Here is a 56,571-nt window from a genome sequence, read left to right on the forward strand (position 1 = left end):
CGATCGCTGCTTCGTCAGCGATCTCGAGGTCGGCGGCTCCTCGGCGATCGTGCAGGCCGTGGTCGGCATCGCCGCCGCCAGCAACATGACGACGACTGCAGAGGGCGTCGAGACCGGGCAGCAGCAGGCGCTGCTGCGTCAGCTCGGCTGCACCGAGATGCAGGGCTACCTGTTCAGCGCGCCAAAGCCAGCCTCCGAGCTGCGCAATCTGTTCGTGCCGGCGGGGAGCGCCAGGGCGGCAGGCTGAGCCGGGCCGAGCTGCGGCGCCCTATGCCCGACCGGGCTTACCGGGTATAATGCCGATATCCCGTCTGTGTCGGACGGCCATGTCAGGCAGGTCACCATGCAGCCCATGTCCCTTCTCCTGAACATCCTGTGGATCCTGTTCGGCGGCGCCTATATGGCGTTCGGCTGGCTGGTCGCCGCCGTGGTGATGGCGATCACCATCATAGGCCTGCCCTGGGCCCGCGCCGCCTTCAATATCGCGATCTATACCCTGCTGCCGTTCGGCTCCCGCGCCGTCCGTCGCGACGAATTGACCGGCGAGGAAGACGTCGGCACCGGCCCGCTCGGGCTGATCGGCAACATCATCTGGTTCGTGCTCGCCGGCTGGTGGCTCGCGCTCGGGCACCTGGTCACCGCGGTGCTGCTCGCCGTCACCATCATCGGCATTCCGTTCGCCTGGGCCCACCTGAAGCTTGCCGGCATCGCGCTGTGGCCGATCGGCAAGACCATCGTGCCGGCGTAACGGATCGGCTGGGGCCGGGAGGCAGGCGCAAGCTCCAGACCCCAGCCCGAAGGCCAAGTTCTATGGAACAATCGGGGTACGCCGATATTCGGCGGCTTTGAGGCCGCCATGCCCGGCTTCGCGCGCCAAGCCCGTTGCCCATCGCCCGCCAATCAGCTAAATGGACGGCTGCTGCACCCGTAGCTCAGCTGGATAGAGCGTTGCCCTCCGAAGGCAAAGGTCACACGTTCGAATCGTGTCGGGTGCGCCACTTCGGTACTGAACTGGGCACGCCAAAACCCGCCGTTTTTGCGTTTGACGCAGCGACGAGCGTGCGAAGCAGCACGGTTTTCGCCCCATGATGCGAACTTCTTTCGCATCCACCTCGATGCGCTGAGCCAGGGCGCGGAGGTGGTCGCGGCGGTAACCGCCCGACTCGGTCCGCATGCGCCTGCGGGCCTGGCTGGCGAAGGTTTTCAGCGCCTGCGGTGATCTCGGCCCAGCCCGATCGAGCGCGCCCTCAGCCCGCTCTGCGTCAGCGCGGGCCTGGTCGCGGACGGACTTTAGCTCGGTCACGCGCTCCTTGAGCAGCGGATCGGAGGAGACAATCTCCCAACCGCGCGACGCGCAGTAAGCCTTCGCCTGGCGGCGCTGATCCGGGATGGAGAGATCGCTATCGGCTTGCCGTCCCGTCGAGACGCGCAGGTAGAGAGCCGCCCGAACCGTTGCAGCCATGGTGATGTTCCCTCAGTCCTTTCCAAACAACTCGTCGAACAGATCACCGAACCAAGCTTCGAAAACATCGATCTCCGTTTCGGTCACCGGCACGTCCTTCGGCCAGTCGTCCGTCACCGCCCATGTCACCGAAGCACGCTTCGCTCGTCGTCGACCAGGACGCGCGGGCGGACGTGCATAGTCGTAGAGATCGTCAAGTGGGGCGCGGTCCGGCGGACGCCGTAGCTGCGATTTGTGAGGGGGAGCCATGGCGCCACTGTGGCAAGCCTGACCGATCCACAGAACGGCCGATGTCTACGCCAAGTCACGCTGCAGCCCTGCGAACTCGCACTTTCTCTGCAGCATGAGCGCGACCGCGCAGAGCAGGCCATGAACGCATGGAAGCAAAAGAGCCGGGCCAGCGGAGCGCAGTCAAGGCCGCAAGCCGGCGGAGCCGGTCGCGCGCAGCGCGAGCCTTGACGGCGCCGTTGGTTCGGCAGCGGCCTCCCATGCGATCATGGCCGGACATCCCGCCGAGCACGCGCGACAAGACGCTATGCTGCGAACGATGGCGCTCGGAACGTTGATTTTGAATGTTTTTGCCGTTCGAGCGGCACCAGCCCACTTCATGCGGTGCCGCTGCAGCGCCATCCAAAACAATGTGCAGACAAAGACTTACGCCCCCCGACGGCCCCGAGCGACATCGTCGCTTTTATCTTGCAGTCTTAATTGGTCGAGAGGTCGAGATCTGCGTCCCATCAATCCTGATGACAAGTACCGGCCTTCGGTCGGTAATATCGGGATTGTCGATAGCGGACGAGAAGGCGGACTTGGCAATATCTACGTTTGTGATTACGACTGTGGGTAAGCGAGAAGGGACCTCGTTATGCCAAAGGCGCGCAAGGTCGCGTTTCCCGTGGAAAGCCAACTGCACCGGAACCTCGATCAAGCGTTCTACAGCGACGCCTTCGAGACTGACTTGGTCGATGCAAGTTTGACGCCCGTAGCGATCGCCACTCGTGCGTTGGCATCCACGCCAGGATGGGTAGAAGGGCTAGTCGAGCTCCGCGACCGCATCGTGTCATTGTTTCGGCTCAAGCAGGTCGGCCGCCTCAAATTGGCGGGCGGTGGTCGCTCGTTAAGCGAACCGGCAGTTGGCGACGCGTTCAGCATCTTCCGTGTTGTTTTTGTGGACAGTTCTGAACTGGTGCTCGGCATCGATGATACGCACCTCGATGTGCGCATGTCGTTCCTAAAGCGTCTCACAGATTCGCGTGCGAGCTACGTCGTCAGTTCCTGGGTCAAGACGCACAACGTGCTGGGCCGCGTCTACATGCTGCCAGTCGCGCCCGTTCATCGCCTTCTAGTTAGCCTTATGATGCGCGGTGTTCGGATGTGAAATGCGTGGTCGGCGGAGCAGCAGGCGTCATCGCTCCCTGCCATCTGCGCACATCAAAGCTCCTCACTCTCAATGCTTTTATTTGCGCTCACGATGTCCCTGCGAGAGCCGTGCATGCCAGAAGCGCACCGGTCAAAATGTTCGACTGGAAAAGTCTAAAATTCAACTCCGGGCGTTGGAGGTCAATCCGCCAGGCCTGCCAAGCGAGATGAGCGCCGATTGCCACCATTCCGGCAGCATATGGCAGCGACATCCCCAATAACCAACCTCCCAGCGACCATGAGGCAACTGCAAGGGCGTATAACAGGGCGATGCAGATTTTTCCTCTCTGACCAAACAAGATTGCTGTCGATTTCAGACCGAGGCGGGTGTCGTCTTTCACATCCACGTAAGCGTAGACGGTGTCATACCCAACCTGCCATGCGATGGCACCAATCCACATGGCAAAGGCTCCTGCCGGAATGTGCCCTGCCACCTCGGCCCACGCCATCAGCATTCCCCAGTTGAATGCCGCTCCCAAGACGACTTGGGGCCAGTAGGTGAGTCGCTTGCAAAGCGGATAAACAAAAACGAGCGGAAGAACACACACGGCTACCACGCGATGGGGTCAGAAAAAACAGGAGCGATGCGGCGAGTCCGAGTTCGATAATCAGGAATGCGAGAGCCTGGGGGATTTGTAGCTGATCGCCAGCCAACGGGCGAAAGCGTGTCCGTTCGACGTGCGCGTCGAACTTGCGATCTGCAATATCATTGACGGTAGAACCCGCGCTTCTCATCAGCAAAGCGCCCAGTGAGAACACAAGCAATTGCCGCAAGGCAGGGAATCCAAGAGAGGCCTGGACGAGCGCTGCCAGGCACGGAAACAGCGTGAGCCATACCCCGACAGGCCGATCTAGCCGCGCGAGCCTTGTCTAGGGCCGCCATGCTGAGGGCAACCGGCGATCAACCCAATCGCCGGGATGAATATCAGTCAGGTCGGGGCGGCTCTTCGCCGTCATGCTACGGATCCTCATTCAGCAATGTGAGCGGGCGATATTACTTATCGGGCGACTGCTCTCTACCTATCACGCCGCTCCCGGGATTGATCGAAAGGGCCGCTATCGAAGGGTAACCGGACTGCCCGCGAAATCGGGAAGGCGGCCGTCGATGACGGCGTAGCGGCAGATCGCAGTCCGTCGCAGGTTATTCGGCCGGATCGCCTGGGCGGCCGCTACATCATAGCGCCACGGCGATGCTATAGTGCCCATCTTTATCGGCCGTGGTGCGCCATTTCGGTATGGGACCGGGCACGCCAAATCCCGCCGCTTTTGTGCGCGATGCCGCGACCAACGTGCGCGGGGCACGCCTTCGACCATCTCTTCCGCGTCCACTTCGATTCACTGGACTCAGCGCGTCCGCCACACGCGCGCCGCTGACGCCATCGGCGGCGCCCTAGCCGATCAAGGTCGCGATGCTCTCGGCAAGCCGCACCAGTGCAACGCCAGTGAGAACATGGGGTGCGCAATCGCGCACACGCACGAACCCGAGCTTACGATAGAGACTCCGCGCCGAGTTGTTTTTGCGCACTTCCAAGTCGATGAAACTTGCTTGACGGCTAAGCGCTTCGTGTGCGGCCCAGGCTAGTAGCGCCCGACCGATGCCGCGATGTCTACTCTCCGGGGCCACGAACAGATCATTGACGTGCAGGGTGGGTTGGGTCCAGCCGGGAAAGAAGCGCTCGCTCACGATCATCATACCGACGACGCTACCGGCGAGTTCGGCAACGAAGGCAGCAAACCTCGGCGCGTGGCCGAACAAATCGCGCTGCCAATCTGCCTCGCTGGCGTTGATTGCATGCAATGACCCCTCGGCGCGTGCGAGCCTTTCCTTCATGATCCGGATCACTGGAACGTCGCTCGGACGCGCCGGGCGGATATTGCAAGGAAGTGAGTCCATTGGGAGCAGCGAGCGGTTCACCTTGGCGAGTCGCCAATGAGGCGGTCTTAGCTTTTCAGAACGAGCCTTGCGAATTCGCTCACGTATTGCAGCCACCAATTTCGTCGCAAGCGGGCGATCTGTTCAAGAGTCTGTGCTGTCGGCAGGAGCATGCAACCGATCCTTGTGCGATTCCGTATGAGGTGCAAGTCTGAACAGGAACTGTTCACAAATTGTAAACCATGGAATTGCGCGGAACGGAGCATAGCAAGCGGTAGCGAAGCACTCGCGCGACTGGACCTAGTACCTCCGATCCGAAATCGCGACACGCCGCGAGTTTGTCTCAGTGGCCGCAGCACCATAGCGCTGTGACGAGGTCATAGAGCCCGTCTTCATCGGTTATGCCCGCAAATTTACGGAACTTCCGAGCAACGACTAGGACTGGCAGCGTTCCATGGATCTGTTCATCGGCACAATGGGCGCAGGGCAAATCGCCGGCGGGAGCGGTCCGGCCAGATAATGCCTGTCGCTCATTCGCGCACGGACAGCACGATCTTGCCGATATGGCCGTTTGATTCCATGTGCGCGTGCGCGCGGGCTGCTTCGGACAACGGATAGACACGATCGATATACGGGCGAACCGCGCTCGCGAGAAGCGGCCAGACCTGCTGCTGCAGGCAGCCCGCAATCCGCCGCTTGAGTTCGAGCGGCGTCGAACGCAGGAACGCGCCGGTGACGCTGGCGCGGCGCGCCATCAGACTGCGCAACGGCACGCTGAGCTCCTTGCCGCCGCCGGCCGAGAGAAAGGCGATACGTCCGCCCGCTGCGAGTGCAGCGAGATCCTGCATGATGTGCACGCCGGCCGAGGTGTCGAGAATGCAATCGACGCCGCGCCCGTTCGTCGCGGCGCGAACCTGTTCAGCGAGATCGGGATCGGCGTAATCGAACACGGCGCGGGCGCCGAGGCCACGCGCCACCGCGCGCTTCTCTTCCGTGCCGGCGGTAGCGAAGACATCATGACCGAGCGCATGCAGCAGTTGGATCGCGATCGTGCCGACGCCGCTGCTGCCGCCATGGATCAGCGCCGTCTCTCCTGGCGCCATGCGCATCAGGTCGAAGAAATTGAACCAGGTCGTGAACAAGGCTTCGGGCAGCGCAACGCCGCGCACCCAGTCGAACCCGTCTGGCATCGGTAGCGCAAGATGCTGATCGGTCGCGACATATTGCGCATAGGCGCCGCCATCCGTCAGGGCGATCACCGCTTCGCCGAGCCGCTCCTTCGCGACGTTGCTGCCGCAGGCGACGATGCGGCCGGAGGCCTCCAGGCCCGGCACCGGATTCGGCTCGCGTGAGGGCCCCGCTGCGCGCTGATTGCAATCGTGCCGGTTGATCCCGGCGGCTGCGATCTCGATCAGCACATCGTCGGGCCCGAGCTGCGCCGGCACCGGCCAGTCAAACCGCTCGAACAGGACCTCCGGGCCACCGGCGGCGGTGATGATGACGGCGTGCTGAATCTCCGGGATCATGCTCGTTTGCTCATGCGCTCACTTCCCGACCAGGCTGCATTTGCTGCGATCGAGCGAGCGGAAGGCCTGATCCGGCGGGATCGTCGCGACCAGCTTGACGAAATCCCATGGGCCTTTCGATTCGGCCGGCGTCTTCACCTGGACCAGATAGAGATCGTGCACCATGCGCTGATCGTCACGGATGTGACCGTTGCTGGTGTAGGCATCCGACACCGGCGTGGCCTTCATCTTCGCCATCACGGTTGCGCTGTCGTCGGAGTCGGTGTCCTTCACCGCCTGCAGATAATGCCGCACCGCGGAGTAGACTCCGGCCTGGATCTGCGAGGGCATCGCCTTGCGGCGCGCGTAGAAGGCATCCGAGAACCGGCGCGCGGCAGGAGAGGCATCTTCGAAGAAGCTGGTGACGACGAGATCGCCCTGCGTGGCCTTGAGGCCGATGGCTTCGATATCGACGTTCTGGAACGACATCGGCACGATCTTGATGCCTTGCGCCGCGAGCCCGAACTCGTCGGCCTGCTTGATCGCGGTGGCATTGTCGCCGGCGACGTTGAGTGCCAGAATTTTGGCCCCCGAAGCCTGCGCCTGCAGCAGGAAGGAGCTGTAGTCGGGCGTGCCGAGCTGCGCCTTGACGCTGCCGGCGACCTTGCCGCCAAGCTCCGCGATCCGGGCGCGCGCAGTCGCCTCCAGCGAATGGCCGAACGCATAGTCACCGGTGATGAAGAACCACGGCTCCTTGCTGGTCTGCATGATGCCCGAGACCATTGCGGTCGCGGTCGAATAGGCATCGTGGGTCCATTGCACGGAGGTCGGGGCGCAGGCCTCGTCGGTGAGCTGGTTGGCGCCTGCCCCCGAGATCAGAAAGATCTTCCCGTTGCTGCGCACCAGCTCCTGCACCCCAAGCGCGGCGCCCGAGCTTCCGCCATCAGCGATCGCCTGCACACTATCCTGCTCGAACCAGCGCCGCGCGATGGAGACCGCGATGTCCGGCTTGTTCTGATGATCCGCCTGCAGGATCTCGATCGGCTTGCCATCGATGTTGCCGCCGAATTCTTCCGCTGCCATCCGTGCCGCTTCGACGGAGCCAGGCCCCATGGCGGTGGCGAAAATGCCGTTCATGTCCGTGAGCACGCCGATGCGAATGGCATCGCCTTTGATCTCGGCCTGCGCGGACGAGGCTGCAAGCAGAAGCGCGACGACAATGCTGGACCTGAGACAGCGCGACATGATGATCCTCCCCGGATTCAACGACTTTGTTTTTGATTGTGGTGTCTTGGTTGTGCGCCTCACGACGTGCCGTGAGGCGCACCAGCTCACGCCGCGGCTTCGGCCGCGACGGGATTGCGCAGGATGCCAATGCCCGAGATCTCCACTTCCACGGTGTCGCCCGGCTTCATGAACAGAGGCGGGTTGCGCTTGAAGCCGACCCCGCCCGGCGTGCCGGTGACGATCACGTCGCCGGGCATCAAGGTCATGATGGTCGAGCAATAGACGATCAGATCCGGCACGTCGGTGATGAGGTGATCCGTGGTGGTCCGCTGCACGGTTTCGCCATTAAGGCGCGTCTGCAGCGCGAGCTTTGAGGGATCGGGAACCTCGTCGGTGGTGACCAGCCACGGACCGAACGCGCCGGACCGATCGAACGTCTTGCCGGACAGAAACTGCGAGGTGTGGCGCTGCCAATCGCGGATGCTGCCTTCGTTGTAGCAGGAATATCCGGCGACATGCTTGAGCGCGTCCTCGCGCGTGATGTGACGGCCGGCTTTGCCGATCACGAGTGCTAGCTCGCCTTCATAATCGAAATGCTCCGAGACATCAGGACGGATGATCGGCTGCAGATGCCCCACCTGGCTGGTCGGAAAGCGCGCGAACAGCGCCGGCTTCTCGGTGACGGCCCGTCCGGTCTCGGCGACGTGATCGCGATAATTCAGGCCGACACAGATGATCTTGCCGGGGTCTGGGATCACCGGCGCGTAAGTCAGCGCGTCCAACGCATAGTCCGGCGTCTCGGATGCGAGCAGACCGGCGACGCCGCCGAGCGCGCCCGCTTCGAGCAGCGCACGCAAGCTTTTCGACGGAAGACGACGGCCGAGATCGACCACGCCGTCTCCTTTGACGACGCCGAAGCCGGATCGGCCGTCGATGACAAATGACAATAGCTTCATGCGCGAACCCTTGTTTCGATTGCAATGATCAAGCAGCGCTCGGCATCGGCGCCGCGAAGGAGAGCGTGGACAGCAGCGCGGCGAGATCGTCGGCTTTGCGTACGCCTCCCAGGATGTAGCGGTCCGGCCGCATCAGCACGGCCTTGAGGCCGCACCGGTGCAGCCAGTCTTCAAGACCGGCGGCCTCCTCGCTGTGCAGAAGCTCGACACCCGCTGCGGCCATGATCGCGCGGTGCTGCTCGCTCAGGGCGGAGCCGAGATCGGCGCCGCATAGCAATGCAGAGCGATAGCCGACGCGATCATCGGCGCGCTCGCCATTGTCCAAGCGGAATTGCGGCGCCAGCTTTCCCGTCATGCCGGTGTCGCCGCCGGTAAGACCTGGGCCGAGCACCGGCTTCTGGACATCGAGCTTGAGCTGGCCATTGTCATGGGGCGTTCCGGTCGCCAGCGCGACCTCGACGGCCTTGGTGTTGATCAGCCCGCCGAGCCGGATCGCAAGCTCGATGAACTCTCGCACATGCGGAGCACGCTCGCTCTGATAGCTGTCGAGCAGGTCAGGCGCGGCCCTGCCGCCGACGACATAGGCCAGCTTCCAGGCGAGATTGGCGACGTCGCGAATGCCGGCGCACATGCCCTGGCCGAGAAAGGGTGGCGTCTGATGCGCGGAATCACCGGCCAGCAAAAGCCGTCCCGCGCGCCACTGCTTGGCAACGGCCGAATGAAACGTATAGACGGCGGCGCGCTCGATCTCGGCCTCGTCGGGCCTGAGCCACGGCGACAACAGCTCCCACACCCGCGCCGGCTGCGCGATTTCGACGACATCCTCATCGGGACGAACCGTGATCTCCCAACGCCTGCGGTTGCCGGTGCCGCGGATATAGGTCGCCGGCCGCTGCGGATTGCAATGCTGAACGCTGAAATCGCCAAGATCAGGCCGCTCGCTCCTGAGCAGCACGTCGAGCACCAGCCAGCGTTCATGGAAACCGAGGTCGTCCAGGCCTGAGCCGATGAAGCGACGCACCAGCGAGCGCGCACCGTCGCACCCCACGACATAGGCGCAAGTCGCCTCGAGGAGCTGGCCCGTGCCCAGGTCCTCGTAGCGAACCCGCGCGCCATCGCGATCCTGATCAATGGCAAACACATCGCAGCGGTTGCGCAGCTCGACGTCGGGCCAGCGCTCCAGGCCCTTGTTGAGCACATCCTCGAGATCTGGCTGATGAAAGCGGTAGCTGAGATTCCACCCCATCGGCGTCAATTCGCGGGGGCGCGGCCAATCGAGCAGCAGCCGGCCCTCGGCATCGACGAACCGCATGCCGGGACTCAAGGTGACGTGCGGCAGGATCGCGTCGGCAAGGCCGACGGTCTGGAACACGCGCATGCATTCGTCATCGAAATGCACCGCGCGCGGCAAGTGATAGGTCTTCGCCTCGCGTTCCAGCACCAGCGTGCGCACGCCGCATAGCCCGAGCAAATTGGCAAGCGTTGCGCCGACCGGGCCCCGGCCCACGATGACCACGTCGAAGCTTCCGGAAGATGCGGATATGTCGCTCATATCCGCATCTGTTCCGCAACCGCCTCGCAGCTTCAAGGCGCGGGTGCGAACTGTCCGCGCAGCGGACGCTCAGGCCTCGACCGGGATCGCAGCGGCGGTTTCGAGCAGCGGAGCGGCGTATTTCGCGACGGCCTCATCCAGCGACATCGCCGAGCGGATCCAGATGATCGAGATGCAGCCGAACACGACGTCGCCGCGGGTGATCGGCACGGCGATGGAGGATGTCCTGGCGTTATATTCGCCTTCATTGCGGATGGCGTAGCCGCGCTGAGACGTCTCCACGATCATGCGCTTCAAACGGTCGGGCGCGAGAAACGGGCGGTCGTCGGCATCATCGATGCGCCGCAGATGGTTGATGATGACGTCGCGCTCTGCCGGCGCGCAGGCGGCCAAATATGCGCGGCCGGCAGAGGTCTGCAGCATCGGCAGGCGCTTGCCGATCATGCCGCGATCGATCGAGAGCGGGCTGCGCGCATGGGTGGTCTCCTGGATGACCATCGACGCATTCTCATAGGTCGACAGATCGACCGGCCACACCAGCGTCCTGCTGAGTTCGGCGAGATAGGACGCGGCCACCTGACAGATGAAGATGCCGGGATCGTAGCCGTCGCCAAGGCTCAAGGCGTGACGGGTGACACGGAAGCGATCATCGCTGGCGCTACGCGCGACATAGCCGAGTTCCTCGAGCGTCTCCAGCAGGCGATAGACCGTGGGCCGCGGCAGATCGAGCTGGCGCGCGACATCGCCGGCGCGGATGCCGCCGGATCGATTGACCTCGCGCAGCACGTCGAGACCACGCTTGAAGGCGCGGACACCCTCCGCCGGACGGGCCCGCGGAGATCGCGTCCGTTGCTTGGACACCTTGAAATTCCTCCCTGTCCTTCTCATCCGCTCGCCGATACCGTCTTGAAAACGCGAACCGGATGCAGGGACGACAGTCTACTGCAGGAACGAACAGGGCTGATACGAAATTCCGCACCAGCCCCTGTCGGGAGGACAGCATGGAAATCACCGCACTGGGTTACGTCGGCATCAAGTCCTCCCAATTGGAGCAGTGGAGCCGTATGGCCACCGACCTGCTCGGAATGCAGCGGGTCGATGGTGCGGCCAAGGTGCAGGCCTACCGCATGGACGATCGCAAGCAACGGCTGATCGTCGACGGCAGCGACGATTCCGGACTCGCTGTGATGGGCTGGGAAGTTGCCGATGCGGCGGCGCTCGACCGCCTCGCCGGGCGGCTCGAAGACCATGGGGTCAGGGTGACGCGGGGCGCGCGGGCGTTGGCCGAGCAGCGCCACGTCACCGAGCTGATCTCCTTTCAAGATCCCGCCGGCCATCCGATCGAAGCGTTCTGGGGCGCGGCGCTCGCGTCCGATCCCTTCCGGCCGGGGCGACCGATCTCCGGCTTTCGCACCGGCCCGCTCGGCATGGGGCACGTCGTGCTCAACGTCGAGGAGGTCGAGCCGCTGTTGCAGTTCTACCGCGACCTGCTCGGCTTCAAGGTCTCGGACTTCGGGCTCACCCCTTACAAGCTCTATTTCTTCCACGTCAACGGCCGGCACCATAGTTTTGCGATGGTCGGCTCGGGGCGCCGCGCGCTGCATCATTTCATGGTGGAGGTCGGCAGCCTCGACGATGTCGGGCAAGGCTATGATCTCGCGCAGCTCGAAGATGGCCGCGTGGCCTACACGCTGGGCCGCCACACCAACGATCACATGACCTCGTTCTACGTCAATACGCCGTCGGGCTTCTTCATCGAATATGGCTGGGGCGGCCGGATCATCGATCCCAAGACTTGGCAGCCGCATGAGACCTTCGATGGCCCCTCGCTCTGGGGCCACGAGCGCTTGTACATGCCGGAAGAGCAGCGCAAGCGGCTGCGGGACATGCGGCTGTCCGCCGCCGCGCGCGGCATTCGCGTGCCGGACCCCAGCGTGCCGCCCTTGAACTGCCCCTGGCTGGACACGGTGATCGCGCAGGAATGAGCTGATGTTGCTGTGGGCGGCACAGCGAGCGGCGATTTCGATCTCTGATGCTCTCCCGACGGCGCCTCTGATCCGGCCGCGCTTCGGCCGGCACCGAGCGTCATGTAGTTATGAGTTGCGGGGTGCGGAGACCTCGGGTCATGCGCCGTCCTGACTGCTCGATCCTTCGGACTTGCCGCGATCCATGCCGCTGGAGGCTCATTCACATGCTGGTGAACCATGATCCAGATCAAGACTCACCTCCAATCGTTGAATTTTCATTGCGTCGCAACCAGGAGATGTTTTGAGAATTTTAGGAATCACTCCTGGATCAAAGCGACATCAAGGAGCTGACTATGACCAAACGTATTCTTGTCAGTCTTGCTATCCTCACTCTCGCCGCTTCCGCCGCTTCGGCCGCGCCTCGGAACCATCATCAGCGCGCAATGAACGCGTATGCCCGCGTCGGCGGACCTCCGGTCAGTGCGCCGGCCGGTGTGAGCAACGATGACCGCGCCTTGTATTTCCAGAACCTGCGCGACTCCGGCTACAACCCGAGGAACGACTACAACGCGAACGGAACTATCAAGACGCAATAACGTCAGCTCTCGTTGATCCATTATTCCATCATTCCATCATCGCCTTCCCCTCGGGCTCAGACAGCAGCCTAGCGGGGGAAGGCGTGTTGGCGCTTTTCGACGCGCTCGGGCTCTTCGATTGATTCAGGTGGCTTCCGGCCATCGCTGGCGCGCGCCGGGCCCCGCAACCAACATTGTCAGTCGAAAATCCGCCCAGCCCGCGAACGACATTGAGACTTGCTGATAGTGCAGCAGCCCATCAGCCGGGTGTTTGAAGATGCGCTCGCCGCCTTCGCGGGCCAGTACGCCATGCGCCGCCCAGGCGCGTGCGAAATCGGGGCTCTTCCCACGCAACTCTTCGACCAGACCGCACACCGCGGGATCATCGACGTGCCCCGTGGTTGCAGCACGAAACTCGGCAACGACGCGCTGTGCGCGAATGTCCCAATCGACGATGAGCGAGCGCGCCTCGGGCCGCAGGAAGATATAACGTAGCAGGTTGGGCTCGCCCCCGCGATCGAGCCAGCCCGCAAATAGTCGCGCCGCTTTGGCATTCCAACGACGCCCCGTCCAGGTGCGGTCGAGGATATAGGCCGGACCGTCGATCGCATCGACGCAGCCAAGCATCTCATCCGGGGGATTGTCGTCGGTATCGGCCCTGTCGGGGTCGCGCTTGCCGGACAGTTCGAACAGATAGCTTCGCTCGGCCCGCGACAGGCGCAGGCCTCGCGCCAGACGGGCAAGTGCCGCGGGCGAAACGGAAACGTCGCGGCCCTGCTCGATCCATGTGTACCAGGTCGCGCTCAATCCGCAGAGCTGGGCCAGTTCCTCGCGCCGGAGACCGGGCGTGCGCCGCCGTGGCGCGCCGGCAAGTCCGTGCGCGGCTGGATCCTGGCGCTCTCTTAACGAGCGCAGAAATGCCCCCAGAGAGAGGGCTTGGTTTTCCGGTGCGTGTCCCTTCATGGTGCAGGAAATACTAGGATAAGTTCCGATATTAAACCGGCATGCCGCCGATGATACCCTTCGCCATCTGGAAGGGAAGGGAGGATCGGCATGGGCAAGCAGTTCGCGAAGATCGAGCCGGAGCACCGGTCTTTCATCGCGCGGCAGAAGATATTTTTCGTCGCGAGTGCCCCGCCGAAAGGGCGCATCAACGTCTCACCGAAAGGATTATCGTCTCTGCGCGTCCTCGCCGACAACGAGGTGGCCTACCTCGATTGCACCGGCAGCGGCAGCGAGACCCGCGCCCACCTCGCGGCCTCCGAAGACAAGCGGCTGACCATCATGTTCTGCGCATTCGAAGGCCCGCCCGTCATCCTGCGCCTGTACGGTCAGGGGCGGTCGCTGATGCGCGGCACACCGGATTATGCCGCCCTGCTCCCGCAGTTCGAGGAGATGCCCGGAGCCCGCCAGATCGTGCGTCTCGCCGTCGATCTGGTGCAGACGTCGTGCGGCATGGGCGTGCCTCTCTTCGACTACAAGGAGGAACGGGGCAGCCTGATCCGCTACTGGACCGCGCAGGGGCTCGACAATCTGCGCAAATATTGGGGGCTTAAGAACACGAAAAGCATCGACGGGCTGCCGACCGGCTTCTCCCCGGACAGCATGGCCGGGATGCGTTGAGGCTACTCGGGATGGCATCGTGCTGGCGGATTTCCGCGAACGGCCGCTCGCGCCCAAAAGCCGATTCCGCCCATTCGCTCAATACGATGACCCCTGTCCAGATCACGAACGAAAAATATTCTTCTTTCGTTTTTTCAGAATTCATGATTATCTACTGCCATCCAGCCTCGTGCAGAGGGCGTACGCGCGATCGTCACGATACGTGAGGCGGGAAGCGGTGGCCGCGAGGCATTGCAGCATTCATTGGCAGCATTCATTGAATGCGGACGAACGGTGCTCTTGCGGACGGCCAAGCCGCGTGGTCCTGGCGCCTCGGTGCTGGCGCTAAGTTCGCGACGGTGCCACTCGACATCGCTCTGCGATGAGATGGCATCGCGCTGATGACGGGGGCAAGAGAGCCGATCCCCGGGGAGAGCGCGGAGTAAGCCGTAACACCATCGCGCAGGGAAGGCCGCATAGGCGTTAAGTTTATGCTTGAGTGTTGGAATCCGCCGTGATTCGAACAGGGGATGGCAGACGAATCGCTCCTGAACGAGGACTGGACGAGAGTGGTTGCGCAGCTGGGCGGGGCTGCGCAGCTCGAGAAAACTGCGCGCCAGACGAAGGCCTTCGCGCGTCGGCGGCAGATTCCAGATGCGGTGACGTTACTTCGGCTGATGCTGGCCTATTGTTTGGGTGAAAGAGGGCTGAGATCGACAGCCGCATGGGCGGCTTCTGTTGGCCTTGCCGACCTCACCAGCGTGGCGTTGTTCTATCGGCTGCGTCAATGTGGTGATTGGTTTGCGGTGCTGGTGGAGGGCTTGCTCGCTGCGGCAGCTCCGAAGGCGAGCCAAGGCCGCCTGATCCGCATCATCGATGCGACGACAGTGCCTCAGGCGGGACCGGCTGCGCGCAAGAACAGTGAGCTTTGGCGCGTTCATAGCGCATTTGATCTGCCCTATGAGCGCTTTGGTCACTTCGAGCTGACAGATCAGCAAGAGGGCGAAACGTTTGACCGGATACCAGTGGTCAAGAACGAGATCCGCATTGCTGACCGCGCTTATCTGCAACCTGACCGCATTGCGGCCGTCCGCGAAGCCGGGGCCGACGTTTTGATCCGAGCGGGCTGGAAGAACGCACGTTGGCTTGACGCCAAAGGCCTTCCGTTCGATCTGATGGCCCAATTGCGTGCCGCGAAGGCGCGCGGACTGGTCGATCGGGAGATTTGGATCAAGCGCAAGGGCGGCGCGCCTCTGGCTATGCGTCTGGTCGCAATCAAGAAGCCCACCGGTGCGGCTGCTGCTTCTCGGCGTAAAGCCCGGCAAGACGCAAAAGATGAAAACCGCATCATCTCCAAAGAAACTTTGGAGGCTGCGGATTGGGTCATTCTGATCACGTCGCTCGCGCGGGACGAGTTCTCCACCAAAGATGTGCTTGCGCTCTATCGATTGCGATGGCGGATCGAGCTTGGGTTCAAGCGACTGAAGAGTCTGATTGGCCTCAAGACGCCGCCAGGAACCGATCCGCGCTCTGCCAAGCCCTACCTGCTGGCCCACCTCCTGATCATCCTGTTGCTCGAGCCGCTTGCCAGCGACTTCGAGGACTCTCCCCACTGGACGCAGGCCGCTTAACGACGCCTGGCGCTTGGCGGGTCCTGCAGCAGCTCGTTGCATCCTTGCTGCAAGCAATCATTCCACAACCAACCATCCGTTGCTTGCGCCGCAGAAAACGCGCGTTGGGGCGCCACCTTCGCGAGCCTCCTCGAAAACGCAAGTATCAATCGATGCTCGCGCTACCTTAACGCCTATGGGGAAGGCCGGGTCATCTCGGCTGAGCCTGTGGTTCCTGCCCCGTGCACTTCTTCACGCACGGGGGCCATGGGTGCCAGCCGGCACCTGGTCTTCCCTGCCCCTCTCGCTTGCAGAGGGCTCGCATTCAGCACAACTCGGGCGCATCAGCACCGCGAGACCGCGGCGGCTTGGATCGGCCTCGTGCACCGCTTCCTTGCATCGTTCCGAACATCATCATCAAGACCGCGCGAGCGCGGAATTAGAGATTGCAGCGGCCCGATCGATCCGGTCGAGTCATGCAGACACGTTCAGGGGGGTGGAGGCATCCACCTCGTCCTGACATTCGTGCGAACCAATGCGAGAGGTCAAGCCGATGAACGGTGCAGAGCTTTTGGTCGCCGCCTTGCAGAACGAGGGCGTCACTCGGATCTTTGGCGTACCTGGCGAGGAGAATCTCGATGTGGTCGAAGCGCTCCGGCGCTCTCCCATCGAGCTGGTGCTCACACGGCATGAACAGGCCGCAGCCTTCATGGCCGCCACCCACGGCCGGCTCACCGGCCACCCCGGCGTCTGCCTGGCGACACTGGGACCGGGCGCACTCAACTTCACGACCGGCGCCGCCTATGCGCTGCTCGGTGCCATGCCGATGATCATGATCACGGGACAGAAAGGCATTCTGAGCCGCAAGCAGGCGCGGTTTCAGGTGGTCGACATGGTCTCGACCATGACGCCGCTGACCAAGATGGCGCGCCAGATCGTCAGTCCGGCGACCATTCCCTCGATCGTTCGCGACGCCTTTCGCGTGGCTCAGCAGGAGCGGCCGGGACCGGTGCATCTGGAACTGCCGGAAGACATCGCCGCCGCCGAAACTGCTGACATCGCCCCGATCCCGCCGCATCCGATCGACATGCCGGTCGCCCAGCCCGCAGCCCTCGATCGCGCGGCCGAGCTGATCAGAGCCGCACAGCGGCCGCTGATCATGTTAGGTGCCGCCGCCAGCCGGCCACGCATCGCCGCAGCGCTCGCCGATTTCGTCCGTCGCCTGCAGATTCCTTTTTTCAACACGCAGATGGGCAAGGGCTCGGTGGCCGGCGGCTCCGGACTCTACATGGGCACCGCCGCGCTTTCCGAGCGCGACTATGTTCACGACGCGGTCGACCGCGCCGACCTGATCATCGCCATCGGCCACGATACCGTCGAGAAGCCGCCGTTCCTGATGGGGCCCGGCGGGCCGACGGTGCTCCACGTCGGCTATCTTCCGGCGACGGTCGAAGAGGTGTTCTTTCCGCATGCCGAGCTCGTCGGCGATGTCGGTCCGAGCCTGAAGCTGCTGGCTGACCGGCTCGAAGGCCAACTGCCGAATGCCGGCGCGTTGCTGACGCTGCGCGCGGAGATCCTCCGCCACATCGCAGACCGCGCCGAGGAGAGCCGCTATCCGCTGACACCGCAGCGGATCGTGCACGACGTGCGCAAGGTGATGCCCGAGGACGGCATCGTCTGTCTCGACAACGGCATGTACAAGATCTGGTTCGCCCGCAACTATAGGACCCGCGTCGCCAACACGCTGCTCCTCGACAATGCGCTTGCGACCATGGGCGCCGGGCTGCCGTCGGCGATCATGGCCGCGTGTCTTTATCCCGATCGGCGCGTCATGGCGGTGTGCGGCGATGGCGGCTTCATGATGAACTCGCAGGAGCTCGAGACGGCGGTCCGGCTCGGCGTGAACCTGGTCGTGCTGATCCTGCAGGACAATGCCTATGGCATGATCCGCTGGAAGCAGGGCGTCGACGGCTTTCCCGATTTCGGCATGACCTTCGGCAATCCCGATTTCGTCGCTTACGCGCAGGCTTATGGCGCCAAGGGCAGCCGGGTGGCGACGGCCGACGGGCTGGCTCCGGCGCTCGAAGCCGCGTTCGATGCACAGGGCGTGCATCTTGTGAGCGTTCCGGTGGACTACTCGGAGAACATGCGCGTGCTGGTGCAGGAGCTGCAGGCGCATGCGCCGGGAGGGGGTGCGGGAGGAGGTGAATGAGCGCCACGTTCCCGCCTGGACAATCTACTCCGCCGCGGCGGCGCCCAGCTCGCCGGCGCGATCGAACACCACCTTGCCGTTCAGAAGCGTGATATCGCAGTGGACATCATGCTCCAGATGCGCAGGCTCGATCGCGAAGAGGTCATCGCTGAGCACCGCGATATCGGCCGCCTGCCCAGGCACCAGCCGTCCTATTTCATGTTCTGCAAACTGCGTGTAAGCGCCGCAATAGGTGTAGGCATGCAGCGCTTCGGCCATCGAGAGCACCTGATCCGGCCCCAGCACCGTGCGCCGGTTCGACATCCGCGTCGTCATCGTGAACAGGTTCTTGAACGGATCAGTGGTCGACACCGGCGCATCCGAGCTCGCCGCCGGGTGCAGGCCGGCATCAAGCCCTTTGCGCATCGGATAGGCCGCGGCCGTGCGCTCGGCGCCGACATTGCGCAGATAGAGGTCACCGAACTCGTACATGAAGATCGGCTGCGGCACCGGATCGATGCCGGCGTTCGCCATGCGCGCGATCTGGCCGTCGCTGAGGAAGCCGCAATGCTCGATGCGGTGGCGGCGGCCCTCGATCGGCTGATCCGTCGTGCCGGCCTTCTCGATCCCGCTCAGCACCTGCTCGATCGCGGCATCGCCGATCGCATGAATCGCGAGCTGATAGCCGAGCGCGTGATAATGCGCCAGGAACTGATGCATTTCCTTATCCGAGAAGCAGAAGATGCCGCGATTGTCAGGCTCGCCGACCAGATAGGGCTCGCTCATCGCCGCGGTCAGGCCGCCGGCGCTGCCGTCGCCGAACACCTTCATCGCGCCATAGCGCAACAGGCCGGTACGGCGGCCGAAGCGATAGCCGGCTTCAAAGGCCTTGTCGCCGATACCGTCGGGATTGCCGTAGATGCAGGCCCAGACCCGCAACGGCAATTCGTTCGCGGCCGCGAGTTCTTCATAGGCCGCGATCTCTTCCATCCCGGCGGACATGCCGACCGCCGCATCCATCACGCTGGTGAAACCCTGCGACAGCATAAAGCGGCTCGCGCGGTCGATCGCCGCGCGCAGCTCTGCCCGGGTCGGCTTCGGGGCGACCTCGACGATCAGACGCATTGCGCGCTCGGCCAACAGCCCGGTCAGCTCATTGTCGCGCCGCTCGATCAGCCCGCCATCCGGGCTCGGCGTGTTGTGGCCGATGCCGGCCTCGCGCAGCGCCAGCGTATTGGCGATCGCGACATGGCCGCAGGTGCGCTTGATGTAGACCGGATTATCAGGCGCGACGTGGTCGAGCTCGGCGGCCGTGGGGTGGCGCTTTTCTGCAAGCTCGTTGTGGTCGTAACCGCGGCCAAGAATCCACTCGCCGGGCGAGGCCGTTTTGGCCTTTTCCGCGATCCGGCGCAGGATCTCGCCGACGCTGCGCGCGCCCGTCTCGGGGCGCAGATTGATCTCGGCCATATGGAGACCAAAGGGCAGCAGATGCATGTGCGCATCGTTCAGCCCGGGCACTGCGAGGCGGCCGCCGAGATCGATCGTGCGCGTCGCGGGACCGGCAAGGCCTGCGATATCGGATACTTTGCCAGTTGCAAGGACGCGACCGCCAGCGACGGCAAGCGCTTCGACAAAGCCGTCATTCAGGCCGCAGAAGATGCGGCCGTTGCCGACGATGAGATCTGCCTTGTCCATTGCCTACGCCCCGATTGCCTGTCGCGCCAAGCTCAGCGGGCCGATGCGGTGATGTCAATCGCGCTTGCCGCATGGGGCAATGCGATGGCGGGGCGTGAGGAAAATTTGCGCAAGGTGATCGCGGCGTGCACGCGACGCGGCGGCTTCAGCCGGCATTTCTGCTCAAGCCGTCGGCAACCGTTCTCGAAAGAAACTGACGACGCGCGCCACGGCATCGCCCGTCGCGGGATCATTGTCGGCGAAGTCGAAACCATGGGCCTTGCCGGGATAGGTGACGAGCTCGGCCGGTGCCCCCACCGCCTTGGCGAGTTCGACCAGAGCCTTGCCGCGCGCCAACGGAACATTGCGATCGGCGTCGCCGTGCAGCTCGATCAATGGCGGCATATGCTTCACGCCGGGCGCGATCTGGTCGGGCATGCCGGCATACAGCACCGCGAGCGCGGCAACGCGTTCATCGCGCACGGCTGTCGCCGCAGCAACGAAGCCGCCGAGCGAAAATCCGACCAGGCCAAGCCGGCCGGAACTATCGGGCCGCGCCAAGACCGCGGAGATAACCGACGATACCCGCTCGGCCCAGGCAGCAAATCGTGCGTCCTGATGAGCGATGCGAGCTTCCCGCGTGCTGATCTTCGCCAGCGCCTGTTCGTCGACCGGGCTGTAATAGCGCACCAGGTAGGTGTCGATGCCCGCTTCCGTCAGCGCGTTGGCATAGCGTTCGTAGGCACGCTGCCTCAATTCGACACCGCGCGCGCCATGCAGGACCAGGACGCTTGGCCGCTTCGCCGTGCCGCTTGCGGCATAGCGGGTAAAAGCGATCGGGCCTTCGGCCGACTCCACGTTGAACTGTTCGGCAGGCTCCGCGCGCAAAGAGTGAGCTGCAACAAGAAGGGCAAGACCGCTCAGGACGGTCCTGCGGGTGACCGGGAGGGTCGCAATGGATATGGATGGGATATCCGGCGTCGACATCGTGACAGATCCTTACGCCTAGACCACTTACGGCAAGAGGGACCGGCGGGGACGGACTGTCAAGTCGGTGCCGCGATCCCAGGATACGCGACACGCAACTGCTGCGGCTTAGGCGGCTGCGGCCATCTCCCAGCGCGCCGGCGCACGATAGGCCTGATGCGAGACCGCGAACGCGCTCGCAGCGTTGCGCGCGGCAAAATAGTCCTCGAGCTCGGCGACGGCACGGCTTTCCCATTCCTCCGCCTGCTCCAGCAGCGACCAGCGCTGATGCGGGCGGCGCGCTGCGGTCTGGCGATACAAGGATGCGATGGTGCGATAGCGGCGCACGTTTTCCAGGACGGCTTCCCCATTCATCGTCATGCTCAATCTCCCCACTCTGTCCCCCTCAGGACAGAACCACGGTGCACCAGCGCGATTTTCGAAATCGTTAGCGGCCCGGTTCGGCCGATGCGATGGTTGGCGAACCGTTGCCAGCGCGCCCAGGCCAGCGTGCCCAGACCGGCACGGCCGAGCGGCGCATGCCGCGTCGTCCTTCTCGCCCGCGCGGTTAAACATCCCGAAACCCTGTTCGGCAGAGGGCCGGAGGGTGTCTCCTTTCGGCTACGCACCAGCCGCGGTGACCGAGGCGCGGAAGCGCCAGATCGTCAGCCCCAGAAACACGGCGGCGATGCCGGCAACCAGGAGGAACTGCGGCCAAACCACATCGAACCCGGCGCCGCGATACAGGATCGCCTGCGCGAACGACACGAAATGGGTCGAGGGCGACGCCTTCATGAACGTGGACAGCCATTCCGGCTGGCTCTCGACCGGGGTCGAGGCGCCGGACAGCATGTTCATGGGGACGGCAACCAGGATATAGAGCAGCCCAAGCTGCGGCATCGAGCGCGCAATCGTCCCGAGAAACAGGCCGACGGCGGTGGCAAAGAACAGGTAAAGGACCGCGCCCACCATGAACAACGGGATCGAGCCGTTGATCGGCACACCAAGGATGAGCCGAACCACGACATAGAGCGCCAGCATCACTGCGACCGCGATCACCAGCGCATTGGCCCATATCTTCGACATGGCGATCTCGAATGGCGAGAGCGGCATCACCAGCAGATGATCCATGGTGCCATGCTCGCGCTCGCGCACCAGCGCAGCCCCGGCGAGGATGATCGCGAGCATCGTGACACTGTTGATGATGCCCATCACGCCTTCGAACCAGGCAGTGTCGACATTCGGATTGAACGCGATCCGCGTCACCAGGTTGACCGGGGACAACGGCGTTTTTTGCGCCCGGGCCAGGAACCAGTCGATCTCGGTGTCGATCATCTGCAGGATGTAGCCCGAACCGAGTCCCGCCTGGACCATCGCCGTGGCATCGACATTGACCTGCAAGGACGGCTTATGACCGGCCATCACGTCGCGCTGGAAGTTCGGCGGAATGTCCAGCACGAAGGTGAACTTGCCGTTGTTCATCAGCGGCTCGATCTGTCCTTCCGCGATATGAACCGGTGGCTGGAAGTAGGGCAGCAGAAATGCACCGATGATCCGACGCGAGAGTTCGGAGTTATCCTCGTCAGCCACGGCAATGGAGGCGTGGTAAAGCTCTTGCGAGTTGCTCTGCGCCTGGCTGATCACTGCGACGGTGAACGAATAGATCACGAGACCGATCAGCACAAAATCGCCGAACAGGCTGCGCAACTCCTTCGTTCCGAGCCAGAAAATGTTGGACAGCGAGCGCATGGTGCCTCACCGCTCCTGCTTCGGCAGCAGGACGAGACTCAGCGTCGTCAGCACCGGAATGAACACGAGCAGCATCAGGATATATTGGCCGAGATCGGCAAAGCCGAGACCCTTGGTGAAGGTGCCGACCGTGATCGGACGGAAGTAGGTCATCGGAAAGCACATCCCGAGCAGCTGGGCGAATCCCGACAGCGAGGACACCGGGACCAGCATGCCGGAGAACTGGGTGGCCGGCAGGATGGTCAGGATTGCAGTCCCGAACAGCGCCGCAATCTGGGTTCGGCAGAAGGTCGAGATCAGCATGCCGAAACCGGTCGTCGTGAAGACATAGACCAGAGTTCCGACGAGCAGCGGCGGCAGGCTGCCTTTGAAGGACACCCGGAACAGCCACAATGCCATGATGAACATGACGACGAAATTGACCAAGGCGACTGCGATATAGGGCAGCTGCTTGCCAAGCAGGAATTCCAATCGCGTCACCGGCGTGACGTAGAGATTGGTGATCGAGCCGAGCTCCTTCTCGCGAACCACCGCCAGCGCCATCAGGATCGCCGGAAACAGCGCCAGCATCAGCGCGATCGTGGTCGGTACCATCGCATAAATGCTGTCGAACGACTGATTGTACTTGAAACGGATGGCGATAGTGGCGGGCGAAGGCGCGGCCGGCTGCGTGGTCTTGACGGCCGGATCGGACAGATAGAGCAGATGCGTGCCCTGAAGATAGCCGCGGATGGTCTCGGCGCGGAACGGCATCGAGCCGTCGATCCAGGCCGATACGAAAGCCGGGCGGCCTCGCTTGATGTCGACGCCGAAGTTCGGCGGAATCTCGATCGAGGCCTTGATGTCGCCGTTCTTCATGCGCCGTTCCAGGTCGGCGTAATCGGTGATCGGCGGCCGTTCGGTGAAATAGCGCGAACCGCGCAATTCCGCGAGATAGGCGCGACTTTCCGGCGTCTGATCGTGATCGAGCGCCGCAAAAGTCAGATTGTTGACGTCCGTGGAGATGCCGAAGCCGATCACGATCATGAGGAAGGCGGTGCCGAACAGCGCAAACAGCAGCCGGATCGGATCGCGCACCAGTTCGAGCCCCTCCCGGATCGTATAGGCGAACAGCCGTCGCGAACTGAACAACGCGCGCCTTCCGTCGGCCTCCGATCCGGCTTCCGCCGATCTTGCCGCGACCGCGCGGTCGGGATTCGTCTGGGTCAGCGTGATCGATGCGCCATCGTCGACGCCCGCATCCTGCTCGAGGAAGGCGATGAAGGCCTGCTCGAGCGTTTGCACGCCTTTGGCCCTGATCAGTCCCTCGGGGGTATCGGTCGCAAGCACGCGGCCGTCGTGCATCAAGGACAGACGGTCGCAGCGCGCCGCCTCGTTCATGAAGTGCGTCGAGACGAAGATCGTCATGCCGTCGCGGCGGGACAGCTCGATCAGAAGGCGCCAGAACTGGTTGCGCGCCACCGGATCGACACCCGACGTCGGCTCGTCCAGGATCAGCAAGTCCGGCTTGTGGACGATCGCAACCGCAAGCGACAAGCGCTGGCGGATGCCGAGCGGCAGATCGGCCGCGAGACTGTCGAGATGGTCGGCGAGATCGCAGCGATCGACCAGTTCGTCGATGCGTTTTCCTGCCTGATCGAGCGGCAGATGAAACAATCGTGCATGCAGGACGAGATTTTGCCGCACCGTCAACTCGCCATAGAGCGAGAAGGCTTGCGACATGTAGCCGACCCGCTGGCGGGATTTGTTATCGCCGGCCTCCATGCTACGCCCGAAGATCAGGGCCTCGCCTTCGCTCGGCGACAACAAGCCGGTGAGCATTTTCATCGTGGTGGTCTTGCCGGAGCCGTTGGAGCCGACGAAGCCGAAGATCTCACCCTTGCGGATCGAGAAGCTGACACGGTCCACGGCCGTGAAGTTGCCGAACCGGCAGGTGAGGTCGCGCGCGATGATCACGGGCTCGGCGCTGCCGTCGAGCGCCACGCGCATCGGCATCTCCGCCTGTGCCTGGCCGGGGGCTTGCGGCAACAATGCGACGAAGGCGTCTTCGATCGAGGCAGCGCCGGTCTGCGCCCTGAGCTCCGCGGGCGAGCCGGTCGCGAGCACGCGACCATCGTTCATCGCAATCAGCCAATCGAAGCGCGCGGCCTCTTCCATATAGGCGGTGGCGACCATCACGCTCATGCCGCCGACACTGCGCGCGCGCAGCCGATCGATCAGATCCCAGAACTGGCGACGCGACAGCGGATCGACGCCGGTGGTCGGCTCATCCAGGATGAGAAGATCGGGATCGTGGATCAACGAGCAGCACAATCCGAGCTTCTGCTTCATGCCGCCGGAGAGCTTCTTGGCCGGACGGTCCGCGAAATCTGCCAGCCCCGTGCTCTCGAGCAGCTCGGTGATGCGCCATTCGCGCTCGTCCTTCGATTGGCCGAAAAGGCGGGCGAAGAATTCGATGTTCTCGCGGACGCTGAGATCGGGATAGAGGTTCTTGCCCAGGCCTTGCGGCATGTAGGCGATGCGCGGGCAGACCTTGGCCCGTGCGCGCTGGTCCGAAATATCAGCGCCAAGGACGGTCGCCTGTCCTTCCTGAATCGCGCGGGCTCCGGCCACGATCGAGAGCAGCGACGACTTTCCGACCCCGTCGGGGCCGATCAGGCCGACAAGGCAGCCGGATGGAAGATCCAGCGAGACATCGTCGAGGGCGGTGACGTCGCGATAGCGCTGCGAGACGTTCCTGATCACCGCAACCGGAGGCCCACCCACGCTCATGGCGATGCTTGCAGGCTGGCTGGCCAAGCCACGTCGGGCTTCCAGCGGATATAGGCAATGCCCGGCAGCCCGCTCCTGACGGCATCGGCGTGCGCAGCCAGCAGCTCCTGGTCGACCCGCACGCGGATGCGAAACATCAGCTTGTCGCGCTCGGTCTGCGTCTCCACCGTCTTGGGCGTGAACTGCGCCTCGCTGGCGACGAATGAAACCTTGGCGGAAATCGGATGGTCGGGATAGGCGTCGAGGACGATGCGAGCGTCGGCTCCGACCTTGACCTTGCCGGCCTGCTCGGTCGGCAGGAAGATGTCCATATAGACATAGCCGACATCGAGCATGGTGAAGACCTTGCCGCCTGCGGCCAATACTTCGCCGATATTGGCGAGCCGATACTGGATGCGGCCGGCTTTCGGTGCGATCAGCGAGTTGTCGGCAATCTGCACGCGATAAAGCGCGGCATCATGACGAACCGCTTCCAACGCACGCCCGGCTTCCGACACCCTGGCCTGAGCGCCGATGAGCCCCGCGGTGGCCGCATCGAGCGTCTGCTGCCGCTGGTCGGCGATTTCCTTGGTGGTCCAACCATTCTGCAACAGCGCGCGGGTTCGCTGCATCTCCTGCTCGGCCAGGGTCTTCTGCGTCTGGGCTTGCGTGACGTTCGCCTGCGCCTGGTCGACGACATGTTGCGCCTGTTGCTCCTGGGCCTCGGCTTTCGACAGCGACTGTTGGAGCTCCTGGGTGTCCATTCGAGCGACCACCTGCCCGGGCACCACCGTATCGCCGATGTCGGCGAACAACGCGGCGACGCGTCCGGCGTATTTGGTGGCGATATCGATCTCGTCGGCCTCGATGCGGCCGTTGCCGAAGCTGATGCCGACCGGCAGCGGCGGATGCAGATGCTTCCAGTAGAGATAGCCGCCGCCCGCGCCGGCGCCGAGAACGGCAGCGAGCAGCAGGAACGGCCAGAAGCGGCGCCTCGGACGGGCAACATGCCGCACGGGAACGGGCAGAGCGCTGACGTGAGCTGGATCCACCCGATGGGGCTCAGATGCGCTCGCGGCTTGCGGAGCGGCGACGAGCTGATCTTGCTGCGGATCCATGTACAACGCCTTTGCATTCCAGACACCCGTGTCGTGCCACAGGCACCCGCGGATCCGTTGACGCAGCTCAAACGGCGCGCGCGGCGCCTGGCGAGACGGGATCAAGTTTTGGTTATGGCGTTCAGCTCATCGCGCACGCGCGCAATCACCGGGGCGTAGTCGCGGCCCAGATCCTGCCGGAACAATCGCACGTTCGGATACCAGGGGCTGTCGTCACGGTTCAACAACCAGCGATAATCCGGCGTGAACGGCAGCATGATCCAGGTCGGCGTGCCGAGGGCGCCCGAAAGATGGGCAACGCTGGTGTCGACCGTGATGACGAGATCGAGGCAGGAGATCAGCGCCGCGGTGTCGACAAAGTCCACGATATCGGCGGTCAGATCGAGGATGTCCGGACGCAGCGCGAGAAACGCCCGATCCGCGGCGCGAGGTTCCTTCTGCAGGCTGATGAACTGCGCATTCAGCTCGAGGAGCGGCGCCAGCGCCGACAGCGGCACCGAGCGATTGTGGTCGTTGAGATGGGCGGGGTTGCCCGACCAGACCAGACCGACGCGCAGCTTTCCGGTCGGGCCGAGCCGATCCCGCCACATCTGCATGCGCGCGGCCGGCGGGGGCGACAGGTAGGACGGCGCGGACGGAATCGTTTCCAGCTGTGTTGCGAAAGCAAGCGGCAGGCTCGACAACGGACAATGAAAGTCGATGGCGGGCAATTCATCGACGCCGCGTGCAAGACATCGTTCCACGCCGGCAACGCCGGCCAGCAGCAGCTGCAGCACCGCATCGACTTCCAGCAGCACGCGCGCGCCTTGCGCGGCCACCATAGTCGCATAACGGCAGAACTGGATGGTGTCGCCGAGCCCTTCGTCGCTGTGCAGCAGGATCGTTCTGCCCGCGAGCGGCGCATCGGCGAGCCACAAGGGAGCGGAAAATCTGCGCTCGACGAAGCCGACCGCGCGGCAGTTGCGGCCCCATTCGCGCGCCGCCCAGCCGCGCTCGAAATCGCCGGTCAGGAGCCAAAACAGCGCCGCGTTCCAATGCGCATCGGCAAAGTCCGGCTTCAGCGCGATCGCGCGCTCGAAGCTCGCAAACGCCGCCTCGAAGCGGTGCAGCTCGGCGAGCGACGTGCCGCGATGATTGTGAAAATCGGCAACGTCCGGCCGGATGGCGATCGCCGTATCGAACACGGCAATGGCCTCGTCATGCCGACCCAGATTCTGCAGGATGCAGCCGAGGCTGTTGGCGATATCCGGGTCGTGCGGTGCCAGCGCATGGGCGCGTTTTCCGACCTCGAGCGCTTCGGCGTAGCGACGCACCCGCCTGAGCGAGATGCCTTTGAGGCAGAGCACGCCGGGCTGATCCGCTTTCAGCTGCAGCGAGCGGTCGAACCGCGCAATCGCGTCGTCATAGCGGTCGGCGTCGAAATAGGCCAACCCCGCGTGATTGGCGGCGTCGAGATCATTGTGCCCGCATTTCAGCGCTTCATCGAAGCTCAATGCCGCCTCGATGTGGCGGTCCTGCGCCTTCAACAGCTCGCCGAGCCGAAACCAGGTCTCAGCCCGCTGCGGGACGAGTTGCAGCGCCTGGTCATAGGCCTGCGCGGCTTCACTGAACCTGCCCTGCTGCTGCAACAGCGCGCCAAGAGCCTCCCAGCTTTCGACCGCATCGGGCTTCAGCTGCAGCGCGCGATCGTAGCATTTGATGGCTTCGTCCCATCGCCCGCTCGCGCGCAGCGCCTGGCCGAGATCGACGAAGTAGTCAGCGACCGCCGGATCCTGGGTGATCGCACGGGCAAACCATTCGATCGCAAGATCGTGCCGCTCCGTCGCAAGACAAACCCGTCCCATCGCATGCAGCGCATCGGCATGGCCCGGATCCAGGGTCAGCGCACGCCGGCAGGCCTGTTCGGCATCCGCCACCCGGCCGGCCCGCAACATTCGAAGCGCCGCCGCGCACAGCGCCTCTGCCGTATCGGGCTGCGTGGCGCCGGCGACCTTGTTGGACTTGCCGGAAGGCCGGCGCTGCTGGCGATTCATCGCGGATTTCTGCCACTCCTGCAGGCAGCAGTAGATGATTCCCGGATTCCGGAGAAGATTGTTCCGCGCGGTCTTATCGGTCTCAAAGGCTCGGCGCCGGAGCCAGCGGCAGCGCCTGGAGCCCGCCGAAGCGGCGCTCGCGACCATGGAAAGAGGCCAAGGCTTGCGCGAGGTCCTGCGCATCGAAGTCGGGCCACATACGCGAGGTGAAATGCAGCTCGGCATAGGCGCCTTCCCACAACAGGAAGTCGGACAACCGCTGCTCGCCCGAGGTGCGGACGATCAAGTCGACGTCGCGCAACCCGGCCTCACCGGTGACCAGGTTCGAGAAGGTCTCGCGGCTGAGCTCGCCGAGCTCGCGCGCCTTCAGCGCAGCGTTCAGGATCGCGTCGCGCGCCGAGTAATCGACCGCGATCCGCAGGTGCAAGGTGGTGCCGGCCTTGGTCGCTGCTTCGGCGCGGACGATCGCGGCCGCGATCCCATCCGGCAGGCGGTCGCGACGGCCAATGACGGTCAGCCGCACGCCGTTGCGCACCAGCGCCTGGACCTCGTTGGTGAGATAGACGCGCAGCAACGTCATCAGTCCTGCGACCTCGGCGCGCGGGCGGCGCCAATTGTCGCTGGAAAACGCATAGAGCGTCAGGGTGCCGACGCCCTGCTCCGGCGCCGCTTCGACCACGCGGCGGATCGCCTCCACGCCGGCCTCGTGCCCGCGCAGCCGCGACAATCCGCGCCGTGTGGCCCAGCGGCCGTTACCGTCCATGATGATCCCGACATGGAGCTTCTCGCTCACGATCGGTTCATGTTGAGGCTGGAAAGGACTTTGCATCACAAAGCTCCTGGTCAAAAAAAGGGGAGATCAAGCCCGGCTTGGCAGCACGCCGAGCGAGGCGGCCGCATCCTTGCCGACGGGCTCCTTGCCGGCGGCTTTGGCAGCGTCGCGCACCAAACCTTCGAGCACGGCAAGATAGTCGAGGAAGCGACGACGGCCGGTCTTGGTCAGGCGGCAAGTGGTATGCGGGCGGTTGCCCTCATATCCTTTCATCACCTCGACGAGGCCCGCGTCCTGCAGCACTTGCAGGTGTCGCGACAGGTTCCCATCGGTCAGTCCGCATAGCTGCTTCAGGTCGGCAAAGGCCAGCCCCTTTGGATGCGCGATCAACGATGTGAGCAGGCCGAGCCGCGCCTTTTCGTGAATCACGCGGTCGAGCCCGTCGTAAGAGAATGGCGCGCTGTTATCAGTCTTCGACATCGGCTTCTCCGGACGCAAAATACAAAATTGCCGCCATCAACGCCTGACCGACCGCGAACGGCAGGCCCATGGTCCAAGGCGACAGCGAGTGGGTTGCGCTGGCCAGCACGAGCACGGCAAAGCCGGCGAGAAAATACCAGGCGCCCGCCAGCGCCACGGTGCGCGGCAGCAGGCGGACCGAGGCGAATACGCCGAGCGAGGTCAACACCTGCCAGAGCCCCGGCAGCATCCAGAGCGCTTCGGGGGCGAACCTCCACAACAGGATTGCCAGCAGGACGCCGGCAATCCCTGCGGGCAGGAACTGCTCGACCGCCTGGTGGATCATCGCGTCCGCAAGACCGGAGTGATGCCGGCGCGAGCGCGCCCGCATCTCGACCCAGATCATCGCGAGCGACAGGACCGCCGCGGCGGCCCAGCCCAGAAGGAAAGCTAACGGCTGAGCTGTGGGATCATCCAGCAAGGTGTGCTGCAGCACCGCGGTGATGAGCGCAACGGCCGACGTTGCCGCCATCGTGGCCGGACCATAGCCGCGGAACGCGGTGCCGGCAGCGAGTTGACTGCGAATGGCGCCGATGTCGGCGAGCGCCTTGTCGAGATCGCGCATCTCATACCCCGAACGAGTCGAACCGGACCAACTCGTACTTTGTACGGCAAAGTATACGGCCTTGCAAAGTGGATGCAAGGTCTTTCACGTGCTGCGCGACCGATTTTCTCCCTCAGTAATACTGACGGTAGCGATAATACCGCCGACGTTGCGGGGGCGGCAGTTCGTCGGCATAGACCGGAAGACCCCGACGAGCGCGCGCGAAAGCAACCACCGGGTTGATGCCGCAGGACACGAAGCGTCCGGACGCGCTGGCCTGGCATTGAGCGAATGTCTGGTAGGAGCAGTCACCGGGATAGCCGACGCCGCGGCCCTGCACGCACCAGGGATATTCGTATGCCGCCGCCGGCGTGACGCTGGCCGTGCTCGCCAAGCCCGTACCAACCAGGGCCGCTGCCATCAACGCGATCCGACGCATGATTCCTGCCTCCTCCGTCACCGAAGCGCGTTGAAGCACGGTGCCATGGTCAAAAAACGACATTTTCGCGGGCCTCGCGCGATGCGTTCGTCGTGAAGCGACGGAGCCACACCGCCGCGCTATTCCACCTTCAGCCCGGCGAACTCGACCACCTTCTTCCACTTCTCGGTTTCGGCCGCGATCATCGCGCCGAACGCCTCCGGAGACTGGATCAGCGGCTCGCCGCCGAGCTCTATGAGGCGCTTCTTCGTCTCGGCTTCGGCCAGGATGGTGTTGATCTGCTTGTTGAGCGCCGCGACGATCTCCTTCGGCGTGGTCCTGGGCGCACCGACCCCGAACAGCGCGCTCGCCTCATAGCCCGGCACGGTCTCGGCGATCGCCTGTACCTCCGGCAATTGAGGCGAACGCTCGGCTGTCGTGACGCCCAGCGCCCGCAGCGCGCCCGAACGGATGTGCTGGATGATCGAGGGCATATTGTCGAAGATCACCTGCACCTGGCCGCCGAGCATATCCGTGATCGCCGGCGCCGCGCCACGATAGGGCACATGCTGCATCTTGGTGCCGGTCATCGCCATGAACATCTCACCCGACAGATGCACCGAGGTGCCGTTGCCGGAGGAGGCCATGTTCACCTTGCCGGGATTGGCCTTCAGATAGGCAATGAATTCGGCGACGTTGTTGGCCGGCACGTCCTTGTTCACGGTGATCACATTCGGCACGCGATTGAACGAGGCGATCGGCGCGATGTCTCGGACGAAATTGAACTTCAGGTTGGCGTAGAGCGTGGCGTTGATGTAGTTCGCCGGATTGACGAGGAGAATCGTATAGCCGTCGGGGGCGGCGTTCACGACGGATTCGGTGCCGATATTGTTGCCGGCGCCCGGCTTGTTCTCGATCACGAATTGCTGCCCCATGCTCTCCGAAAGCCGCTGACCGATCAGCCTTGCCAGGATGTCGGTGGCGCCGCCAGGCGGATAGCCGACCACGAAGCGGATCGGGCGGGTCGGATAGTCCAGCGCCGACGCGCCGCGGATGAAGGCAGTGGCCGGAACTGCGGAAGCGATCAGGCCGATCGCGTGGCGACGTGAGATCATGCGTTTCCCCGAGGCATTATCGTTGTTATTGCTGGCCCGTCCGCCGCCGTCTTAGCTGGCGGTCTTGAGACCGGATCACCCGCTTCATGAAAAAGGGATAGTCCATGTCGGTCAAGGTCAATGCGCTCGATCACCTCGTGATCAATGTCAGCGACGTCGCCCGCACGACGGAATGGTATCGCAAGATCCTGGGCATGGAGGTCGTCGTATTCGACCCCGGTCCGGGCAAGGCGAAACGCACCTCGCTGATGTTCGGCAATCAGAAGATCAATGTGCGGCCGAAGGACGCGGACAAAGCCGACTGGTTCACCGCCGACCACGAGATGGCCGGCAGCGACGATCTATGTTTCCTCACCACGGCCGCGCCTGAGGACGTGGTGGCGCATCTCAAGGCGCATGGCGTGACGATCGAGGAGGGGCCGGTCGCCAAGCAGGGCGCCCGCGGCACCTTGCGGTCTGTCTACTGCCGCGATCCCGACGGCAGCCTGATCGAGATTTCGTCGTATGCCGAATGAGAGCTGCTTCGACGCCCCGGAGCGGGCCACGTTGCGCGCGATGGCTAAGTAACGGGGGAAACGCGTCCGCGGACCGCGGCGCGAATGCGATCCGCGCCGGCGAGCACGCGACCCGTCAGATCAATGTGCACCCATCGCAACGGGGCGGAAGGCCTGCAACAGCTGCTGATCCAGCTTCGCTCCCATGTTTTCCATGATCGCGAACGCGCGGGCCGGCGGGAACGGCGCCCGGTAGGCTCGCCGCTCGGTCAGCGCGCTATAAATGTCGACGATCGTGGTGAGCCGCACGATGTCGCTGATCTGTTCGCTGCGCAGCGCGTTCGGATAGCCGGTCCCGTCGAGAAATTCGTGGTGGTGCAGAATGACGTCGAGCATTTCCGGCGGGAAGCCACCTTGCGCGGAGAGCGCTTCATAACCGCGCCGCGGGTGCTGCCGCAGGATCGCGATGTCGTCGGATGTCAGCTTGCCCTGCTTGTCGAGCACCGCGACCGGAATGAACGCCTTGCCGACGTCGTGCAGCAGCGCGGCGCGGGTCAGGCGCCGCTGGTCGCCGTCGCGCATGCCGAGATGCAGCGCAAAGCCGACCGCAAAGCCGGTCACGAACAGGCAGTGGCGGTAGGTGTCGTTGTGATGGCAGCCGACGACGGTCAGCCATTCGCGCAGCGACGAATGCTTGATGGCCTTCAGGATCCTGCCCTCGGCCGCGATGATGTCGTCCATCGACAGCGGCACGCCGGCCGGCAGCTTCTCGAAGATCTTGACCATGACCTCGTGCGCCGCCTCGACGCCGCGGTTGAGCAGCTTGCCGCGATCGGTCTCGTCATAGCCGTCATTGCCGGGAAAGGCACCGCGGACCCGCTGCAGCACATCCCCCGGGCTGAACGGACGGGCGATCGTATCGGTCGCGCCGAGCGCCCAGGCCTGCATGGTGGCGTGATGCAGAGCCTCTTGCAGCACGAACAGCCGCGGCATATCGCTGTAAGCGCGCGACGACAGCTTCTTGCGCACTCGCTGCACGCTCTCCGGCGAGCGCAGATTGATGTCGACGATGACGCCGGAGAAGCGGCCTTCTGGATCTTCCGGGATCTCGGCGGTCGGGATCATGTCGACGTCGCCGACCGACCGCAGGATGCGCGCGAGCTCGCTGCTCTGGTCGCCGCGATCCGATGCCAGCAACAAATGGCGCTTGGTTGCGGATGCGGTCTTCTTGGCTACTGCAGTCATGCGTGCGCGCCCCCGGGCCGTTTTGTTGCCGGCAGAATTTACCCGGCCGCGAGTTCCTCGCGGCTTAAGCAGCTCGTTCAAACTGTCTGCATTGCGGTAACCGCGAAGCTAACCTGATCGCGAGAATGCGCGGGAATTCCGGACGATTTGAATCAAAAGATCCGCGGGAAGGCGTACCGGCGCCCGGTCCGCATCACACCCTCCGCAACCCTACGCCTTCATCGCGCCCTTCTTCACCTTGACCTCACCCGAGCGCGCCACCGCGACATGGGCTACGCAGGCGGCCGGCTTGCGGGGCTTTGCGCTCCAGCGAGAAGTCGATCCCCATCCGCACCTGGGAACAATGATCGCGATATCGTGACGGCGCGACGACATCCCAAAGACATCCGCGCCAACTCGCGCGCCCTGCGCTCTATGCTTTGCGATGTGGTGCGAGGCATGCGATCCGACCACATGCTGTTGCAAGCCGCGGCTGTTTTCCTGATCCGCCGGATCACGCTAGACTGCGGCGCAACACACCAGCATCGAGACCGAACAACATGACCTGCATGGAACGCGGCACGGTACGGAGACTGCGGTTTCAGCTTCTGGCCTTGGTCGCCGGCATCGCGACGCTTGGCTCGGCAAAGGCGGATGCGCAACAGATTGGGTGGAGCGCCGCGCACCGCGTGCCGTTCACGGCAACGCTCTCCAACAACATACCGCTTGCCTTCGGTATGGACACCGAGACGACAGCCCGCGCGCTCGGCCAGCCGCTCCATTACGTGAGGGGATCGCCGGGCAACGAGATCTTTCTGGTGCTGCGCAATCTCGGCGGCAGCGGCCTGGTCCCGCATCACCATCGGCTGTTCCTCAAGTTTCGCCAGGGGCGGCTGACGGGCTGGAAAGAGGACTATGGCGAGAACTGGATGTGGCAATAGCAGCGAACGCGCCGCTTCGATCCGATCTCCAGCAAACTCAATGAGGAACGATCCGTGGGACACGACACCAAGCTGACGGCATCCGACAATTTTGAGCTCGGCGCCTACCGCGCCGATCCCGCAGGCCAACCGAAGGGCGCGCTGGTCGTGATCCAGGAGATCTTCGGCGTCAATCACCACATCCGCCACGTCTGCGATCGCCTCGCCGCGGAAGGCTATATCGCCGTGGCACCCTCGATCTTCGATCGGGTCGAGCCCGGCTTCACCTCGGGCTATTCGCCGGAGGAAGTCGCGGTCGCGCGCAAATTCATCACCAATCCGGATTGGGAGGCGATGCTGCGCGACACCCAGGCCGCAATCGATTCCGTGCAAGCCGCCGGCCCTGTCGGCATCATCGGGTTCTGTCTCGGCGGCAGCATCGCCTATGCGGCGGCTCTCAGGCTGTCGGGGTTGAAGGCCGCGGTCGGCTATTATGGCGGGGCGATCGTGCGCTTCGCCGACGAGCCGCTAAAGGTGCCGGTACAACTGCATTTCGGGGAGAAGGATGCCGGCATTCCCTTGAGCGACGTCGAGACCATCAAGGCCAAGCAGCCAGAGGTCGAAATCTTCGTCTATCCGGGGGCGCAGCACGGCTTCAGCTGCGACGAGCGCGCGAGCTACGACAAGACCTGCGCCGATCTCGCCTGGCCGCGGGCGATGGCATTTTTCGGCAAGCATCTGAAGTGATCGGCTGTCATTCCGAGGCGCGCGAAGCGCGCCCCCGGAATCACCGATCACGTCAGAACCAGCGTTCGCTGACCTGGATGGTATCGCCGGGTTTCAGCGAGGTACCGAGTGGCACCTCGTAACGTGCCGTCCCCGATGCGTCGGTATGGGTCAGCGTCACCGTGTCGCGCCGGGCCCTCGGCGAGAAGCCGCCGGCAATCGCGATCGCGCTCTCGACCGTCATGTTCGGCACGTAAGGATATTGGCCGGGCGCCTGCACCTCGCCGAGGATGAAGAACGGCCGATAGGCTTCGATCTCGACAGCCACCGACGGCTCACGGATGTAGCCGTTGCGCAAGCGGCCTGTGATCTCGGAGGCGAGGCCGGCCGTGGTGCGGCCGCGCGCGGGCACGGCACCGATCAGGGGCATGGTGATCGATCCCGATGCGTCGATCGCATAGGTATTCGTCAGGCCCTCCTGGCCGTAGACCACGACGCGCAGCTTGTCGCCGGCATCGAGATGATAGACGGAGTCGCGACTTCGCACCGGGCCGCCATAGGCGACCGGCATGGGAGCGGCGGCGAACGACTCGCGCAGCGCCGCGATCGCCCCCCCGCCCTGCCCGGTGGCGGCAACCGGGCGTGAAGCAGGCGGCGGACCGTAGGCCATTGCATCGAGATCGCTCGCGGACTGGCCGACGGCCACGGGGGAGACCGTCTGCATGCAGCCCGACAACAGCGAGGCAATGACGATGGCAATGACCGGCAGAGAGAACGCGCGCACTCGGGACAATCCCAGAAAGAGGATATGCCTAGTGATGCGCGGTTAAGGTTAACAAAGCGTTGGCGCGCGGTGCGGCGTCCCGTCCTCCGCGATCCCAGCCGATCGAAACAGCGAGTTCCGTCCTCCGCTCAGCGAGGAGGAAGACGGCGAACGTGCACCCACCGAGCTTCACTCAGCTTACGCGCTGACGCCGATACCGATCGGACAGGCGACGCCGGTGCCGCCGAGGCCGCAATAGCCGGCCGGATTCTTCGCCAGATATTGCTGATGATAATCCTCGGCGAAATAGAACGGGCCGGCGGGCGCGATCTCGGTCGTGATCGCGCCGAGGCTCTTCGCGCTCAGCGCCTTCTGATAGGCGGCCTTGGACTCTGCAGCCGCCTTCGCTTGCGCGTCGTCGAAGGTGTAGATCGCCGAACGATATTGGGTGCCGACATCGTTGCCCTGGCGCATGCCCTGGGTCGGATCGTGGCTTTCCCAGAACGTCTTCAGCAGCCGCTCATAGGAAATCAGCTTCGGATCGAACACGACCAGCACGACCTCGGCATGCGCGGTCCGTCCCGAGCACACTTCCTCATAGGTCGGATTGGGCGTGTGACCGCCGGCGTAACCGACTGCGGTGACATGGACGCCATCTCCGAGCTGCCAGAACTTGCGCTCGGCGCCCCAGAAGCAGCCGAGCCCGAACATGGCCTGCGCGAAGCCGGCCGGATAAGGCGCTTGCAGACGATGGCCGTTGACGAAATGCGTGGTCGCGGTCGGGATCGGGGTGCTGCGGCCTGGCAGCGCCTCGGCGACGCTCGGCAGGTCGGTGGCTTTGCGCGTGAACAGCATGGCTTTCCTCCGGGCACGGTCCGACGGCCCGCAGGAGGCGGCGCCGTCACCTTCGGCCGATCTTATATAGGGCTCTACGTTGGGACCGGCAGGCCCGTTACCGATCGGCAGCTATGGAGATCAGTCGCGGGAATAGCCGATCAGAGGCTTGCGCGGGCGGAACACCAGCATCAGGACGATGCCCAGGAGACCAAACACGGCAAACACCGGCTGATCCAGCACGCCCTTGACGATCCATTCCCACAGGAAGGGCGCCCTGGCCTCGATCCAGGCATGGAACGCGGCCTGGCTGGACTGATGGACGTCGTTCCAGAACTGGCCGAAGCGGGTGAATTGCAGGGTCTGATCGGCCACCCAGCGAGCGCCGTCATAGACCATGAAGATGAAACCGCCGGCCAAGAGCAACAGCCCCACCAGTCGGAAGAAACCGCGGATCATGCCTCACCTGCTCCTGTGGCGCGGTCAGCGCGCTGCTAGGCCTTACCGGGCGATTTCAGGAAATTCAACCTCGTCAGGGGCTTACGGCCGCAATTGGCCTGCCGGACCGGGCTTTCCAGCCGCGCGAGGCCGTTGACGCTCCAAAGACCGCCCTCTATAAGGGCCGAAATGGCGGTGGGCGCAATCCCGCCGCCGCTGTTCTTTGAGCAGCGCCGACCTACCGAGCCTCTGGCGCTCCGGTCATGGCATTCTCAGAGAGGCGTCCAAACAACCCATCGCGTCGATCGGGCCGCAAGCCGCGGCCAGCGCGGATCTGCAGATTGCGGCGACGCTTGCCGCCGAAGGATATGTGAGAGCATGGCCAATACGACTTCAGCCAAGAAGGCGACGCGCAAGATTGCCCGCCGCACCATCATCAACAAGTCGCGTCGCACCCAGATGCGCGGCGCGGTGCGCAGTGTCGAGGAAGCGATCGCGAAGGGCGATCGCGAGGCGGCGTTGCAGGCAATGACGCGCGCCGAGCCGCAGCTGATGCGCGCGGCACAACGCAACATCATTCACAAGAACAGCGCGAGCCGCAAAGTATCGCGCTTGTCGCACCAGATCGCGAAGCTCGCGAAGTGAATTGATCGCACCATCCTAATCACGCAATGATGCATCGAAGCCCGGCGCGACGCCGGGCTTTTTTGTTGTCTTGTTCTGCGCGACTGCAGTGCAGATATTTTTCTGCGCACACGCGCGACGCATTTGCACGTGCGTTCACCACGTCTGTAGCTTTGCGTGCACGGTCCGTAATTTTACGAGGTGACAATTTAGCCGCACCTGCAACGCGAAGAACGACAGCGTCGCAGACCCAGCACCAACAGTGTCAAGACAACGCGCTTGGCGATTCCGAGCACAGCTGCACGCGCACGATGCGACGCGGGAGTTACTCGAAAAAACAATCTCGAAAAACTTCGGCTCGAAAATGACTTACCCACATAGCGCGACCAAGTATTTGGAAAAGATGCTCGTCAATCGGCCAACGTAAATTTTTTATGAAAAATTTTTGCGCGGCGCGTGCGATCCGTCACATCCGAGATTCCTCGCGCTGATTCAAGAACATGCTTTCTCGAACTGCAACGCTGCACTGCAGAGCGCTCGACGACTCGTTGCAGTGCGCCGATCAAATGGATTGCGAGAACTGGCGCATTGTGTATTTCTTAAATGGCTCGCGGGCGCCCACGATCTTTAAGACCAGCGCGGTTTTAGAAACGGGGCGGACGTGCAAATCGGCGGCGGTGTGCGCGTTGGCGACGCTTTCCAAGCGATTGTCGGTTCGTGGCCCATAGCAATATGGGTGACGGTGAAACTATGTCGAAATTTCTCGGGCGAGGCATCCATGCTTCGTGGTTTTGAACAAGAGAAATACGGGATAGGATCACTCCGGCAGCCACTTCGATAGCAACGCCTGACGAGTGGGACAGTTACGGGATGTAGTGGCGTAGCGGCTGAATCTGGGGTTCAGGCGCGGCTGCATTTGGGACATGTGCGAGATGACAACTTGTCGTGAGCAATCACGGCGAGGCGGGGAGGTTGCATGCTTTACGGACAAGTCGCGGTTTTACACCAACAGCCAGTTCCGGCTCACCCCCTCTTAGCGATCGACTTGGCAATCGATACCGCTAGCACTGCGATGGGCCCTCCCCCCAAGCCTTACCAGGCACCACCGTCGAGTCCGCTCTGATCTCGCGGAGGCCTTATTCCAGCCAGCACTGATCTGACCACCGGCGCTCGCGTCGACGGCGGAGCTATGCCTGGAATCAGCTTCCGGTTCGAGATCGCGCGCGCTTCGGCAGCAAATCTGCGCGAGGGCTCATGGCATTCATCACTCACCTTCAAGAAGTTACGGCGACAATGACAAATTCGGAACAGGAACGCTGGTCTCGGGTCAAAGGTCGGCTGCGGTCGACTGTCGGCGAAGACGTCTACACCAGCTGGTTTGCACGCATGGATTTGGAAAGCGTTCAGGATGAGAGCGTCCATCTGTCGGTGCCCACCCGGTTTTTGAAGAGCTGGATCCAGGCGCATTATGCCGAGCGCGTGCTGTCGTGCTGGCAGGCCGAAATGCCGGAGGTCCACCGGATCGATCTGACGGTGCGCTCGGCGATGCGCAACGCGATGCCGGCAAAGGAGGCGCCCGTGGCGGTCGAAGCACGCCGGGCTGAACGCAGCGACAATCGCCCGACGTTCGAGCCGCGCGCAGCGGCGATGCCGCCGGTCGCCGCCAATCATGACGCCCTCGGCGGCTCGCCGCTCGATCCGCGCCTGACCTTTGCAAGCTTCGTCGTCGGCCGCTCCAACACGCTGGCACATGCGGCGGCCCGCCAAGTGGCGGAAGGCCGTCGCGGCGACCCCGTGATGTTCAACCCGCTTTACATCCATGCCGGTGTCGGCCTCGGCAAGACGCACCTGCTTCAGGCGGTGACGTGGGCCGGCAATGCGAACCCCGAGCGCAAGGTGCTGTATCTTACCGCCGAAAAGTTCATGTACGGCTTCGTCGCGGCGCTGAAGAGCCAGACCGCTCTTGCCTTCAAGGAAGCGCTCCGCGGCATCGACGTGCTCGTCATCGACGACCTGCAGTTCCTGCAGGGCAAGTCGACCCAGGCCGAGTTCTGCCATACGCTGAATGCGCTGATCGATGCCGGCCGTCAGGTCGTGATCGCAGCCGACCGCCCGCCGTCCGATCTCGAAAGCCTCGACGATCGCGTTCGCTCGCGGCTGGCCGGCGGCCTCGTCGTCGAGATGGGAACGCTTGGCGAAGACCTGCGGCTCGGCATTCTCAAATCGCGCGTCGCCGCAGCCCGCGTGCATCACGCCAGCTTCGACGTGCCGGAGCCCGTGCTGGATTATCTCGCCCGCTCCATCACCCATAACGGCCGCGACCTCGAAGGCGCCATCAATCGCCTGCTCGCACACTCCAAGCTGAACAATCAGCCTGTGACCTTGGATATGGCCGAGCGCGAGGTGCGCGACCTGATCCGTCCCTCGGAGCCGAAGCGGATCAAGATCGAGGACATCCAGCGCGTCGTGGCGCGGCAGTACAACGTCAGCCGCTCCGACCTTTTGTCCTCGCGTCGCACCGCCAATGTGGTGCGGCCGCGCCAGGTGGCGATGTACCTGGCCAAGACCTTGACGCTGCGGTCGCTGCCGGAGATCGGCCGCCGTTTCGGCGGACGCGACCACACCACGGTGCTGCATGCCGTGCGCAAGATCGAGGGGCTGGTCGGCAAGGACAGCGCGCTCTCGGAAGAAGTCGAGTCGCTGAAGCGGCAGTTGCAGGAGTAAGTCTCTGCCGCGAGAGGCGCGGACAGAACGTCCTGCGCCCGGCGGCCCCCGGCAGCCTTCTTGGCGCCCTTCACCATCCTGTCTTAAACACTGCGCCGGCGGCCTGAAACGGCCGCCGAAAGGTGGGAAATGACCATCCCATCTCTTGCGCTTCCGTCCCATCCGCGCCACTTTACGCTCCCCCTGCGCCCCGACTGAACCGAGGTTCCGATCGGAAGCGGGGTGTCATCGGCCGCGGCGCAGCTCAAAAGCCCGCCGGCATTTCCAGGACATGCTCAATCGGAGCGGGCGGGTATTGCTATGAAGGTCACGGTTGAACGCGCGCAACTCCTGAAGTCGCTGGGACACGTCCATCGTGTGGTCGAACGGCGCAACACCATTCCGATTCTGGGCAATGTGCTGGTCCGCGCCGAACAGTCGCAGCTGTCGCTGAAGGCCACCGACCTCGACCTCGAGGTCACCGAGACGCTGGCCGCGGAAACCGCGACCGCCGGCGCGACCACCGTGCCGGCGCACATGTTCTACGACATCGTGCGCAAACTGCCGGACGGCTCGCAAATCGTGCTCGAAAGCGACGGTGAACGTGCAGTGCTGGCGATCCGCGCCGGCCGCTCCCGCTTTACCCTGCAGACCCTGCCGGAGAGCGACTTCCCCGACCTTGCTGCCGGCGAGATGACGCACGCCTTCACGCTCGCGGCCAAGGACGTCAAGGGCCTGATCGATCGCACCCAGTTTGCGATCTCGACCGAGGAAACGCGGTATTATCTGAACGGCATCTACCTGCATGCGGCCGGCAACGCCAAGCAGCCCACCTTGCGGGCCGTGGCGACCGACGGCCATCGGCTGGCCCAGGTCGATCTGCCGCAGCCGATGGGCGCGGCCGACATGCCCGGGGTGATCGTACCGCGCAAGACGGTCAGCGAAGTCCAGCGGCTGATCGAGGACAACGAGGCCGAGATCCGGATCGAACTGTCGCAGGGCAAGATCCGCTTTAGCATCGGCCAGGTGGTCCTGACCTCGAAGCTGATCGACGGCACCTTCCCCGATTACGGCCGCGTCATTCCGCAGAACAACGACAAGGAACTGATCGTCGACAAGGTCGATTTCGCCGCCGCCGTCGACCGCGTCTCCACGATCTCCAGCGAACGCGGCCGCGCCGTGAAGCTGGCGCTGTCGGCTGGCAAGCTGGTGCTCTCCGTGACCAATCCGGACTCGGGCAGCGCGACCGAAGAGCTCGAGGTCGAATACGCCTCCGACCCGCTCGATATCGGCTTCAACTCGCGTTATCTGCTCGACATCGCCGCCCAGATCGAGGGCGAGGTCGCCGTGCTCCGCCTCGCCGACCCCGGCTCGCCGACCCTGATCCAGGACCGCGACCACAGAAACGCGCTCTACGTGTTGATGCCGATGCGGGTGTGAGGCTGTGGGCATAGCGGCAGCCTTCACCGAGCGCACAGCTTGCTTTATTCGTCATGGCCGGGCTTGACCCGGCCATCCATCCAAACAAATGACCTACTGGGTGTACATTCTTGCCAGCAAGCCCGGTGGAACGCTGTACGTCGGCGTGACTAACGACCTCGTCCGGCGCGTCTACGAGCGTCGCGAGGGCTTGGCTGAGAGCTTCACCAAGCGTTACGGCGTGAAACGGCTGGTCTATTATGAGCCGCACGACACGATTACCGCAGCGCTCCCGCGCGAGAAGAACATCAAGCGCTGGTCACGCGAATGGAAGATTGATCTGATTGTGGCGAGCAATCCCGACTGGCGTGACCTATATGATGAAATCGTCCGCTAGCGCGGACGATGGATTGCCGGGTCAGGCCCGGCAATGACACAGCTCCCGTCACTGCCGTCCGTTCTCAATGACCCCGTCCCGCATCAACCGCCTGGCGCTGACGCATTTTCGCAGCTATCGCTCCGCGAGCGTCGAGGCGCGCGGCGATCTGATCGCGCTGGTCGGCCCCAACGGCGCCGGCAAGACCAATTGCCTGGAGGCGATCTCCTTTTTTGCACCCGGCCGCGGCCTGCGCCGCGCCACGCTGGAGGATGTCGCCGATAACCAGGGCGACGGTTCCTGGGCCGTCTCGGCCGAGGTGGAAGGCGCGCTTGGCCTCGCCACTTTCGGCACCGGCATCGAGCCTCCGAGGAGTGATGCCGCCACGAGCCGGCGCTGCCGGATCGATCGCGAGCCGGTGGCCTCGGCGAGCGCCTTCGGCGACCACATCCGCATGGTGTGGCTGACGCCGGCGATGGACGGGCTGTTCATGGGCGCAGCCTCGGAGCGGCGGCGCTTCTTCGACCGCCTGGTGCTGGCGATCGACAGCGAGCATTCCAGCCGGGTCTCGGCGCTGGAGCGGGCCTTGCGCTCGCGCAACCGGCTGCTGGAAGTGCGCAATTTCGACGACCATTGGTGTGACGCCATCGAGCGTGAGACCGCTGAGCTTGCGGTTGCGGTGGCGGCGAGCCGCGGCCAGACCGCGGTCAAGCTCGCCGCCATGCTGCGCGCCCGCGGCGCCGCCTCCGCCTTTCCATCCGCGGAGATCGCGCTCGACGGCTGGATGGAGAATGCGCTGCTCGCCGAGCCTGCGCTCGCGGTCGAGGACCGCTACCGCGCGATGCTGCGCGACAATCGCGTGCGCGACGCCGCCGCGGGGCGCACGCTCGACGGCCCGCATCTGACCGACCTCCACGTCGTCTACGCGCCGAAGACCATGCCGGCGCGCGATGCCTCGACCGGCGAACAGAAAGCGCTGCTGATCGGCCTCGTCCTCGCGCATGCGACCCTGGTCGCGGAGACCACCGGGATCGTGCCGCTGCTGTTGCTGGACGAGATCGTCGCCCATCTCGATCCCGACCGCCGCGCGGCGCTGTTCGGCGAGCTTGGAAAATTGGGCGCGCAGGTGTGGTTGACCGGCGCCGATCCCGCGGCCTTTGCCGAGCTCGGACCGTCCGGGGAGGTTTTCGATGTCGAGGCCGGCCGCATCAGCCGCCGCACCGCCTGACCGTCTCGGATTCCGGCACCTTCCTGCGCCTTTCGAGGCACGAAATTCCGTCGTTTTGCGGGGCTGAAATGGCCGGCCGAATCGGGCTTTTGCATCGCCCAAAACGGCGCGCTGCGCACCTTGAAAAACCGTTAAAAAATGCTATCTCTTCAATATCTTACAGGCGTCCACTTTGCGCTAGGCGCGCATCGCCTTTCGTGGCACAAATAGCATTCATCCCATCCCTGCGCGGCACCGCGCCTTCGGGATATCTCAAAGGCCTCACATGACTGAACCCGCCCGGCAAACGATCGCCGAAAACGAGCCTGCCATTGCGAGCACGTATGGCGCGGAATCGATCCGGGTGCTGAAGGGCCTGGACGCCGTGCGCAAGCGGCCGGGCATGTATATCGGCGATACCGATGACGGTTCCGGCCTGCATCACATGGTCTACGAAGTCGTCGACAACGCGATCGACGAAGCGCTCGCAGGCTATGCCACCGCGGTCGAAGTGGTTCTCAATCCCGACAATTCCGTCACCGTGCGCGACGATGGCCGCGGCATCCCGGTCGACATCCATAAGGGCGAGGGCGTATCCGCCGCCGAGGTCATCATGACCCAGCTGCATGCCGGCGGAAAGTTCGACCAGAACTCCTACAAAGTCTCCGGCGGTCTGCACGGCGTCGGCGTCTCCGTCGTCAACGCGCTGTCGAGCAAGCTGCAGCTGCGTATCTGGCGCGAGGACAAGGAGCATTTGATCGAGTTCGCCCATGGCGATGCGGTGGCGCCGCTCAAGGTGGTCGGCGAGGCGAAGGGCAAGCGCGGCACGGAAGTGACATTCCTCGCGTCGACCGACACGTTCAAGATCGTCGAATACGACTACGCCACGCTCGAGCATCGCCTGCGCGAGCTGGCCTTCCTCAATTCCGGCGTCAACATCGTGCTGTCCGACATGCGCCATGCGGTCGAGAAGCGCGAGGAGATGCACTATTCCGGCGGCGTCGAGGAGTTCGTCAAATATCTCGACCGCAACAAGAAGGCGATCGTCCCCGCGCCGATCATGGTGCGCTCGGAGGCCAATGGCATCACGGTCGAAGCTGCGCTGTGGTGGAACGACAGCTACCACGAGAACGTGCTGTGCTTCACCAACAACATCCCCCAGCGTGACGGCGGCACCCATCTCGCCGGCTTCCGCGGCGCGCTGACACGCCAGGTCAACGGCTATGCCGAGGCCAACGCGAAGAAGGAAAAAATCGCGCTGACCGGCGACGACTGCCGCGAAGGCCTGACTGCGGTGCTTTCGGTGAAGGTGCCGGACCCGAAATTCTCGTCACAGACCAAGGACAAGCTGGTCTCGTCCGAGGTGCGGCCGGTGGTCGAGAACGTGCTCAACGAAGCGCTCTCGGCCTGGTTCGAGGAGCACCCGGCCGAAGCCAAGGTGATCGTCGGCAAGGTGATCCAGGCTGCGGCTGCGCGTGAAGCCGCGCGCAAGGCGCGCGAGCTCACGCGCAAGAGCCCGCTCGCCATCTCGTCGCTGCCGGGCAAGCTCGCCGACTGCCAGGAGAAGGATCCGGCCAAGTCCGAGCTTTTCATCGTCGAGGGTGACTCGGCAGGCGGCAGCGCCAAGCAGGGCCGCAACCGCGAATTCCAGGCGGTGCTGCCGCTGCGCGGCAAGATCCTGAATGTCGAGCGCGTGCGCCCGGACAAGATGCTCTCCAGCGAGCAGATCGGCACCCTGATCACCGCGCTCGGCACCGGCATCAGCGACGACTTCTCCGCCGACAAGCTGCGCTATCACAAGATCATCGTGATGACCGACGCCGACGTCGACGGCGCTCACATCCGCACCCTGCTGCTGACCTTCTTCTATCGGCAGATGCGCGAGATCATCGATCGCGGCCATCTCTATATCGCCCAGCCGCCGCTCTATAAGGTCAGCCGTGGCAAGTCCGAGCAGTATCTGAAGGACCAGCGCGCGCTGGAAGATTATCTGATTGCCGCGGGCCTCGACGACTGCGTGTTCAGGACTGCCGATGGCGAGGAACGCAAAGGCCGCGATTTGCTGTCGCTGGTCGAGGATGCCCGCATCATGCGCAACGTGCTAGGCAATCTGCACAGCCGCTACGACCGCAAGGTGGTCGAACAGGCAGCGATCGCCGGCGTGCTGCGACCGGACATCACCCGCGACATCGCCACCGCGGACGCCGCGGCGGAATACATCGCCAAGCGGCTCGACGTGCTGGCGGACGAGGTCGAGCGTGGCTGGGTCGGTCAGTTTGTCGAGGGCCAGGGCTTCACCTTCGAGCGCACCGTGCGCGGCGTCAAGGATGTCGCCGCGATCGATGATGCGCTGCTTGCCTCGGCGGACGCCCGCAAGCTCGACGACTACGCGCCGCGCCTGCAAGAGGCCTATGCGAAGCCCGGCCTGCTCCGCCGCGGCGACACCGAGACGGTGATCCACGGCCCGACCGACCTGTTCGAGGCGGTGACCGATGCCGGCCGCAAGGGCGTCACCCTGCAGCGCTACAAAGGTCTCGGCGAGATGAACCCGGAACAGCTCTGGGAGACCACGCTCGACACCGAAGCGCGCTCGCTGCTGCAGGTGAAGATCAAGGAGGTCGACGAGGCCGACGACATCTTCACCAAGCTGATGGGCGACGTGGTCGAGCCGCGCCGCGAATTCATCCAGGACAACTCGCTTTCCGCCAATGTCGACGTGTAGCTGAGTGCGACCCGGCCGCCATCGGCACGAGTCTCGCGAGACCCTCGCGCGATCCATCGTGATTGGGCCTGTCGCTCAACGGTTGCATCCGCTATAGTTGGATCGGACGAGCATCGCGCGATGCGGACCTGATTCCACATCGCGCGTGCCTCGCAAGCCCCTGTGCAGCTTCGGGCGGAGGCGCAGCCGATCGTAAGCAGCGTGTCGAGCGAAATGTCAGTCGCGGATGAGGCACTCCCTCGCGCGGCGCATGTCGCCGTCGAGAAGGGCACCGTGACCGCAGTCAAGGCCGGCGCGGCGGGCCGCAACGGCGGGATTGACGCGCTTCGCGCAGCGGTCACGCTGCTGGTCGTGTCCCATCACACCGCGATCACCTATGGCGCCATCGGCGGCTGGTACTACAAGGAAATCGCTCCATCGGAGACACTGGGCGGGGCGTTGCTCGTCCTGTTCTGCACGGTGAACCAGGCCTGGTTCATGGGTCTGTTCTTTCTGCTGGCGGGCTACTACACGCCGCCCTCCTATCGGCGCGACGGGCTCGCCGGTTTCGTCCGCGAACGCCTGGTCCGGCTCGGCATTCCCCTCGCGGTCTATTTTGTCGTCCTGCATCCCCTAACCGTCGCGCTGGCGCAGACGGCGAACGGACGCTCCTTCTCTCGCGTGTTCGAATATCTCTGGACGCACGGCCGATTCGAACCCGGCCCGTTGTGGTTTGCGGAAGCGCTGCTGATCTTCGCGGCGACCTGGCTGCTGTGGCAGTGGGTACAGCCGTTACCACGCGCGACGACAAAGCGAGCATTTCCGTCCGATGCCGTTCTGCTCGTGACCGCGCTGCTGACCGGCTTCGCTGCGTTCTTGCTGCGCCTGGTCTGGCCGGTCGGCGTAAACGTGGCCTTCCTGCAGCTTGGCTATTTCGCCTCCTACATCGCCCTGTTCGCGGCGGGCTGCGCCGCCGCCGACGGCCGCTGGCTCGAACACATTCCAGAGGCTCAGAAGAAAACTTGGCTCCGTGTCGCCTTGATCGCCGTTCCGGTCTTTCCGCTGGTCGGATTCATCGACCTGAAGTTTCACGTGCTGCCCGGCACGCGGAAGGCGGGCTGAACGTCCAGGCGCTGGTCTACGCCTTCTGGGAGCCGTTCGTCGCCTGGGGCTTCCTCCTCGGATTACTGACCGCCTTTCAGCGGCGCTTCGCCCGGCTGACCGACGGCTGGACGCGGCTCGCCCGCCGCGCCTACCTGATCTACATCATCCACCCGCCGATCCTGGTCGGCACGGCGCTGGCTTGGCGCGACATCGCCGCGCCGGGGCTGCTGAAGTTCGTGATCACGGGATCGGTGGCCTGCACGCTGTGCTATCTTGCCGCGGGTCTGCTGTTGCGCGTTCCTGGCGTCGCACGCGTCGTGTAATCGGCATGCCTGCCGGGTCGCCATGGGATTGCTGACCTCCCCGCAATTGCCCTAGATGTCCGCCATGACGCCGCCGCGCGTGGCCGGCACCGCCGGCGTTTCCGAAGCCAGACTCGGATAGGAACCTCATGGATCACGACCTTCGGAAGCCTGAAGCCGGCGGGACGCCCATCAAATACATCGTCGAGGGCGGCCATCGCCTCAAGGGCGCCATCGAACCCTCCGGCAACAAGAATGCGGCGCTGCCGATCATCGCCGCTGCTTTGCTCACCGAGCATCCGGTCACGCTCGACAATGTGCCGCGCATCCGGGACACCGAGACGCTGGTGGAACTGATCCGTTCGGTCGGCGCTTCGGCCGAATGGCGCGGCCGCAACCGGCTGGCGATCCACGCCAAGGAGATCCGCGCCGCGGATCTCGACCCCGATCTGTGCGCGCGCATTCGCGCCTCGATCCTGCTCGCCGGCCCCCTGCTCGCGCGCTGCGGCGAAGTGGCGCTGCCGCCGCCGGGCGGCGACGTGATTGGCCGGCGCCGCCTCGACACCCACTTTCTCGCCTTCGAACAGCTCGGCGCCACCGTGACCGCGACCGACAAGATCGAGCTCCGGGTCTCGCAACTGAAGGGCGCCGACGTGTTCCTCGACGAGCCGAGCGTCACCGCGACCGAGAACGCGCTGGTGGCCGCGGTGGCCGCGCAAGGCACCACCTATCTGCGCAACGCGGCGTCCGAGCCGCATGTGCAGGATCTCGCGCATTTCCTGGTCGCACTCGGCGCCAATATCGAGGGCATCGGCACCAACACCATGGTGATCCATGGAGCAGCGCCCCTCGGCCAGGCAGCCTACGCGATCCAGCCCGACCATATCGAGGTCGGCTCGTTGATCGGGCTTGCGGCGGTCACGCGCTCCCCGCTACGTATCGTGCGTGCCGGCGTCGATCACCTGCGCTCGATCCGCATGGGCTTCGAGCGGCTCGGCATCGTCTGCGAGATCGCCGGCGACGATCTCATCGTGCCGTCCGACCAGACCTTGAAGATCAAAGACGATTTCGGCGGCCACGTGCCGAAGCTCGAGGACCAGCCCTGGCCGGCCTTCCCGGCCGACCTGATGTCGATTGCGATCGTCACGGCGACCCAATGCGATGGCGTCATCGTGATGTTCGAGAAGATGTTCGAGTCGCGGATGTTCTTCGTCGACAAGCTGATCTCGATGGGCGCGCGCATCGTGCTGTGCGATCCGCATCGCGCGGTCGTCGCCGGCCCCAGCAAGCTGCGCGGCGCCTCGATGATCTCCCCAGACATCCGCGCCGGGATGGCGATGCTGCTGGCAGCTGTGTGCGCCGAGGGCACCTCGACGATCAACAATGCCGACCAGATCGAGCGCGGCTATGAGCGGATCGACGAGCGGCTGAACGCGCTCGGCGCCAAGATCACCCGCGTTCCGGAGCGGGGGCGGTAGCAGCTTTTTCTCGAGCGCAATGATGCGATCCAGCGGCCATCTCACGTTTGAGCGCTTGGTCCATTCGGACTGGAGCAGCAATGCTCCCAAGCGCTGGAGCGCCTGCGCGCTTCGCAGGCAAGGTGGCTGGCTGGTCGAGCGGGTCGCACAAACGCCGTCGTCGGACGCCTTGCTCGACGAGTTGTTCGGCCATGCAAAACCGACGCTCGCCGGCTTTGATTTTCCGATCGGCCTGCCACTGGCTTGGCTGGGGCGGATTGGAGCCGGCTTTCGCGAATTCGTCTGCTCGCCGCAGGCCCAGCATTTTCTCCAACCCGCCGACACCCTGTTCCGCATCTCGCCGCTACAGCCGTTCTATCGCAAGCATCCCGCCGGCGGCCGGCGCGCCGACCTGTTGCGCGCGCTCGAATGCTCCACCTTCGATCAGCTGCTGCGCGACTGTGACCGGCCTACGTCTTGCCGCTCCCGCGCGGAATCGATCTTCTGGACGGTCGGCGCCAAGCAGGTTGGGAAGGCGGCCTTGGCCGGCTGGCAAGATATCCTGATTCCGGCGCTGGAACGTGGCGCCGCGCTGTGGCCGTTCGACGGGATGCTGGCAGCGCTGCAAGGACCCGCCCTGACGATCGCGGAGACCTATCCGGCGGAGGCCTATCAGCATATCGGCATGCGGCGGACAATCGGGAAGCGCACCCAGACCGGACGCAGGGAGGGCTGCGCCGCGATGTTCGCCTGGGCGGCCCGCCATGGCATCCAATTCTCGTCCGATGTCGAGGAGAAGCTGCACGACGGCTTTGGCCCGCGCAAAGACGGCGAAGATCCATTCGATGCGCTGGCCGGTCTCTGCGGCATGATCGAGGTCGTTGATGGCCGTCGGGCTGAAGCCCCTGTAACGGCACCATTGTCATTTCCTCGCGAAGGCTGGATTCTCGGGCAGATCGACCTACCCTGCGCGTGACCTCGCCTGTCAGCGCAGACCGGACTCCAGATGAGAGGCTCGCCGCATATGACGATCAACGAGACCAGTCCCACCGTCGACCGTGCGCGATGGCTCGACGGCGCCGAGTTCGCCGACGCCTTTTGCATGACGGTCGCCAGCAATACGATCGATGCCCGTACAGCAGCGACGCGGATGTTCGGCCGCTCGCCGCGTTGGGTCGAGGCGCTGCTCGCCTTGCGCAACCTGCTGGTCGCACCATTCGGGCTGAAGACCTCCGGCGCCGGCGATAGCGGCAGGCTCGGCTTGATCGGCATGTTCCCCGTGATCAGCGAAACACCGGAGCAACTGGTCGCTGGTTTCGACGACAGCCATCTCGACTTCCGCGTCGTGATCGACGTCACCGCCGCAAGCGGGGGCCGCCAGGTCACGGCCACGACGCTGGTCAGGACGCACAACCTTCTCGGCCGTTGCTATCTCGCCGTGATCACACCGTTTCACCGGCTGGTCGTGAAGGCGATGCTCGGGCAGATCGCACGGCCCGCCTGATCACGCGCCCGTCTCGGCCGCCTCCTCCATGTCCACCGCGCCGTTTTTTTTCACATCCATTGACGCGTTCGACCAGGCCGTCACGACGCCTTCCGGATCAAACGGGAGGTAAGGCGCCCCCCATTCAGCCGAGGCCATGAGACGCCGCCTCATGGCGACTGACGCGATCCGGCAAACCAGTCTCGCGCATCCCGACGGAAAAGCATCGAAACGGCGAGGGCTGATACGACGAATGCGATACAGGAAATGATTGCCATGGCAGGGTTGAAACGAAACCGTGCTTCGAAACTCAAGATGACACTTGGAATGCCGCCGATCACCGAAATCATGCTGATCCAGCGCGCCCAGTTTGTTCGCCGACGCGCGACCAGCCAGATCCATAGTCCCTGCGCTGCAAATAAAGCTAAGACCAGGATCGGGTACGCGACTGGATGTTGATTGGTGTATTTGACAAGGGTCGCCCGATCGGCGACGGCGGATGCCGCGGTCGCGACGACGGCCACGATTGCAAGCCGTTCGTACCAGATGACGCTGACGGGACGGATCGCGGACTGCGGCTTCTCCGATACTCCATTGATCACGAATGCCTCTCCCTGCGTTATCGGCACCGCATGGTCGCAGATGCACGCACAACCTTCAACGGTGGGCATACGCTCCCCTGCAGCGGCCGCCGGATCTCATCGGCGGCCGCCCCACGCCTTGCGCGGAGACATTTAATTCCGCAATCGGATGAACGTCATGCATTAGAAGAGACCGATGCGTCTGAATCTTCGACTTGCATAAATTCCGAAAATCAGAAATACTGCATCTGTCCCGCCCTCATGAGAGGGACGCTTCGCGATCGTCACGAACGTTGAGAGCGGGATGCGGTGGACGCGGTCGCTTCACAGCGCGCACTCGGTTGAGCCGAGGCTGGCGCGTGGACGAATGAGCGGCGGCGTACGGCGAAGTCGTATGGTCCTGACCTCCCGACGCTGAGGTCAAGTCTGCGGCGCGATCCGCAGGTGACGGTGGCCAACAAGCCCGGCGCACCGGGGAGAGTACGTATAAGCCGTTCCAACTATCGCGCGGGGAAGGCCGGATGTGCGGCCAGACCTGTGGTGACTGCCGCCTGCTTTTTCTTCTGCAGGCGGGCCATGGGTGTGGCCAAACACCCGGCCTTCCCCGCCCCTCCTCGTTTCGAGGGAGACGCTTGGCGAGCATCACTCGGGCATGTCGTGCCGCGAGAACGCGAACTGACGCCCCGATGTGATCAACAAGGCACGAGAGCAGACCCCGATGCTTGCCATCACGAACGGAGACATCGACGAGCTCGCCGTACAGATCGTCGCTCCCACGTCGCCGCCATGGACGCAACTTGCTCTCGCGATGTGCACGGCACGGCAGAGGCTGCTATGATGACGATCATGACCTCCTCAGCCGGAACCAACCACGCGCCGCCAGCCGCGGCGCTGACCACCCCGTTCGCGCACGAACTTTGGGACACCGTGCGCCTCGCCGCACCGATGGCGCTGACGCAGCTGTCGCAGATCGCGATGATGTCGACCGATCTCGCCTTCATCGGCCGGCTCGGCGGTGAGGCGGTCGCGGCTGCCGCATTGTCCGGAACCGTCTATTTCGTCAGCTTCACCGTCGGCATGGGCCTGATGTCGGCCGTGGCGCCGCTCGCCGCGCAAGCCTTCGGTGCTTCCGATCCCGCGCTCGTGCGCCGCTCGCTCCGTGTCGGATTGTGGGTCGGCCTGTTCATCGCGCTGCCGATCATGGCGATCTCGTTCAACGGGGAAGCGATCCTGGTTGCGCTGGGTCAGGCGCGAGGCGTTGCGCATCTGGCCCAGCAATATCTACTCGGACTGGCCTGGGGCGTGGCGCCGGCGCTGTGGTTCCTGGCGCTGCGCAGCTTCATGGGTGCGGTCAATCGGCCCGAGCCGGTGTTGTGGATCACGCTCGCGGCGATCCCCATCAACGCGCTGCTGGTCTATCCGCTGCTGTTCGGCCATTGGGGCCTGCCGCAGCTCGGGCTGACCGGCGCCGGCCTCGCCACCTCGCTCGTCAATCTCACGACCTTCGTCGCCGGGCTGTGGTTCGCAATCCGCCGTCCACCATTCCGCGGCTATCACGTCCTCGCACGGCTCTGGCGCATCGACTGGCGGCTGATGTGGCAGCTGGTCGTGATCGGGGCACCGATCTCGCTCGCCTTTCTGCTCGAATACGGCATGTTCTCGGCCGCCGCGCTGCTGATGGGGCTGATCAGCACCACCGCACTCGCGGCGCATCAGATCGCCCTGCAGGTCACGGCGGTCCTGTTCATGATCCCGTTCGGCATCAGCATGGCGGCCACGGTGCGGGTCGGCCACGCCGCAGGGCGCGGCGATGCCGGCGGCATCAGGCGCGCGGGATGGATGGCGATGCTGCTCGGCGTTACGCTGGCCGTGATCCTGACCTTAGCCGTCATCGCCGCACGATTTCCGATCGTACATCTGTTCCTCGGCGATGGCGCAACGGACGTTGATGCGACGGCGGCCCTCGCCGCCGGCCTGCTCGCCGTCGGCGCCACCTTCTTCGTCACCGATGCGCTGCAAAGCATTGCCATTGGCGCGCTGCGCGGCATCAAGGACACCCGTGTGCCGCTGCTGTTCGCGATCCTCGGCTACTGGGTGATCGGCTTCCCGGCCTCCTACGCGCTCGGCCTTCACACTTCGCTCGGTGCGACTGGAATCTGGATCGGGCTCTCGGCCGGGACAGCCCTCTATGCCAGCCTTCTCATCCTGCGCTTCGTGAAGCTGAGCAGATAGGCATCATGCGCCGGCCGTATCGGTGGATTCTTCGGGGCGCGATGGTTCCTTCTTCGCGCGCGACGGCGCATCGGACCACTCCGCCACCACGCGTTCGAGATCGACGAGATTCTGCCGCATCTGTTCCAGCGAGAAGCCGAGCGCGAAGAACCGTTCGGCGGCATCGGCCGGCATGCCGTGTGTCAGCCCCTCGCTGCGCACGATCGCAACCTGCTCGGCATAGGCCTTGACGGCGACATGAACGGGCCAGATCGGCGGCGGCTGGGTGCGGGCGCGCAAGCTCGCTGCGCAGCCGCGAAGGTAGGAGGCGATGGCCTCGCTGAGTCTGCCCACCGGACCGGCGAGCCGCGCCTGCAGCTCCGACGGCAGCGGCACCACGCTGGCGCGGCCGATCATCACCACGTCATGGCGCAGCCGCAGGATGGTGCGCAGCATCGGCCCTGTGTCCGCCCCCGACGACAACCGCGCCGAACGCTCGCGCTCGGCCTCCGCGCCGGTGGCGTTCAGATCAACCAGCGCGGCGCCGATGCCATCCTGGATCCGGTGCAGCGCGTCATTGTCGCGACCGCGCGACAGGCCCGCCAGCAGCTCGGTGAATGCCGCTGCGATCAGCTCCAACAGCCGTCCCGCCGCGCTGCGGATCTGCACATGCGCGCGCGACGGCAGCACCAGGAACGACACGGCAAGTCCGGTGAATGCGCCCACCGCGACCTCGCAGACGCGATCGATCGCGGAGCCCACCGGATCGAGATGGCCCATGGTCGGCACCAGCAGCACGATCACGGCGGTGACAGTGGCCGCACTCAGGCTTGGATTGAGTGCAGCGATCAAGGCCAGCGGCGTCACCGCCAGAACCAGCATGCCCAGCAATTGCAGCTCGCCGGAATGCGGGATCAGCACCGTGATGGCGCCGCCATAGATCGCACCGCCGATCGTGCCGAACATGTAGTCACGCGTCGCCTTCAAAGATCGGCCGACACTGCCCTGCGTGACGATCAGCGAGGTCAGCACCGCCCAGAGCGGCAGCATCAGATGCAGGGCGCTGGCAGCCGCGAATGCCGCCGCGGCCGCGACCGTGCTCCTGACGGCGAGCGCCAGCTGCGCCTTCCTGGCACGCAAACGGCCGAACAAACTGGAGAGAAGCATCGTGCTTTCCGCTTGAAACAACAGATCGGCGCAAACACAGATTCGGCATGGCAGCTTCTCGCCACGCCGAAGCCGCTTGAACTGGTGAATCGCCACGCCTACCCTACCGGCAAACCGAGGAAACACGATGGCCCAGGAAACCGCAACACTCGCCGGCTATGTCGCCGCGCTGAATTATGACGACATCCCGCCGGAAGTCCTGGAGCGCGCCAAGGTCCTGGCGCTCGATTTCCTCGGCAGCGCGATCCGGGCGCGACGCGAGGCGGAATCGACACCGTCGATGCTTAAAATGCTCGCCGGCTTGAAGCTGGATGCCGCGGGCGAAGCCACCGTGTTCGGCGATTCCAGGACCTGGACACCAGCGATCGCCGCGCTCCTGAACGGTGCCATGGGCCATTCGCTCGATTTCGACGACACCCACGCCGATTCCTCGTTGCATCCGAGCGCTCCGGTGGTGCCGGCCGCCTTTGCCGTCGGCGAAATGGTCGGCGCCTCCGGTCGCCAGGTGCTGACCGCGATCGTAGCGGGATACGAAGTCTGCTGCCGGCTCGGTAACGCGCTCGATCCGACCTCGCATTACGCGCGCGGCTTCCATCCCACCGCGACCGCCGGCACCTATGGCGCCGCCGCGGCCGCCGCGAAATTGTTCGGCCTGTCGGAGCAGCAGATCATCTCGGCATTCGGCGTCTCCGGCAGCCAAGCTGCGGGCTCGCTGCAGTTCCTGGTCAACGGCGCCTGGAACAAGCGCTACCAGGTCGGCGCCGCCGCGATGAACGGCGTGATTGCGGCCACACTCGCCAAGAACGATTTCGTCGGCGCGATCGAATCAGTCGAAGGCAAGCACGGCCTGCTTGTCGGCTACAGCGATACGCCGCATCCCGAGAAAGCCGTCGCCGGGCTGGGCACGACCTTTGAAACGATGAAGATCGGCGTGAAGCCCTATCCGAGCTGCCGCTACACCCATGCCGCGATCGATGCGCTGATCGCGCTGCGGCGCGAGCACAATCTGACGCCCGACCAGGTCAAGCGGGTCGAGATCGGCCTGCATCGGAACGGCATCACGCTCACCGGCGACGCCGCGACCAAGCGGCATCCGACCTCCATCGTCGGCGGCCAGTTCTCGATGTTCTTCACCGGCGCGCTCGCACTGGATCAAGGCCGCTTCGGCTGGGATGATTACAACCGTCTCGGCGATCCCGCGATCGACGCGCTGGCCGACAAGTTCGATGTCGTTCAGGACGACCGGCTGGAGATCGGCCGCAGCCATCCGTTCGGCGCGCGTGTGGCGATCACGACCGAGCACGGCGTGCACGAGCGGCTGCATGACGATCCCTCCGGCGAGCCGAGTTCGTTCCCGACCTCGCAGGCCATGAGTGAGAAGTTCTTGACCCTCACGCGCCCGGTGCTCGACGGTGGAGCGCAACAATTTGCCGAGGCGATCCTGTCGCTGGAGCGGTTCGATCGCGTGTCGCAGGCGACGGAGTTGGGGCGGCAATAGGAGCTCCATTTCGCACCGGCGGACCGTGAACCTCGCCGCACGCGGAAGCCGGGGCCACAAGCCGCATTTGCTGGTAGTGTGCAAGAAGCCCAGGTGGTTTCTCAGGAGGTGCTCATGAGCTGGATGCCGTCAAACGATCCCGAGCTGGGCGATCCCGTCACCTGCGATGCGCTGGAGCTTGTCATCGTGCCACGCACGCGCGATCTCGGCGATGGCTTTGCGGTGCGTCGCGCGCTCCCGCATGGCCGGCGGCAGATGGTCGGGCCGTTCATCTTCTTCGATCATTTCGGCCCGGTGCAGTTCATGTCCGGCAAGGGCATGGACGTACGGCCGCACCCGCATATCGGACTTGCCACCGTCACCTATCTGTTCGACGGCGCCATCATGCATCGCGACAGCGAGGGCAATGTGCAGGAGATCCAGCCCGGCGCGATGAACCTGATGACCGCCGGGCGCGGCATCGCCCATTCCGAGCGCACGCCGGACCTGCAGCGGCAGAACGGACAGAAAATGCTGGGCCTGCAGAGCTGGATTGCGCTGCCGGTCGAGGCCGAGGAGATCGCGCCGAGCTTCCAGCATTATGCCGCGAGCGATCTGCCCACCGTACAGGACACTGGTTTCGCCGCGCGCATCATCGCCGGCCGCGCCTTCGGGGCGAGCTCGCCGGTGTCGATGGTCTCGCCCTGGTTCTATGTCGAGGTGACGGCGGACGCCGGCACCAGCGTGCCGCTCGATCCCGAC

Annotated in this window: 53 protein-coding genes, 1 tRNA gene and 1 pseudogene (2 of these 55 running past the window's edge); 26 read left to right on the forward strand and 29 right to left on the reverse strand. The window is 64.3% G+C overall.

Annotated features, from left to right (window positions below; translation table 11 throughout):
- The 4 genes from QX034_RS11620 to QX034_RS11640 all read left to right on the forward strand — a co-directional run.
- Positions 1-247: the end of an EAL domain-containing protein gene (locus QX034_RS11620; protein ID WP_315702440.1), read on the forward strand. It extends 2,846 nt beyond the left edge of the window; only the last 247 of its 3,093 coding nucleotides appear in the window; its start codon lies beyond the left edge, outside the window; the stop codon is at positions 245-247.
- Between the two features lie 96 nt (positions 248-343).
- The gene (locus tag QX034_RS11625) at positions 344-748 is read left to right on the forward strand and encodes a YccF domain-containing protein (protein ID WP_315702439.1); all 405 of its coding nucleotides are present in this window, start codon (positions 344-346) and stop codon (positions 746-748) included.
- Between the two features lie 173 nt (positions 749-921).
- A tRNA-Arg gene (locus tag QX034_RS11630) sits at positions 922-998 on the forward strand.
- A gap of 1,329 nt (positions 999-2,327) precedes the next feature.
- Positions 2,328-2,840, forward strand: coding sequence for a DUF2867 domain-containing protein (locus tag QX034_RS11640; RefSeq protein WP_315702437.1), 513 nt, complete (start codon positions 2,328-2,330; stop codon positions 2,838-2,840).
- Positions 2,841-2,928: 88 nt separating this feature from the next.
- On the opposite strand, the pseudogene QX034_RS11645 reads toward QX034_RS11640, so the two are convergent.
- The 7 genes and pseudogenes from QX034_RS11645 to QX034_RS11675 form a co-directional block, all read right to left on the reverse strand.
- Positions 2,929-3,838 (reverse strand): annotated as a pseudogene (locus QX034_RS11645) (4-hydroxybenzoate octaprenyltransferase).
- A 433-nt stretch (positions 3,839-4,271) separates the two neighbouring features.
- The gene (locus QX034_RS11650; RefSeq protein WP_315702436.1) at positions 4,272-4,712 is read right to left on the reverse strand and encodes a GNAT family N-acetyltransferase; all 441 of its coding nucleotides are present in this window, start codon (positions 4,710-4,712) and stop codon (positions 4,272-4,274) included.
- Positions 4,713-5,284: 572 nt separating this feature from the next.
- A complete protein-coding gene (locus QX034_RS11655) occupies positions 5,285-6,280 on the reverse strand; it encodes an NAD(P)H-quinone oxidoreductase (RefSeq protein ID WP_315702435.1) in 996 nt (331 codons plus the stop codon).
- Between the two features lie 18 nt (positions 6,281-6,298).
- Positions 6,299-7,504 (reverse strand): ABC transporter substrate-binding protein, encoded by a 1,206-nt coding sequence (locus QX034_RS11660; RefSeq protein ID WP_315702434.1) that lies wholly within the window; start codon positions 7,502-7,504, stop codon positions 6,299-6,301.
- A gap of 86 nt (positions 7,505-7,590) precedes the next feature.
- Positions 7,591-8,442, reverse strand: coding sequence for a fumarylacetoacetate hydrolase family protein (locus QX034_RS11665; protein ID WP_315702433.1), 852 nt, complete (start codon positions 8,440-8,442; stop codon positions 7,591-7,593).
- A gap of 28 nt (positions 8,443-8,470) precedes the next feature.
- The gene (locus QX034_RS11670; RefSeq protein ID WP_315702432.1) at positions 8,471-9,994 is read right to left on the reverse strand and encodes a bifunctional 3-(3-hydroxy-phenyl)propionate/3-hydroxycinnamic acid hydroxylase; all 1,524 of its coding nucleotides are present in this window, start codon (positions 9,992-9,994) and stop codon (positions 8,471-8,473) included.
- A 69-nt stretch (positions 9,995-10,063) separates the two neighbouring features.
- Positions 10,064-10,855 (reverse strand): DNA-binding transcriptional regulator, encoded by a 792-nt coding sequence (locus QX034_RS11675; protein WP_315702431.1) that lies wholly within the window; start codon positions 10,853-10,855, stop codon positions 10,064-10,066.
- Between the two features lie 140 nt (positions 10,856-10,995).
- On the opposite strand from QX034_RS11675, the gene QX034_RS11680 reads away from it, so the two are divergent.
- Both QX034_RS11680 and QX034_RS11685 read left to right on the forward strand, forming a co-directional pair.
- On the forward strand, positions 10,996-11,979 hold the full coding sequence (locus QX034_RS11680) for a VOC family protein (RefSeq protein WP_315702430.1): 984 nt from the start codon (positions 10,996-10,998) through the stop codon (positions 11,977-11,979).
- Positions 11,980-12,314: 335 nt separating this feature from the next.
- Entirely contained in the window at positions 12,315-12,557 is a 243-nt protein-coding gene (locus QX034_RS11685) for a hypothetical protein (protein ID WP_315702429.1), read from the forward strand.
- A gap of 123 nt (positions 12,558-12,680) precedes the next feature.
- Here the strand turns inward: QX034_RS11685 and QX034_RS11690 are convergent, their stop codons facing one another.
- Positions 12,681-13,499 carry a helix-turn-helix transcriptional regulator gene (locus QX034_RS11690; protein WP_316196066.1) on the reverse strand — a complete coding sequence of 273 codons (819 nt, stop codon included), beginning with the start codon at positions 13,497-13,499 and terminating at the stop codon, positions 12,681-12,683.
- Positions 13,500-13,589: 90 nt separating this feature from the next.
- Between QX034_RS11690 and QX034_RS11695 the strand changes: the two genes are divergently transcribed.
- The 3 genes from QX034_RS11695 (at position 13,590) to QX034_RS11705 (ending at position 17,960) form a co-directional block, all read left to right on the forward strand.
- Entirely contained in the window at positions 13,590-14,159 is a 570-nt protein-coding gene (locus tag QX034_RS11695) for a pyridoxamine 5'-phosphate oxidase family protein (protein ID WP_316190596.1), read from the forward strand.
- Positions 14,160-14,668: 509 nt separating this feature from the next.
- On the forward strand, positions 14,669-15,769 hold the full coding sequence (locus QX034_RS11700) for an IS4 family transposase (protein WP_315701243.1): 1,101 nt from the start codon (positions 14,669-14,671) through the stop codon (positions 15,767-15,769).
- Positions 15,770-16,301: 532 nt separating this feature from the next.
- The gene (locus QX034_RS11705) at positions 16,302-17,960 is read left to right on the forward strand and encodes an acetolactate synthase large subunit (protein WP_316165281.1); all 1,659 of its coding nucleotides are present in this window, start codon (positions 16,302-16,304) and stop codon (positions 17,958-17,960) included.
- Positions 17,961-17,984: 24 nt separating this feature from the next.
- Here the strand turns inward: QX034_RS11705 and QX034_RS11710 are convergent, their stop codons facing one another.
- The 12 genes from QX034_RS11710 to QX034_RS11765 form a co-directional block, all read right to left on the reverse strand.
- Positions 17,985-19,634, reverse strand: a complete 1,650-nt coding sequence (locus tag QX034_RS11710) for an amidohydrolase (protein WP_316165283.1) — start codon at positions 19,632-19,634, stop codon at positions 17,985-17,987.
- 162 nt (positions 19,635-19,796) lie between these two features.
- The gene (locus QX034_RS11715) at positions 19,797-20,600 is read right to left on the reverse strand and encodes a dienelactone hydrolase family protein (protein ID WP_316195398.1); all 804 of its coding nucleotides are present in this window, start codon (positions 20,598-20,600) and stop codon (positions 19,797-19,799) included.
- Between the two features lie 108 nt (positions 20,601-20,708).
- Positions 20,709-20,960: a hypothetical protein gene (locus QX034_RS11720; protein WP_410050914.1), complete on the reverse strand. Its 252-nt coding sequence runs from the start codon at positions 20,958-20,960 to the stop codon at positions 20,709-20,711.
- A 240-nt stretch (positions 20,961-21,200) separates the two neighbouring features.
- Positions 21,201-22,328, reverse strand: a complete 1,128-nt coding sequence (locus QX034_RS11725; protein WP_316195400.1) for an ABC transporter permease — start codon at positions 22,326-22,328, stop codon at positions 21,201-21,203.
- Positions 22,329-22,334: 6 nt separating this feature from the next.
- The gene (gene rbbA / locus QX034_RS11730; RefSeq protein WP_316195402.1) at positions 22,335-25,100 is read right to left on the reverse strand and encodes a ribosome-associated ATPase/putative transporter RbbA; all 2,766 of its coding nucleotides are present in this window, start codon (positions 25,098-25,100) and stop codon (positions 22,335-22,337) included.
- Positions 25,097-26,197 carry an HlyD family secretion protein gene (locus QX034_RS11735; RefSeq protein ID WP_315702422.1) on the reverse strand — a complete coding sequence of 367 codons (1,101 nt, stop codon included), beginning with the start codon at positions 26,195-26,197 and terminating at the stop codon, positions 25,097-25,099. Before QX034_RS11735 ends, rbbA begins: the two co-directional genes overlap by 4 nt.
- 101 nt (positions 26,198-26,298) lie before the next feature.
- On the reverse strand, positions 26,299-28,230 hold the full coding sequence (locus tag QX034_RS11740) for a tetratricopeptide repeat protein (RefSeq protein ID WP_315702421.1): 1,932 nt from the start codon (positions 28,228-28,230) through the stop codon (positions 26,299-26,301).
- 82 nt (positions 28,231-28,312) lie between these two features.
- A complete protein-coding gene (locus QX034_RS11745; RefSeq protein ID WP_315702420.1) occupies positions 28,313-29,059 on the reverse strand; it encodes a di-trans,poly-cis-decaprenylcistransferase in 747 nt (248 codons plus the stop codon).
- A 30-nt stretch (positions 29,060-29,089) separates the two neighbouring features.
- Positions 29,090-29,482: a transcriptional regulator gene (locus QX034_RS11750; protein WP_315702419.1), complete on the reverse strand. Its 393-nt coding sequence runs from the start codon at positions 29,480-29,482 to the stop codon at positions 29,090-29,092.
- Complete coding sequence (locus QX034_RS11755) at positions 29,469-30,086, reverse strand: hypothetical protein (RefSeq protein WP_315702418.1); 618 nt, start codon at positions 30,084-30,086, stop codon at positions 29,469-29,471. The genes QX034_RS11750 and QX034_RS11755 overlap by 14 nt, the downstream gene beginning before the upstream one ends.
- A 112-nt stretch (positions 30,087-30,198) precedes the next feature.
- The gene (locus QX034_RS11760; RefSeq protein WP_315702417.1) at positions 30,199-30,504 is read right to left on the reverse strand and encodes a DUF3551 domain-containing protein; all 306 of its coding nucleotides are present in this window, start codon (positions 30,502-30,504) and stop codon (positions 30,199-30,201) included.
- 119 nt (positions 30,505-30,623) lie between these two features.
- The gene (locus tag QX034_RS11765) at positions 30,624-31,598 is read right to left on the reverse strand and encodes a tripartite tricarboxylate transporter substrate binding protein (RefSeq protein WP_315702416.1); all 975 of its coding nucleotides are present in this window, start codon (positions 31,596-31,598) and stop codon (positions 30,624-30,626) included.
- 104 nt (positions 31,599-31,702) lie between these two features.
- Here QX034_RS11765 and QX034_RS11770 point away from each other — a divergent pair, with 104 nt between their 5' ends.
- Positions 31,703-32,113: a VOC family protein gene (locus QX034_RS11770; protein WP_315702415.1), complete on the forward strand. Its 411-nt coding sequence runs from the start codon at positions 31,703-31,705 to the stop codon at positions 32,111-32,113.
- Between the two features lie 120 nt (positions 32,114-32,233).
- Here the strand turns inward: QX034_RS11770 and QX034_RS11775 are convergent, their stop codons facing one another.
- Together QX034_RS11775 and QX034_RS11780 are read right to left on the reverse strand one after the other, a co-directional pair.
- The gene (locus QX034_RS11775; RefSeq protein ID WP_315702414.1) at positions 32,234-33,337 is read right to left on the reverse strand and encodes an HD-GYP domain-containing protein; all 1,104 of its coding nucleotides are present in this window, start codon (positions 33,335-33,337) and stop codon (positions 32,234-32,236) included.
- 210 nt (positions 33,338-33,547) lie between these two features.
- Complete coding sequence (locus tag QX034_RS11780; RefSeq protein ID WP_315702413.1) at positions 33,548-33,712, reverse strand: hypothetical protein; 165 nt, start codon at positions 33,710-33,712, stop codon at positions 33,548-33,550.
- A gap of 173 nt (positions 33,713-33,885) precedes the next feature.
- Between QX034_RS11780 and QX034_RS11785 the strand changes: the two genes are divergently transcribed.
- Both QX034_RS11785 and QX034_RS11790 read left to right on the forward strand, forming a co-directional pair.
- On the forward strand, positions 33,886-34,257 hold the full coding sequence (locus QX034_RS11785; RefSeq protein WP_315703151.1) for a hypothetical protein: 372 nt from the start codon (positions 33,886-33,888) through the stop codon (positions 34,255-34,257).
- 54 nt (positions 34,258-34,311) lie between these two features.
- Positions 34,312-34,983: a dienelactone hydrolase family protein gene (locus tag QX034_RS11790; protein ID WP_315702412.1), complete on the forward strand. Its 672-nt coding sequence runs from the start codon at positions 34,312-34,314 to the stop codon at positions 34,981-34,983.
- A gap of 52 nt (positions 34,984-35,035) precedes the next feature.
- Here the strand turns inward: QX034_RS11790 and QX034_RS11795 are convergent, their stop codons facing one another.
- The 3 genes from QX034_RS11795 to QX034_RS11805 form a co-directional block, all read right to left on the reverse strand.
- On the reverse strand, positions 35,036-35,746 hold the full coding sequence (locus QX034_RS11795; protein ID WP_315702411.1) for a polysaccharide biosynthesis/export family protein: 711 nt from the start codon (positions 35,744-35,746) through the stop codon (positions 35,036-35,038).
- Positions 35,747-35,923: 177 nt separating this feature from the next.
- Positions 35,924-36,580: a peptide-methionine (S)-S-oxide reductase MsrA gene (gene msrA, locus QX034_RS11800; RefSeq protein ID WP_315728118.1), complete on the reverse strand. Its 657-nt coding sequence runs from the start codon at positions 36,578-36,580 to the stop codon at positions 35,924-35,926.
- A 120-nt stretch (positions 36,581-36,700) separates the two neighbouring features.
- Positions 36,701-37,018 (reverse strand): hypothetical protein, encoded by a 318-nt coding sequence (locus tag QX034_RS11805; protein ID WP_315702409.1) that lies wholly within the window; start codon positions 37,016-37,018, stop codon positions 36,701-36,703.
- 357 nt (positions 37,019-37,375) lie between these two features.
- Here QX034_RS11805 and rpsT point away from each other — a divergent pair, with 357 nt between their 5' ends.
- Positions 37,376-37,642, forward strand: coding sequence for a 30S ribosomal protein S20 (gene rpsT / locus QX034_RS11810; protein WP_315702408.1), 267 nt, complete (start codon positions 37,376-37,378; stop codon positions 37,640-37,642).
- Between the two features lie 541 nt (positions 37,643-38,183).
- On the opposite strand, the gene QX034_RS11815 is transcribed toward rpsT, so the two are convergent.
- Complete coding sequence (locus QX034_RS11815; protein ID WP_315702407.1) at positions 38,184-38,324, reverse strand: hypothetical protein; 141 nt, start codon at positions 38,322-38,324, stop codon at positions 38,184-38,186.
- 590 nt (positions 38,325-38,914) lie between these two features.
- On the opposite strand from QX034_RS11815, the gene dnaA reads away from it, so the two are divergent.
- The 10 genes from dnaA (at position 38,915) to QX034_RS11865 (ending at position 50,394) form a co-directional block, all read left to right on the forward strand.
- On the forward strand, positions 38,915-40,345 hold the full coding sequence (dnaA, locus tag QX034_RS11820; protein ID WP_315702406.1) for a chromosomal replication initiator protein DnaA: 1,431 nt from the start codon (positions 38,915-38,917) through the stop codon (positions 40,343-40,345).
- Between the two features lie 300 nt (positions 40,346-40,645).
- Positions 40,646-41,764, forward strand: coding sequence for a DNA polymerase III subunit beta (dnaN, locus tag QX034_RS11825; RefSeq protein ID WP_315702405.1), 1,119 nt, complete (start codon positions 40,646-40,648; stop codon positions 41,762-41,764).
- 88 nt (positions 41,765-41,852) lie between these two features.
- Positions 41,853-42,140: a GIY-YIG nuclease family protein gene (locus QX034_RS11830; protein WP_315728116.1), complete on the forward strand. Its 288-nt coding sequence runs from the start codon at positions 41,853-41,855 to the stop codon at positions 42,138-42,140.
- A 67-nt stretch (positions 42,141-42,207) separates the two neighbouring features.
- Positions 42,208-43,347 (forward strand): DNA replication/repair protein RecF, encoded by a 1,140-nt coding sequence (gene recF / locus QX034_RS11835; RefSeq protein WP_315728114.1) that lies wholly within the window; start codon positions 42,208-42,210, stop codon positions 43,345-43,347.
- Positions 43,348-43,612: 265 nt separating this feature from the next.
- Positions 43,613-46,048 carry a DNA topoisomerase (ATP-hydrolyzing) subunit B gene (gene gyrB / locus QX034_RS11840; protein ID WP_315702402.1) on the forward strand — a complete coding sequence of 812 codons (2,436 nt, stop codon included), beginning with the start codon at positions 43,613-43,615 and terminating at the stop codon, positions 46,046-46,048.
- Positions 46,049-46,261: 213 nt separating this feature from the next.
- Complete coding sequence (locus QX034_RS11845; protein WP_316195404.1) at positions 46,262-47,149, forward strand: acyltransferase; 888 nt, start codon at positions 46,262-46,264, stop codon at positions 47,147-47,149.
- Complete coding sequence (locus QX034_RS11850; RefSeq protein WP_316195406.1) at positions 47,050-47,454, forward strand: hypothetical protein; 405 nt, start codon at positions 47,050-47,052, stop codon at positions 47,452-47,454. The genes QX034_RS11845 and QX034_RS11850 overlap by 100 nt, the downstream gene beginning before the upstream one ends.
- A 128-nt stretch (positions 47,455-47,582) precedes the next feature.
- Positions 47,583-48,911 (forward strand): UDP-N-acetylglucosamine 1-carboxyvinyltransferase, encoded by a 1,329-nt coding sequence (murA, locus tag QX034_RS11855; RefSeq protein ID WP_315761638.1) that lies wholly within the window; start codon positions 47,583-47,585, stop codon positions 48,909-48,911.
- 22 nt (positions 48,912-48,933) lie between these two features.
- Positions 48,934-49,866: a hypothetical protein gene (locus QX034_RS11860; RefSeq protein WP_316195407.1), complete on the forward strand. Its 933-nt coding sequence runs from the start codon at positions 48,934-48,936 to the stop codon at positions 49,864-49,866.
- Between the two features lie 48 nt (positions 49,867-49,914).
- Positions 49,915-50,394, forward strand: coding sequence for a DUF2867 domain-containing protein (locus tag QX034_RS11865; protein WP_315702398.1), 480 nt, complete (start codon positions 49,915-49,917; stop codon positions 50,392-50,394).
- On the opposite strand, the gene QX034_RS11870 is transcribed toward QX034_RS11865, so the two are convergent.
- The gene (locus QX034_RS11870; RefSeq protein ID WP_315761634.1) at positions 50,395-50,532 is read right to left on the reverse strand and encodes a hypothetical protein; all 138 of its coding nucleotides are present in this window, start codon (positions 50,530-50,532) and stop codon (positions 50,395-50,397) included. It lies immediately after the preceding gene.
- An 11-nt stretch (positions 50,533-50,543) separates the two neighbouring features.
- A complete protein-coding gene (locus QX034_RS11875; RefSeq protein ID WP_315761632.1) occupies positions 50,544-51,044 on the reverse strand; it encodes a hypothetical protein in 501 nt (166 codons plus the stop codon).
- 756 nt (positions 51,045-51,800) lie between these two features.
- Here QX034_RS11875 and QX034_RS11880 point away from each other — a divergent pair.
- Positions 51,801-53,186 carry an MATE family efflux transporter gene (locus QX034_RS11880; protein WP_315761630.1) on the forward strand — a complete coding sequence of 462 codons (1,386 nt, stop codon included), beginning with the start codon at positions 51,801-51,803 and terminating at the stop codon, positions 53,184-53,186.
- A 3-nt stretch (positions 53,187-53,189) separates the two neighbouring features.
- On the opposite strand, the gene QX034_RS11885 is transcribed toward QX034_RS11880, so the two are convergent.
- Positions 53,190-54,332, reverse strand: coding sequence for an FUSC family protein (locus QX034_RS11885; protein WP_315702395.1), 1,143 nt, complete (start codon positions 54,330-54,332; stop codon positions 53,190-53,192).
- A gap of 127 nt (positions 54,333-54,459) precedes the next feature.
- Between QX034_RS11885 and QX034_RS11890 the strand changes: the two genes are divergently transcribed.
- Positions 54,460-55,830 (forward strand): MmgE/PrpD family protein, encoded by a 1,371-nt coding sequence (locus QX034_RS11890; RefSeq protein WP_315702394.1) that lies wholly within the window; start codon positions 54,460-54,462, stop codon positions 55,828-55,830.
- Between the two features lie 114 nt (positions 55,831-55,944).
- Positions 55,945-56,571, forward strand: partial view of a pirin family protein gene (locus QX034_RS11895; RefSeq protein ID WP_315761628.1) — the 5' portion only. Its footprint extends 291 nt past the window's final position; 627 of the gene's 918 nt are visible here — the first part of the coding sequence; the start codon lies at positions 55,945-55,947; its stop codon lies beyond the right edge, outside the window.

It is taken from the genome of Bradyrhizobium sp. SZCCHNR3119, assembly GCF_032487775.1.
Taxonomy (GTDB): domain Bacteria; phylum Pseudomonadota; class Alphaproteobacteria; order Rhizobiales; family Xanthobacteraceae; genus Bradyrhizobium.

Bases quoted from the DNA above. Each gene is read 5' to 3' on its own strand.
- QX034_RS11680 (WP_315702430.1), top strand. From the start codon at position 10,996: ATGGAAATCACCGCACTGGGTTACGTCGGCATCAAGTCCTCCCAATTG.
- QX034_RS11735 (WP_315702422.1), bottom strand. From the start codon at position 26,197: ATGGATCCGCAGCAAGATCAGCTCGTCGCCGCTCCGCAAGCCGCGAGC.
- msrA (WP_315728118.1), bottom strand. From the start codon at position 36,580: ATGCTGTTCACGCGCAAAGCCACCGACCTGCCGAGCGTCGCCGAGGCG.
- QX034_RS11775 (WP_315702414.1), bottom strand. From the start codon at position 33,337: ATGACTGCAGTAGCCAAGAAGACCGCATCCGCAACCAAGCGCCATTTG.
- QX034_RS11695 (WP_316190596.1), top strand. From the start codon at position 13,590: ATGGGCAAGCAGTTCGCGAAGATCGAGCCGGAGCACCGGTCTTTCATC.
- QX034_RS11640 (WP_315702437.1), top strand. From the start codon at position 2,328: ATGCCAAAGGCGCGCAAGGTCGCGTTTCCCGTGGAAAGCCAACTGCAC.
- QX034_RS11880 (WP_315761630.1), top strand. From the start codon at position 51,801: ATGACCTCCTCAGCCGGAACCAACCACGCGCCGCCAGCCGCGGCGCTG.
- QX034_RS11780 (WP_315702413.1), bottom strand. From the start codon at position 33,712: ATGTCGTCGCGCCGTCACGATATCGCGATCATTGTTCCCAGGTGCGGA.
- QX034_RS11830 (WP_315728116.1), top strand. From the start codon at position 41,853: ATGACCTACTGGGTGTACATTCTTGCCAGCAAGCCCGGTGGAACGCTG.
- QX034_RS11655 (WP_315702435.1), bottom strand. From the start codon at position 6,280: ATGATCCCGGAGATTCAGCACGCCGTCATCATCACCGCCGCCGGTGGC.
- QX034_RS11755 (WP_315702418.1), bottom strand. From the start codon at position 30,086: ATGCGCGATCTCGACAAGGCGCTCGCCGACATCGGCGCCATTCGCAGT.
- QX034_RS11660 (WP_315702434.1), bottom strand. From the start codon at position 7,504: ATGTCGCGCTGTCTCAGGTCCAGCATTGTCGTCGCGCTTCTGCTTGCA.
- QX034_RS11765 (WP_315702416.1), bottom strand. From the start codon at position 31,598: ATGATCTCACGTCGCCACGCGATCGGCCTGATCGCTTCCGCAGTTCCG.
- QX034_RS11785 (WP_315703151.1), top strand. From the start codon at position 33,886: ATGGAACGCGGCACGGTACGGAGACTGCGGTTTCAGCTTCTGGCCTTG.
- QX034_RS11890 (WP_315702394.1), top strand. From the start codon at position 54,460: ATGGCCCAGGAAACCGCAACACTCGCCGGCTATGTCGCCGCGCTGAAT.
- QX034_RS11740 (WP_315702421.1), bottom strand. From the start codon at position 28,230: ATGAATCGCCAGCAGCGCCGGCCTTCCGGCAAGTCCAACAAGGTCGCC.
- QX034_RS11770 (WP_315702415.1), top strand. From the start codon at position 31,703: ATGTCGGTCAAGGTCAATGCGCTCGATCACCTCGTGATCAATGTCAGC.
- QX034_RS11715 (WP_316195398.1), bottom strand. From the start codon at position 20,600: ATGTCGACGCCGGATATCCCATCCATATCCATTGCGACCCTCCCGGTC.
- QX034_RS11710 (WP_316165283.1), bottom strand. From the start codon at position 19,634: ATGGACAAGGCAGATCTCATCGTCGGCAACGGCCGCATCTTCTGCGGC.
- dnaA (WP_315702406.1), top strand. From the start codon at position 38,915: ATGACAAATTCGGAACAGGAACGCTGGTCTCGGGTCAAAGGTCGGCTG.
- QX034_RS11805 (WP_315702409.1), bottom strand. From the start codon at position 37,018: ATGATCCGCGGTTTCTTCCGACTGGTGGGGCTGTTGCTCTTGGCCGGC.
- murA (WP_315761638.1), top strand. From the start codon at position 47,583: ATGGATCACGACCTTCGGAAGCCTGAAGCCGGCGGGACGCCCATCAAA.
- QX034_RS11685 (WP_315702429.1), top strand. From the start codon at position 12,315: ATGACCAAACGTATTCTTGTCAGTCTTGCTATCCTCACTCTCGCCGCT.
- QX034_RS11865 (WP_315702398.1), top strand. From the start codon at position 49,915: ATGACGATCAACGAGACCAGTCCCACCGTCGACCGTGCGCGATGGCTC.
- QX034_RS11745 (WP_315702420.1), bottom strand. From the start codon at position 29,059: ATGCAAAGTCCTTTCCAGCCTCAACATGAACCGATCGTGAGCGAGAAG.
- QX034_RS11750 (WP_315702419.1), bottom strand. From the start codon at position 29,482: ATGTCGAAGACTGATAACAGCGCGCCATTCTCTTACGACGGGCTCGAC.
- QX034_RS11760 (WP_315702417.1), bottom strand. From the start codon at position 30,504: ATGCGTCGGATCGCGTTGATGGCAGCGGCCCTGGTTGGTACGGGCTTG.
- QX034_RS11625 (WP_315702439.1), top strand. From the start codon at position 344: ATGCAGCCCATGTCCCTTCTCCTGAACATCCTGTGGATCCTGTTCGGC.
- QX034_RS11885 (WP_315702395.1), bottom strand. From the start codon at position 54,332: ATGCTTCTCTCCAGTTTGTTCGGCCGTTTGCGTGCCAGGAAGGCGCAG.
- QX034_RS11845 (WP_316195404.1), top strand. From the start codon at position 46,262: ATGTCAGTCGCGGATGAGGCACTCCCTCGCGCGGCGCATGTCGCCGTC.
- QX034_RS11690 (WP_316196066.1), bottom strand. From the start codon at position 13,499: ATGAAGGGACACGCACCGGAAAACCAAGCCCTCTCTCTGGGGGCATTT.
- QX034_RS11870 (WP_315761634.1), bottom strand. From the start codon at position 50,532: ATGGCCTCGGCTGAATGGGGGGCGCCTTACCTCCCGTTTGATCCGGAA.
- QX034_RS11700 (WP_315701243.1), top strand. From the start codon at position 14,669: ATGGCAGACGAATCGCTCCTGAACGAGGACTGGACGAGAGTGGTTGCG.
- QX034_RS11860 (WP_316195407.1), top strand. From the start codon at position 48,934: ATGCGATCCAGCGGCCATCTCACGTTTGAGCGCTTGGTCCATTCGGAC.
- QX034_RS11720 (WP_410050914.1), bottom strand. From the start codon at position 20,960: ATGACGATGAATGGGGAAGCCGTCCTGGAAAACGTGCGCCGCTATCGC.
- gyrB (WP_315702402.1), top strand. From the start codon at position 43,613: ATGACTGAACCCGCCCGGCAAACGATCGCCGAAAACGAGCCTGCCATT.
- dnaN (WP_315702405.1), top strand. From the start codon at position 40,646: ATGAAGGTCACGGTTGAACGCGCGCAACTCCTGAAGTCGCTGGGACAC.
- QX034_RS11665 (WP_315702433.1), bottom strand. From the start codon at position 8,442: ATGAAGCTATTGTCATTTGTCATCGACGGCCGATCCGGCTTCGGCGTC.
- QX034_RS11725 (WP_316195400.1), bottom strand. From the start codon at position 22,328: ATGCGCTCGCTGTCCAACATTTTCTGGCTCGGAACGAAGGAGTTGCGC.
- QX034_RS11875 (WP_315761632.1), bottom strand. From the start codon at position 51,044: ATGCCCACCGTTGAAGGTTGTGCGTGCATCTGCGACCATGCGGTGCCG.
- QX034_RS11705 (WP_316165281.1), top strand. From the start codon at position 16,302: ATGAACGGTGCAGAGCTTTTGGTCGCCGCCTTGCAGAACGAGGGCGTC.
- rbbA (WP_316195402.1), bottom strand. From the start codon at position 25,100: ATGAGCGTGGGTGGGCCTCCGGTTGCGGTGATCAGGAACGTCTCGCAG.
- QX034_RS11650 (WP_315702436.1), bottom strand. From the start codon at position 4,712: ATGAAGGAAAGGCTCGCACGCGCCGAGGGGTCATTGCATGCAATCAAC.
- recF (WP_315728114.1), top strand. From the start codon at position 42,208: ATGACCCCGTCCCGCATCAACCGCCTGGCGCTGACGCATTTTCGCAGC.
- rpsT (WP_315702408.1), top strand. From the start codon at position 37,376: ATGGCCAATACGACTTCAGCCAAGAAGGCGACGCGCAAGATTGCCCGC.
- QX034_RS11670 (WP_315702432.1), bottom strand. From the start codon at position 9,994: ATGAGCGACATATCCGCATCTTCCGGAAGCTTCGACGTGGTCATCGTG.